Annotated in this window: 40 protein-coding genes, 1 tRNA gene and 1 pseudogene; 17 read left to right on the top strand and 25 right to left on the bottom strand. The window is 44.2% G+C overall.

The features are described 5' to 3' along the window. Positions 1–437 precede the first annotated feature (437 nt). A complete protein-coding gene (locus tag GCWU000325_RS12100; protein WP_154646672.1) occupies positions 438–653 on the top strand; it encodes a hypothetical protein in 216 nt (71 codons plus the stop codon). A gap of 342 nt (positions 654–995) precedes the next feature. Here the strand turns inward: GCWU000325_RS12100 and rd are convergent, their stop codons facing one another. The 7 genes from rd to GCWU000325_RS12285 all read right to left on the bottom strand — a co-directional run bounded on the left by rd (position 996) and on the right by GCWU000325_RS12285 (position 7,745). After that, positions 996–1,160, bottom strand: a complete 165-nt coding sequence (gene rd / locus GCWU000325_RS10805) for a rubredoxin (RefSeq protein ID WP_006256697.1) — start codon at positions 1,158–1,160, stop codon at positions 996–998. Positions 1,161–1,245: 85 nt separating this feature from the next. Continuing rightward, positions 1,246–2,235, bottom strand: a complete 990-nt coding sequence (locus tag GCWU000325_RS10800; RefSeq protein ID WP_006256696.1) for a GNAT family N-acetyltransferase — start codon at positions 2,233–2,235, stop codon at positions 1,246–1,248. Between the two features lie 51 nt (positions 2,236–2,286). After that, positions 2,287–3,114, bottom strand: a complete 828-nt coding sequence (locus GCWU000325_RS10795; RefSeq protein ID WP_006256695.1) for a hypothetical protein — start codon at positions 3,112–3,114, stop codon at positions 2,287–2,289. A gap of 344 nt (positions 3,115–3,458) precedes the next feature. Next, entirely contained in the window at positions 3,459–4,169 is a 711-nt protein-coding gene (locus GCWU000325_RS10790) for a Bax inhibitor-1/YccA family protein (RefSeq protein WP_006256693.1), read from the bottom strand. Positions 4,170–4,237: 68 nt separating this feature from the next. Further along, positions 4,238–5,458, bottom strand: coding sequence for a bifunctional 3,4-dihydroxy-2-butanone-4-phosphate synthase/GTP cyclohydrolase II (locus GCWU000325_RS10785; RefSeq protein ID WP_006256691.1), 1,221 nt, complete (start codon positions 5,456–5,458; stop codon positions 4,238–4,240). Then, complete coding sequence (locus tag GCWU000325_RS10780) at positions 5,448–7,430, bottom strand: LptF/LptG family permease (protein ID WP_083788017.1); 1,983 nt, start codon at positions 7,428–7,430, stop codon at positions 5,448–5,450. Before GCWU000325_RS10780 ends, GCWU000325_RS10785 begins: the two co-directional genes overlap by 11 nt. A 90-nt stretch (positions 7,431–7,520) precedes the next feature. After that, positions 7,521–7,745 (bottom strand): hypothetical protein, encoded by a 225-nt coding sequence (locus GCWU000325_RS12285; RefSeq protein ID WP_211205535.1) that lies wholly within the window; start codon positions 7,743–7,745, stop codon positions 7,521–7,523. Between the two features lie 469 nt (positions 7,746–8,214). Between GCWU000325_RS12285 and GCWU000325_RS10770 the strand changes: the two genes are divergently transcribed. Continuing rightward, positions 8,215–8,288, top strand: a tRNA-Met gene (locus GCWU000325_RS10770). A gap of 136 nt (positions 8,289–8,424) precedes the next feature. Here GCWU000325_RS10770 and efp read toward each other — a convergent pair. Then, positions 8,425–8,991 (bottom strand): elongation factor P, encoded by a 567-nt coding sequence (efp, locus tag GCWU000325_RS10765; RefSeq protein ID WP_006256685.1) that lies wholly within the window; start codon positions 8,989–8,991, stop codon positions 8,425–8,427. Between the two features lie 137 nt (positions 8,992–9,128). Then, positions 9,129–10,421: a UDP-N-acetylmuramoyl-tripeptide--D-alanyl-D-alanine ligase gene (locus GCWU000325_RS10760; protein WP_006256684.1), complete on the bottom strand. Its 1,293-nt coding sequence runs from the start codon at positions 10,419–10,421 to the stop codon at positions 9,129–9,131. 248 nt (positions 10,422–10,669) lie between these two features. Here GCWU000325_RS10760 and folP point away from each other — a divergent pair, with 248 nt between their 5' ends. The 8 genes from folP (at position 10,670) to GCWU000325_RS10720 (ending at position 18,566) form a co-directional block, all read left to right on the top strand. Then, positions 10,670–11,521 carry a dihydropteroate synthase gene (gene folP / locus GCWU000325_RS10755; RefSeq protein ID WP_006256681.1) on the top strand — a complete coding sequence of 284 codons (852 nt, stop codon included), beginning with the start codon at positions 10,670–10,672 and terminating at the stop codon, positions 11,519–11,521. A gap of 16 nt (positions 11,522–11,537) precedes the next feature. Beyond that, positions 11,538–12,302 carry a diadenylate cyclase CdaA gene (cdaA, locus tag GCWU000325_RS10750; protein ID WP_006256680.1) on the top strand — a complete coding sequence of 255 codons (765 nt, stop codon included), beginning with the start codon at positions 11,538–11,540 and terminating at the stop codon, positions 12,300–12,302. Positions 12,303–12,380: 78 nt separating this feature from the next. Then, positions 12,381–13,082: a phosphatidylserine decarboxylase family protein gene (locus tag GCWU000325_RS10745; protein ID WP_006256679.1), complete on the top strand. Its 702-nt coding sequence runs from the start codon at positions 12,381–12,383 to the stop codon at positions 13,080–13,082. 15 nt (positions 13,083–13,097) lie between these two features. Continuing rightward, positions 13,098–13,814: a CDP-diacylglycerol--serine O-phosphatidyltransferase gene (gene pssA, locus GCWU000325_RS10740; protein WP_006256678.1), complete on the top strand. Its 717-nt coding sequence runs from the start codon at positions 13,098–13,100 to the stop codon at positions 13,812–13,814. Between the two features lie 35 nt (positions 13,815–13,849). Continuing rightward, a complete protein-coding gene (locus GCWU000325_RS10735) occupies positions 13,850–14,107 on the top strand; it encodes a DUF4834 family protein (RefSeq protein WP_006256677.1) in 258 nt (85 codons plus the stop codon). A gap of 901 nt (positions 14,108–15,008) precedes the next feature. After that, positions 15,009–15,605, top strand: coding sequence for an HU family DNA-binding protein (locus GCWU000325_RS10730; RefSeq protein ID WP_040599889.1), 597 nt, complete (start codon positions 15,009–15,011; stop codon positions 15,603–15,605). A 52-nt stretch (positions 15,606–15,657) separates the two neighbouring features. Next, complete coding sequence (locus tag GCWU000325_RS10725) at positions 15,658–17,352, top strand: McrB family protein (RefSeq protein WP_006256673.1); 1,695 nt, start codon at positions 15,658–15,660, stop codon at positions 17,350–17,352. Beyond that, positions 17,349–18,566, top strand: a complete 1,218-nt coding sequence (locus GCWU000325_RS10720) for a 5-methylcytosine restriction system specificity protein McrC (RefSeq protein ID WP_006256672.1) — start codon at positions 17,349–17,351, stop codon at positions 18,564–18,566. Before GCWU000325_RS10725 ends, GCWU000325_RS10720 begins: the two co-directional genes overlap by 4 nt. Before the next feature lie 133 nt (positions 18,567–18,699). On the opposite strand, the gene GCWU000325_RS10715 is transcribed toward GCWU000325_RS10720, so the two are convergent. The 11 genes from GCWU000325_RS10715 to GCWU000325_RS10665 all read right to left on the bottom strand — a co-directional run bounded on the left by GCWU000325_RS10715 (position 18,700) and on the right by GCWU000325_RS10665 (position 29,410). Continuing rightward, entirely contained in the window at positions 18,700–19,953 is a 1,254-nt protein-coding gene (locus GCWU000325_RS10715) for an ABC transporter permease (RefSeq protein WP_040599888.1), read from the bottom strand. Between the two features lie 70 nt (positions 19,954–20,023). Further along, on the bottom strand, positions 20,024–21,184 hold the full coding sequence (locus GCWU000325_RS10710) for an ABC transporter permease (RefSeq protein WP_006256670.1): 1,161 nt from the start codon (positions 21,182–21,184) through the stop codon (positions 20,024–20,026). Between the two features lie 60 nt (positions 21,185–21,244). Beyond that, positions 21,245–22,237 carry an HlyD family secretion protein gene (locus GCWU000325_RS10705; protein WP_006256669.1) on the bottom strand — a complete coding sequence of 331 codons (993 nt, stop codon included), beginning with the start codon at positions 22,235–22,237 and terminating at the stop codon, positions 21,245–21,247. Between the two features lie 66 nt (positions 22,238–22,303). Further along, positions 22,304–23,791 (bottom strand): TolC family protein, encoded by a 1,488-nt coding sequence (locus GCWU000325_RS10700; RefSeq protein ID WP_040599887.1) that lies wholly within the window; start codon positions 23,789–23,791, stop codon positions 22,304–22,306. A 240-nt stretch (positions 23,792–24,031) separates the two neighbouring features. Next, positions 24,032–25,015 (bottom strand): acyltransferase family protein, encoded by a 984-nt coding sequence (locus GCWU000325_RS10695; protein WP_244832924.1) that lies wholly within the window; start codon positions 25,013–25,015, stop codon positions 24,032–24,034. A gap of 114 nt (positions 25,016–25,129) precedes the next feature. Next, positions 25,130–25,420: a hypothetical protein gene (locus tag GCWU000325_RS10690; RefSeq protein WP_006256666.1), complete on the bottom strand. Its 291-nt coding sequence runs from the start codon at positions 25,418–25,420 to the stop codon at positions 25,130–25,132. Positions 25,421–25,540: 120 nt separating this feature from the next. Continuing rightward, positions 25,541–26,251 (bottom strand): UMP kinase, encoded by a 711-nt coding sequence (pyrH, locus tag GCWU000325_RS10685; protein ID WP_006256664.1) that lies wholly within the window; start codon positions 26,249–26,251, stop codon positions 25,541–25,543. A 156-nt stretch (positions 26,252–26,407) separates the two neighbouring features. After that, complete coding sequence (locus GCWU000325_RS10680) at positions 26,408–27,724, bottom strand: MATE family efflux transporter (RefSeq protein WP_006256660.1); 1,317 nt, start codon at positions 27,722–27,724, stop codon at positions 26,408–26,410. Between the two features lie 148 nt (positions 27,725–27,872). Then, positions 27,873–28,601: a biotin--[acetyl-CoA-carboxylase] ligase gene (locus tag GCWU000325_RS10675; RefSeq protein WP_006256659.1), complete on the bottom strand. Its 729-nt coding sequence runs from the start codon at positions 28,599–28,601 to the stop codon at positions 27,873–27,875. Beyond that, positions 28,583–28,978 carry a YraN family protein gene (locus GCWU000325_RS10670; RefSeq protein WP_006256658.1) on the bottom strand — a complete coding sequence of 132 codons (396 nt, stop codon included), beginning with the start codon at positions 28,976–28,978 and terminating at the stop codon, positions 28,583–28,585. Before GCWU000325_RS10670 ends, GCWU000325_RS10675 begins: the two co-directional genes overlap by 19 nt. Next, the gene (locus GCWU000325_RS10665; RefSeq protein ID WP_006256657.1) at positions 28,979–29,410 is read right to left on the bottom strand and encodes a nucleoside deaminase; all 432 of its coding nucleotides are present in this window, start codon (positions 29,408–29,410) and stop codon (positions 28,979–28,981) included. Positions 29,411–29,533: 123 nt separating this feature from the next. Between GCWU000325_RS10665 and pta the strand changes: the two genes are divergently transcribed. The 3 genes from pta to GCWU000325_RS10650 all read left to right on the top strand — a co-directional run bounded on the left by pta (position 29,534) and on the right by GCWU000325_RS10650 (position 32,546). Continuing rightward, positions 29,534–30,550, top strand: a complete 1,017-nt coding sequence (pta, locus tag GCWU000325_RS10660; RefSeq protein ID WP_006256656.1) for a phosphate acetyltransferase — start codon at positions 29,534–29,536, stop codon at positions 30,548–30,550. Between the two features lie 5 nt (positions 30,551–30,555). Then, positions 30,556–31,755, top strand: a complete 1,200-nt coding sequence (locus GCWU000325_RS10655) for an acetate/propionate family kinase (RefSeq protein WP_006256655.1) — start codon at positions 30,556–30,558, stop codon at positions 31,753–31,755. Positions 31,756–31,979: 224 nt separating this feature from the next. After that, a complete protein-coding gene (locus tag GCWU000325_RS10650) occupies positions 31,980–32,546 on the top strand; it encodes a hypothetical protein (protein WP_006256654.1) in 567 nt (188 codons plus the stop codon). Between the two features lie 279 nt (positions 32,547–32,825). On the opposite strand, the gene GCWU000325_RS12225 is transcribed toward GCWU000325_RS10650, so the two are convergent. Together GCWU000325_RS12225 and GCWU000325_RS10640 are read right to left on the bottom strand one after the other, a co-directional pair. Then, positions 32,826–33,005, bottom strand: a complete 180-nt coding sequence (locus GCWU000325_RS12225) for a hypothetical protein (RefSeq protein WP_006256653.1) — start codon at positions 33,003–33,005, stop codon at positions 32,826–32,828. Between the two features lie 531 nt (positions 33,006–33,536). Next, positions 33,537–35,048, bottom strand: a complete 1,512-nt coding sequence (locus tag GCWU000325_RS10640; RefSeq protein ID WP_006256652.1) for a SulP family inorganic anion transporter — start codon at positions 35,046–35,048, stop codon at positions 33,537–33,539. 553 nt (positions 35,049–35,601) lie between these two features. Between GCWU000325_RS10640 and GCWU000325_RS10635 the strand changes: the two genes are divergently transcribed. Further along, positions 35,602–36,333, top strand: coding sequence for an SDR family NAD(P)-dependent oxidoreductase (locus GCWU000325_RS10635; protein ID WP_040599882.1), 732 nt, complete (start codon positions 35,602–35,604; stop codon positions 36,331–36,333). Positions 36,334–36,811: 478 nt separating this feature from the next. Here the strand turns inward: GCWU000325_RS10635 and GCWU000325_RS10625 are convergent, their stop codons facing one another. Both GCWU000325_RS10625 and GCWU000325_RS10620 read right to left on the bottom strand, forming a co-directional pair. Continuing rightward, a complete protein-coding gene (locus GCWU000325_RS10625) occupies positions 36,812–37,666 on the bottom strand; it encodes a GLPGLI family protein (RefSeq protein WP_006256648.1) in 855 nt (284 codons plus the stop codon). A 14-nt stretch (positions 37,667–37,680) separates the two neighbouring features. Next, positions 37,681–40,416, bottom strand: a complete 2,736-nt coding sequence (locus tag GCWU000325_RS10620) for a TonB-dependent receptor (protein WP_006256647.1) — start codon at positions 40,414–40,416, stop codon at positions 37,681–37,683. A gap of 501 nt (positions 40,417–40,917) precedes the next feature. Here GCWU000325_RS10620 and GCWU000325_RS10615 point away from each other — a divergent pair. Genes GCWU000325_RS10615 through GCWU000325_RS10610 form a run of 3 tightly spaced genes read left to right on the top strand, consistent with a single transcriptional unit; the run spans position 40,918 to position 44,768 of the window. After that, positions 40,918–42,453, top strand: coding sequence for a DUF262 domain-containing protein (locus GCWU000325_RS10615; protein WP_006256646.1), 1,536 nt, complete (start codon positions 40,918–40,920; stop codon positions 42,451–42,453). Then, complete coding sequence (locus tag GCWU000325_RS12680) at positions 42,449–42,739, top strand: DUF7834 domain-containing protein (RefSeq protein ID WP_458692649.1); 291 nt, start codon at positions 42,449–42,451, stop codon at positions 42,737–42,739. Before GCWU000325_RS10615 ends, GCWU000325_RS12680 begins: the two co-directional genes overlap by 5 nt. After that, positions 42,732–44,768, top strand: a complete 2,037-nt coding sequence (locus GCWU000325_RS10610; RefSeq protein WP_006256645.1) for a DUF262 domain-containing protein — start codon at positions 42,732–42,734, stop codon at positions 44,766–44,768. The genes GCWU000325_RS12680 and GCWU000325_RS10610 overlap by 8 nt, the downstream gene beginning before the upstream one ends. 130 nt (positions 44,769–44,898) lie before the next feature. Here the strand turns inward: GCWU000325_RS10610 and GCWU000325_RS12470 are convergent. Then, positions 44,899–45,024: pseudogene (locus GCWU000325_RS12470) on the bottom strand (DNA methylase); the annotation flags it as partial. Between the last annotated feature and the right edge of the window lie 121 nt (positions 45,025–45,145).

Here is a 45,145-nt window from a genome sequence, read left to right as displayed (position 1 = left end):
GAAGCATCCTCGGATTGAAACTCTTTCTGCTTCTTCTGCATAAAAGTCTATGGAATTCTTTCAAAGATCGCTTTCTTGATGCTAAACCTAACGCCTCGGCGCTGGAAAGCGAGTGCAAAAGTAGAACAAAATCCCATTACAACCAAACACACAACAAACTTTTTTACGCAAAAACGAAAATAAATCCGGAGATGGCAAAATTTGACATGCAGAAATAGCAGAATCCCCAAAAGACAACCTAAAACCGGGATTAAAAAAACGGTCTTTGCTGCTCCCCTTCCCTTCTTTTTATTATAAACATTAAACATTGAAGGGGGATCTAAGGGAAAAAATCCGTGAATTTACGATCAAGTTCGGCGTTTTCCCTTTATTTTTCGATGATGGTGCATCGGATTCTAATTATCTTAAAAAAATATTCCTGTCGCCTCAAGCCTTGAGTGATCAACTTTTATTTTTATATGGTTTGGTGGCGCCAAACTATGGTTTGCTGCCACCAAACGATAGTTTCTTCCGAGCAAACGATAGTTTGCCGGCAGCAAACAATAGATCTCGAAGGGCTACGCTTGCTATTGTTTGAAAAAGTTACGGATATTGCAGAGTTGGGTGAAGGATTGAATGGCGCCGGCTATACCATATTATATGGTAGTGAATAATGGGCGGGATTGTCTTATCAAAGTATGATTGCGGGTGTTTATGCAAATTGGCTTGGAGCGTTACTCTATGCGACACGGAATTTGCAATTGTTTACATCCGCAAGAAAAAGCGAATATTTAAGTAGGCGATAATCGTTGAGGATGAGTGATGCATTAGAGAAGCTTGTGCAAATTGAGATAGTGTTCGATATTTCATCAACGCGTGTCGCCGGCGTTGACTGAGGGAATCGTTGTATGAGACATCATCGTTTTTGCATTTGGGCTATGAGGGCAGAATGAAAAAGTCGGGCGATGCTTTTTGTGTATCGTCCGACTTTCTATTATGTATTGACTAAAAAGAATTTAGTCTTCAATCGGTTCGAAATCCTCTTTTCCTACGCCACAGAGGGGGCATACGAAATCATCTGGAAGATCTTCAAAGGCTGTGCCCGGAGCTATGCCAGCATCTGGGTCGCCTAATTCGGGGTCATAAACCCAGTCGCAAACTGTACAGCGATACTTTTTCATCGTAGTAATTGTTTAAATTGTTAATACTATAGTCTTGTTCAGTGATGTCACTTATTAGTTTATTTTTCTTGAACGAAGGCTGCGCTTAGCGGGTCGTGGATTTGCGCAAAACGAGATTGCTAAAGTTATTGATCCAATCGGGATGCTCCTTGATGAAGCTATCTATATGGCGCTTGCGCTTTTCTTCTAAGATTTCGTCTTCTGCTATAAGGATACCAGTCTCTTCGACATTGCCAAAGGTATCGTTGACAGCTGTACCAAAACAGCGCATCGTCGGACTAAGCCCCATGTAAGCATTGACTAAGGGCGGGATGTTGTAGCCCAAGCGGCGCACGGCCTTGTTCAATATTAAATAGTCTCTTTTTAAATCGTCTTCGCAAAAAAGTTGCTCCAGATCTCTTTGTTCTGACTCCAAGCGAATGGGTTGAAGGGGGGTGATTAAATTATCTCTATCACCAAAATGCTTGTGCAAGAAGAAGAGGATCATATCTCGGGCTTGACGATCGAAAGAGGGGTACATCGTCATTTTTCCGAAGAAATATTTCAAGCCGGGTATGACTACTGTGAGTGCGCCTAAGCCATCCCACAAATTATCCAAGGCAAACAGGCCTTTGGTCATTGCTCTGCTGCTCTGATACTCTAAGGTGACGAAAGAGCGCCCTAACTCTACGGTGCGCGGGAAATAGTCGCGCAAGAATTCATCAGAGAAATGAAAGAGATGGCTTGTAGCTAAGATGGGCTGCCCGGACTCATCAAACGCGGCTTCGGCACCCGGTAAGAAACGGTAGCCTCCTAAGATCTCTAAAGAGGAAGGATTCCAGACGATTAATTGGTAATAGGGATGTTCGCAAACATCCGACTCGTCTAAATCGCAGGCCTTTCCGGTGCCTCCGCCAGCCGTACGAAAGGCAATCTCGCGCAAGCGCCCTATTTCACGCAATACGTTAGGCGCTTGATGATAGGTAACGACATAGATTTCGTTACCTCCCTTATTGGTGGTGCGAAGTTTTCGCTCGGGCGTCAATTCGGCGGCCAATAGGTCTCGCTCTACGGGGGCGATGATCGTTTCTTCCATTCTTTATTTATTTTCAGCCTGTAGTCAAATTGTTTCTGCAAACAAAGAGTTTCAGAGTTGGTAGACCTTTTCTCTCACATATGCGGCCCATTCTTGGTCGGAGCGTGAACGATCAAAGGTCTGCCAGGGGATGGGTTCGCCTATCTTGATTGTAAAAGTTTTATTTCGGTTCTTATACATCTCATCTACGAGAAAAAGCATCGCAACATTAAACTTTATATGCAGCCACTTGCAGATATTTGCAAGTCTGTAGAAGAAATTTGAGTTGTGCCCGCTAAAATAAATGGGAACAACGTCGCGCTGCGAACTAATGCTTTTCGTAATAAACGTCTTTTTCCACGCAAGATCTCGAATTTGCCCATCTTTTTGCCGACGACTGCAGAGTCCGGCCGGGAACATGATAATATGATCATTGCCCGCAAAACCTGCTTCTACCATTTTTGGAAAGTCACGGCCTTTTTTTCCGGTTGTGTTGATGGGAATGCAGAGCGGCGCTAAGCCGTGCAGATTCATCAAAATGTCGTTCACCAAATATTTAATGCGACCATCGTAATGCTCACCAAGAACTGCGCCTAAAGCAACGCCATCTTGACCACCCAGCGGATGATTGCTCACAAATGTATACAGCTTTCCATCACTCGGCGAGGGGAGATTCTCGCGGCCTTCGACCTTCAACTCAACACCTAAATAGCGCAGACAATCCCAAAGCCAAGGAACTCCTTGACGGTCGCCCTCTTCTTCGAGAAAAGCATTGATTTCTTCTTGGTGAATTGTCTTCTTTAGCCAACTCACCATAAAGCGGGGGATATAGCCGGCCTTCTTTCCGGCTTTATCGTGCAACACTTTATCGATATCTATTTTGAAGATTGTGCCGTCCATTCTATCATTGCAAATCTACAACGCCTTCTTCTTTATCATCGACGCAAGGCATTATAGTAAATGACTTGCAAAAGTAGTAATTTTCTTTATCTGAAAGCCACAGGGAACGATATAAATGCATTCTTCTCGCAGAAAGCAAAGAGTAAAGAGCCTTTTTAGCCACGCATTGCACACGCCGCGTTTTTTTGTTCCTTTATTTAATGCATTTTTTGTAAGCCTCAGCCAAAACCAAGGCAAGAATACTATTGCGTATACTGTCATTTCAGCTCCTCGAAGCGCTTGCTAATGCGGCAACCAACGATCGAGCATCAAAAGAACAGCATACGCAATAAAAGAGATTGGACTTAGCGACGTCGACCAAAGATGCGCAACAAATATAAGAACAGATTGATGAAATCCAGATACAACTGTAAGCTGCCAATTAAAGCCATCTTCATCGATTCTTCATTGCGTTCTTCACCATATAGGTAAAGCAACTCCCGAATCTTTTTTGTATCGTAGACTGTAAGGCCAATAAAGATGAACACACCTGCGTACGTCGTAATCCAATATAAGGTAGAACTAGCAAAAAACAGATTTACAACACTTGCGATAATCAATCCGATGAGCGCCATGTATAAAAAGCGCCCAAAAGATGAGAGATCGCGCTTAATAAATGTGCCCAATAAAGCTAAAGCGCCAAACATGCCGGCCGTGACAAAAAAGGTTACGGCGATGCTTTCTGTTGTATAAACAAAGAACACGCAGGATAAGGTCGCGCCATTCAAGATGGAATAGAGCACAAAAAGAATGCCGGCTTTTGCGAAAGACATCTCCATTAAACAGGCCGACAAATACATCACCAAACCTACTTCTGCAAGGAGCAGACCATAAAAGACGAAGCGATTGGCAAAGATCAATTGTACCAATTGCGGTTGCTGCACAACGAACATTGCCATTAGTCCTGTCAAGCTTAAAGCCAAGGCCATCCAAGCATACACATCACGCATCAGAGCAGCGAAAGCCGCCGGGCGTGACGCGGTTGAAGTATAGTTTACTACATTTTTATCTTCCATATTCTTTTATTTTTGATAAAAAGCGCCGCGCCAGCGGCGCGCGCCTTTCGTTTTTAATTTACTATATACTACTTATTAAAATGCAGGGTGTGACCCATTCTTTCTTTCTTCGTACGAAGGTAGCGCTCATTATAAGGATTGGGTGTAATTTCTATGGGCACGTTTTCTGTGATCTCCAATCCGTAGGCTTCCAAGCCCACGCGCTTCACAGGATTATTGGTCATCAGCCGCATCTTTCTCACGCCGAGCATACGCAGTATTTGTGCGCCGACGCCATAGTCTCGCTCATCCGGGTCATAGCCCAAATGGATATTGGCATCTACCGTATCATAGCCTTCTTCTTGCAGTTTGTAGGCAGCAATCTTTGCCATCAGTCCAATACCACGCCCTTCTTGATTCAGATAGAGCACAACGCCTCGACCTTCTTTTTCTACCATCTCAAGCGCTTTGTGGAGCTGGTCGCCACAGTCGCAACGCTTGCTGCCAAAGATGTCTCCCGTCGCACAAGAAGAGTGAACGCGGACCAGAACGGGCTCATCATCTTTCCATTCGCCTTTAATCAGCGCGACGTGTTCCTTTCCATTACTCTTTTGGCGAAAAGGAATAAGATGGAAGTGTCCATATTTAGTAGGCATATCCACTTCTTCTCCCTTCTCCACCAAAGATTCCATTTTCAAGCGATAAGCTATCAGATCCTTGATCGTCATGATCTTCAAGCCGTGTTCTTTGGCGAATACTTGCAACTGCGGCATGCGCGCCATCGTCCCATCTTCGTTTAAGATTTCAATGAGTGTGGCGGTCGGATACAGACCTGCGAGTCGGCACATATCAACTGATGCCTCCGTGTGTCCGGCACGCACCAAGACGCCGCGATCCTGCGCATATAAGGGGTTGATATGACCCGGGCGGCCAAAGGTTTCCGGCGTACTGGTCGGATCTGCCAAGGCGCGGATAGTAGCTGCGCGATCGTGGCTGCTAACACCCGTCGTGCAGCCTTCGAGTTTGTCAACCGTAACCGTAAACGGTGTGCCCAACATACTTGTATTTGAATCCACCTGACGCGCCAGACCGAGTTCGTGACAACGTTGGTTCGTAATAGGTGTGCATAATACGCCCCTACCATATTTTAGCATAAAATTAACGCTCTCCGGAGTGGCAAACTGAGCCGCCATAACGAGATCGCCCTCATTTTCGCGATCTTCATCGTCTACGACTACGACAAATTTGCCGGCTTTCAGATCTTCCAAGGCCTCTTCTACAGAAGCCAACTCGTATTTTTCATTCATCATGATTATTGTATTGATTAATGGGGTTTTGTTTTGAAGTTAATAAATCGTATGATGCAGCTTCTTTGCCTGCAGCTTTCGCCACAAGGGGGCGCAAGGCAGAGCAAACAGCTGTGATTTGTTTCATATCTTTATGGAGGCGAAGCCTGAAGCGCCATATGCGAAACCATAAGATAAAACCTACCGGAAGCAATACGCCGCAAAGGATATTGAGGCGCTTATTTTCAAACGGTGAGGTATGTGCCCGTGCATAAATCAAGGGCAATTGGTTCAAGCGATAGAGGATTTCGCGTCGATCCGAATTGGATAAAGCCTCCACAAGTTGCTCTACGCGCTGTTGTATATCTTCTGCAGCGTGATCGGGGCGCGATTTGAAGAAAGCACGTATATAACTCGGTGCTGCATAGAGGCGTTTATGGTCCGCATAAGCCTTGCAAATCTGCTCCAACTCGTCTATTTCTTCAAGAAGCGCCGCATAATCAGGCATTTCGATAATCACTTCTTTACGCGTGATGTTACGTTTCGAGCGCAAGCCCAGCAAGCGTTTAAAGAGGGCTGTATAAACATCGGCATTGAACACAACGGAATCATTGTTAGCCTTATACGTCAGGAAGCAACCCAAGGGAGTGAGCACCACAGTCGAAATCCACATACCGAAGATCATATTCCAAGCGCCGTCGCGCGCCATCTTCATGCCCGAAGTGTTGATGATGTAATAGAAAATGAAGAGAATCACGGCGATGATGGTCGGCATACCCAGTCCTCCCTTGCGAATAATAGCCCCCAAGGGTGCACCAATGAAGAAGAAAAATATGCAGGCTATAGACATCGTAAACTTCTGGTGCCACTGGATGCGGTGTGTGCGCACGCTCTTATCGCCTTCTTCCGTAGTCAGGCTTTTCCACTCTAATTCAGAAGCGTATGTAGCTGCCGAAGCTGCGGCTGCGCGAATGGTTTGCACGCGTTTTTCAGCCGGCATACGGGCCATAATCGTATCAAAGTCAAACTTCGCGCCTTTGCCCAACCGTTTCAGAGCAGCTGCGTGTTGAGGTTGAAGCGGCGGGCAACAGTAAGTCGTCTGCTTTGCCTGTTTATAATTGTCTTGTCCTATGGAGTCCAGCGCCGTATTCATCGAATCGATCGAAGCAGACAGCTGCTTCAGATTCTTTGTTATGGCCGACCCGCTCCACTGCTCCGCATCCTGCTTCTCGAAGTTGCTGTTAAAGTCGATGATGAAGCGCTTGTATTCAAACGTCTCTCGATCGTAGGGCACGCCCTTTGTATTGAGCGCCGCTTGCGCCCCGCCGGCTTGCAGATTCTCAAACTGTTCGCCGTTCCAAATATCAAATATGAGATGCTCCTTATCGTTTGTCACCTCCAAACGACCGGAATCGGCCACTACGATCTGCGCCTTGTCGAATCCCTGGTCGGTTTTATAAATCATTACATTGTAGAGCTTGCCCGTGGCCACGTCTTTGCGCTCTACGTATAGGCTGAAACTGTTGATTTTCCCATAAAAGACGCCCTCCGGTATTTCCAGCGCCGGCGAAGTCTCTCTCAAACTCCACAAAAGTGAGGTCAGATTTTTTTGTGCATCAAGCGCTGCACGATTCTGAAAATAAAAGGAGACCGCTGCAAGGCCTATGACGAGCACGGCAAGCGGACGCATAATGCGCAGGAGCGAAACGCCGGCCGCTTTCATTGCCAAGAGTTCGAGCCGTTCTCCCATATTACCAAAGGAGATCAGCGAGGCCAGCAGCACTGCAAGCGGTAGCGCCATCGGGACCATCGTAATGGCCATATACCAGTAGAATTGACCCAGAATGTCCATCGTTATGCCCTTGCCAACAATCTCATCGACGTAGCGCCACGTGAATTGCATCATCAGGACAAACAAGGTGATAAAGAAGGAGCCGGAGAAAATCAACAAGAAGTTCCCCAGCACAAACCGATCCAACTTTTTTACTCCGATCAACAGCTACATTATTTTGCAAGCAAAAGTACTACAATTATACTGAAAGAAGAAATATTCAGCAGAAAAGGAGGGCACACGCGGCCAATGCACTTAACAAAAGGCCAATAAGGCGTTGAGCCAAGCAGCGCAACGCAGGTTATCGACAACTACGAAACGGCTATTTTCGAGTGGCGAATGGCAGTGGCGCACGCCCAAATCATCTTTCGTTTGGCCCGACCAAACAATGGTTTGCTGCCACCAAACGATAGTATGCTGCCGCCAAATGATGGTTTGCCGGCAGCAAACCACAGCGCCAAGCACTTGCCGGAACAGCAAATCAATCTTTTACGTACTGAATACAAGCGAATTATGATAAGAAAAGGCTTTGGAGGCGTGATTTGTACGTAACTGAGCGATGCCGGCACAATCCGCATCGCCACTCAGCCGTTGGGATTTGTCGAAAACTGCAACTCACTTCTTACGGCAAAAGACGAGCAGCCGGAAGTGGCTGATCTTGTTGCACTATAAGCGTATGCGCAGCCTCACTGCCCTACCCTCCGCAGCAGCAGGCGCAAGGTTATGGGTTGTAAACGACGCGCAAAGCGCAGGTACATCAATCGGCCGCATCAACCATTAGGTGCGAGGGCCTCAGTAGGCCTACCGAGATAGCACGCAGATGCGTGATAACAAAGACAAAATAGTATTTTTAAGGCTGAACGGAAGATTTTCCTAAAAAAGGCTTGGTCATATAGAATTTATCTTCTACTTTTGCACTCGCAAAAAGGGAACAAGCTCCTTTTATGCCGGCGCGATAGCTCAGCTGGTTAGAGCGCATGATTCATAATCATGAGGTCCCCAGTTCAATCCTGGGTCGCGCTACAAAAAGGCGATAACTTTTCAGAAGTTATCGCCTTTTTCTTTTTCAGCAATAAGCCGCCAATCGCCGCCGGCCAATAAAAAAGGTGGCGACAAGCAGCGCTCGTCGACACCCTATGCATATTCATTATTGTATAGCTTATACTTTGACGCGGTTTAGATAGCTGCCGTCGCGCGTATCTACCTCCACGGTTTCGCCTTCGTTGATGAAAAGCGGCACACGTATTTCTGCGCCCGACTCTAACTTAGCCGGTTTGGTTGCGTTTGTCGCAGTATCTCCTTTCAATCCCGGTTCTGTGTAAACGATCTTCAACTTCGTCTTCACCGGCATTTCGGCATAGAGAATCGTATCTGTAGACGCATCGCTCACAACATCGAGCACGTCGCCTTCTTTCATATAGTCAACGCCTGTGATCATATCGCGCTCAATCGTCACATCGTCCCAAGTCTCTTGGTTCAAGAAGTGGAACACGTCACCATCAGCATAAGAATACTGATAAGGGCGGCGCTCAACTCGCACATCTTCCAAGGCTTCGCCAATATTGAAGCGGCGCTCCAATACGTTGCCGTTGACTACGTCTTTCAGCGTCGTGCGCATAATCGTATTGCCCTTACCGGGCTTTACATGAAGGAAATCGATGCAGAAATAGAGCTTGCCGTCTAAGCGGATGCAAGTTCCTTTCTTGATGTCTTGTGATTTGATCATTACTATTATATTCTATTTTTGTTATTTCAATATTTGTGTGTGCAAATATAGGTAATTCGCCTGAATATGAAAAGCTAAGTGTGGAATTTCACGCATCTTATACGCACTTTACTGCCGTTTTGTCGACGAAAAAGGCCTTAAAGGTAGTCGGGTAAGCGGTATAGATGTTGCGAATTGCTACCTTTGATGAGGATTAGGCTGTCGTGGAGAGGATGCTCGCGGAGCTGTTGCTCCACGGCTTCGACGGAGGGAAAGTAGCGATAGCGCTCAGCGAAGGGCTGAAACTCCTCGCCCACGAGCCATATGTCGTCAAGAGCCATCGTAGCCACTTTGTCGATAATGGCTTGATGCTCTTGGGCTGAAGCGTTGCCGAGCTCGCGCATACCGCCGAGTATAGCCATCTTATGCGGGTGCTTGATGAGCTGAAAATTGTCTAAGGCAGCCGCCATACTGGTGGGGTTGGCATTGTAAGCGTCGACGATGAGCGTATTCGTAGCCGTGCGCAGGAGTTCGCTGCGATTATTCGTCGGACAATAAGCCGCTATTGCCCGACTAATTTGTTCCGGTGTCACGCCAAAGCGCACGCCGACAGCCACGGCCGCAAGTATATTATCTATATTATAAGCCCCAATGAGCTGCGTCTTGACCTCCTGCCACGCTCCCCCCTTGATGCGGAAGCGCAAATTGAGGCAAGGATCGCAAGTCAGCACTTCGCCTTCCACATCATAATCTTTACCGGGCCGCCCGTAAGTGATGCGCAACAAATCGTGCGCTATCGGCTGTAAATAAGGGTTGTCGGCATTGATAAAAACAAAAGCGTCTGACTTCGTGCGCAGATAGTCGTAAAGCTCTCCTTTCGTTCGTATTACGCCTTCAAAAGATCCGAAGCCGGCCAAATGAGCTTTGCCGACATTGGTGATAAGTCCGCAATCGGGATCCACAATTTCACTCAGCAACTTAATCTCTCCCGGATGATTGGCGCCGGTTTCGATCACGGCAATCTGATGGGATGCGTTCAAACGCAACAGCGTTTTAGGCACACCGATATGGTTGTTGAAATTTCCCTGCGTAAAGAGTACATTATAACGCTCGGAGAGCACGGCAGATACGAGTTCCTTTGTCGTCGTCTTGCCGTTGGTTCCTGTAATCTGAATAACCGGACCGGTAAATTGATGGCGGTGGAAGGCTGCCAAGGCTTGGAGCGTCGTCAAGACATCATCGACCAAAATCAGTCGGTCATCGTCGACTACTGAAGGATCGTCCACGACGGCTAAAGCGCAACCATTATCTAAAGCTTGGTGGGCAAAGCGATTGCCATTGAAAGTCTCGCCCCGCAAAGCGAAAAAGATCGACCCCGGCGGGCAGTCACGCGTATCCGTCGTGATTTGCGGATGCAAAAGGTATTGTTCGTATAGTTCTTTTATGTTCATATCGCTGCCAATTAACGTGCAAAAGTAATACTTGTCAATGATACTTTGCCTTGATCTACAAATAAATTGAACAATAAGCGCACCGACCGAAGCGATAAATGCGACAATGACGGCGCAAACTGTAAGTCGGAGACGGCTCAGCCCAAACAAGATATTTATAAATAAAAGACCGATGCGGCAGAATAAGTATCAAAAGGCGCTCGGCACGCTCAAGTTACGTGATTTTCTTACTATATTTGCCGTGAATTATGAAAGAGCTACATTCTTATACGATACGCTTAGCCGGCGGGCGCTTATTCAGCCTCGACAGTCCGCAGGTGATGGGCATACTTAACGTCACGCCGGACTCTTTCTACGCCGGAAGCAGATGGCAAAGTGAGGAAGAGATCGGCAAGCGGGTGCGGCAAATAGCAAATGAAGGGGCTTCAATGCTCGACATCGGCGCTTATAGCAGCAGACCGGGCGCAGATGATGTGCCGATCGAAGAAGAAATGGCGCGTCTGCGCCGTGGCCTGACGATTGTGAAGCGCGAGGCGCCGGATTTGGTAGTGAGCGTGGATACTTTTAGGGCTGACGTGGCGCGAATGTGTATTGAAGAGTTTGGCATTGACATCATCAATGATATTTCGGGCGGCCTGCTGGATCGGAATATGTTTCGAACGGTAGCAAAGACCGGAGTGCCTTATATATTGATGCACATGCAGGGCACGCCACAAACGATGCAGCAAGCGCCACACTACGAGGATTTTCTTAAAGAGGTATTTTTGTATTTGGCTGAAAAGGTAGCGCACTTGCACGACTTGGGCGTAAAGGACATTATCATAGATCCGGGCTTCGGATTTGGCAAAACGCTGGAGCAAAACTATGAATTGATGAACCATTTAGAGGAGTTGCACGTCTTCAAACAGCCGCTATTGGTAGGCATTTCACGGAAATCTATGATTTATAAACTGCTGGAGACGACGCCGGAAGAGAGTCTGAACGGCACGACTATGCTCCACGCGGTCAGTCTGCTGAAGGGGGCGCACATTTTGCGCGTGCACGACGTAAAGGCTGCGCGAGAAGTAGTGTGCATGTTTGAACAAATGACCGCTGTCTAAAACAAGAAAAGAACTTATGCTGACGTTCGGAATCAAAGATATTATCGACATCCTCCTGGTAGCTTTATTGCTCTATTACATTTGGAAACTAATGAAGCAATCGAGCGCTGCCAATATCTTTACGGGAGTTCTCTTCTTCGTTATTGGTTGGATCATTGTCTCCCGCTTCCTCGAAATGCACCTCTTGGGAAGCATTATGGACAATTTGGTCAACATCGGTATGGTGGCCTTAGTCGTTTTGTTTCAAGAAGAGATACGCCATTTCTTTTCAACCATAGGTTCTACGTCCGGTTCAAAATGGGTGACGCGATTATTTAAGAGTCAAAAGGAGGAAGTGCAGCACGAAAACGTAATGCCTATCGTCTTGGCCTGCCTGAATATGAGCAAGCAAAAGGAGGGTGCACTCATCGTAATCGAACGTCATACCGGCTTAAAGGAAATCATACGCACGGGCGAACTTATCGACGCCGACATTAACCAAAGATTGATCGAAAACATCTTTTTCAAAAATAGTCCGCTCCACGATGGGGCTATGATCATCAGCAAACAACGCATCACAGCCGCCGGCTGCATCCTTCCGGTCTCGCATAACAACGATATTCCTCGCTCTCTCGGACTACGCCACCGAGCAGCCTTGGGTATGACACAGCAAAGCGACTGCTTAGCCATCGTTGTTTCGGAGGAAACGGGAAGAATCTCAGTGGCAGAAGACGGACATTTTCACCTCAAATTAACGGCAGAAGAGCTAGAACGCATTCTCACAGAAGCTTGGATTGCGTGACTTTGGCGCGGCACGCTTTGTTCTTTTAACAGAAAAGCCTAACTTTGCACTCATTACTTACAAACATAGCCACTCCTTATGAGGAAACTATCGCATATAAAACGAATTCGTCTACACAACGAAGGAAAATATACATTGCTCTATACAGGCCTTTCTTTGGCACTACTCAACGCAGCCTTATTTTTCTTATTAAGAGATCTCACACTCTTTCCTTTTTATGTCGTCTTGGCTATCAGTCTTGTGGTCTACGGCATTATTATCAACTTTTTCCGATGCCCCATTCGGCGCTTTGCGGAAGCTACAGAGAACACCGTGGTCGCCTCAGCTGATGGAAGGGTCGTCGTAGTTGAAGAAACAGAGGAGAATGAGTATTTCCACGATCGGCGCATTATGGTCTCCATCTTTATGTCTTTATGGAACGTACACGCCAACTGGTTTCCGGTAGATGGCATCATAAAAAAGGTAGAACACCACAATGGCAATTTTTATAAAGCTTGGCTACCAAAGTCAAGCACGGAGAACGAACGCTCTACCATTGTCATTGAAACGCCCGACGGGCAAGACATCTTGGTAAGACAAATTGCGGGCGCCGTTGCGCGCAGGATTGTAACTTACGCACGTCCGGAGGAAGAATGCTATATCGATGAGCATTTAGGCTTCATCAAATTCGGTTCACGCGTCGACATCTACTTGCCGCTCAATGCCGAGATCCTAATCCAACCCGGACAAACGACGGTCGGCAATCAGACAATTATTGCACGCCTTCAGCCCAACGAATAATGAAGGCTTCTCCAAATGAAAAAACATATTCCCAACGCACTAACTTGCTGTAACCTGATTTCAGGTTGCATCGCCACAGCCTTCTCACTCAATGGCGATTTTGAAGATGCTTTTATCTTCATTATTATTGGAGCGATCTTCGATTTCTTTGATGGATTCGTAGCCCGACTACTCAAAGTTTCATCTCCCATCGGGAAAGAGCTTGATTCGCTGGCCGACGTCATTACGTTTGGCTTCGCACCGGCCGGTATCGTATTCTCGCTTTTGGTTGACACGGAAACAGTTACAGACCTCATACTACATCTTATAATCTCTTCCTCAGCCTTTCTCATCGCTGCATTCTCAGCCTTGCGCCTCGCCAAGTTTAATCTCGACGAAAGACAGACCCAGGGTTTCATAGGCCTGCCAACGCCTGCCAATGCCTTATTTTGGGCGGCCATTGGCAACTACTATGCCGACGACCTCCACTTACTTGGCTCAAACGAATGGATAGTTTTGCTCATTGGAATAGCCATTAGCTGTTGGTTACTCGTTAGCGAAATACCTATGTTCGCACTAAAGTTCAAGGACTTCAAATGGAAAGGCGACAACATCCTGCGCTATTCGTTCATCTTACTAAGCGTCATCTTGCTTATCCTGCTCGGTTGGGGCGGCTTTGCTGTTATCATCATTCTTTACATCCTGTGCTCTATTTGGAACAACTTTTGCTTTTCCGGAAAGAAACAGGCGTAAACACGCCGATTAGTCATTCAAATTAGCACACATAAATGGACGGTTTCTTCTTCATATTTTTATTGTCAATAGCAGTACTGCTATTCTTCATACTCTCTCCTATCATACGCCTAATTCGGCAGTTTCAAAAGATAAAAAAGACCTTTTATCAGCAAACAACGAAAGCACAAGAGAGAAGATCGCAAAGCGCGCAAGAATCCCGACAGCAAACTCCAACAAAAAAAATCTTCACACCCGATGAAGGGGAATACGTAGATTTTGAAGAAATCACTGATGAGAATAAGTCGCAATAAACAGCTTACGACAACTTACCATTCACGACTATTTATCATCAAATGCAGGGAAGGCATTTGAAATGCCAAAACAAAAAATCCACCTCGAATCCTTTTTACTTTTAGACATAAAGGCCCTAAACAGAAACCAATGTTAGGGCCTTCACTATATATTCAAATAAGAGACTGCTTCACAACGCTTGCACAAACGAGAACGCGGGAAATATTCATGAAATAATTTCCCCTTAATATAGGATTCAGTCGCGGTGCCGACCACTCTGCCACATTTAGCCGAGTGTACATACGGAGCAACGCATCGCCGAAAAATCAGAAAAAGATATTATTGAAGCAGGCTTTTTCATTTACTCCTCTCACGAAGAACTACTTACCTAAAAGCAAATACCCTCTTCTGCCCCATCTCTTTGATTCTCGCGTCTCTTATAACAACATATTTTCGCGTACTACTATTGCTTTTTAGATTCTTCCCTAAGTTGCCACATAGCTTTTACTAAACGTTTCCTAATTTAGTGCTAACTTTTTCAAAAATTATTCCGTAAAAATCGTACCTTTGTGGGCAAAAGAAAAAGTTTCACCACGGTGCAACTAAATTAGCACCACGGAGAAAAATATTTTTTACCGTGGTGACACCAATTTTTCACCACGGAGAAAATCTAAAACTATGCGTTGCGCGGCAAAAAGATGAGTAGAAAATTGCGATAAGGTGCGTAGGAGTTGCAACGAGATGCTGTGCAAATTGCGGCAAGGTGCGTAAGAAGCTACAACAAAGTGCACAGAGACTTGCGGAAAGATGCCTAAGGAGAGCTAAGAAGCGGAGCAGGCATCGCAAAATATGCACAGAGTGCTCAGTTGCCGGACGCAGAAGAGAACGGAAGAATACGAACAGAAAAACAAATACCAGCTTATGACTGTAGCTTACAAACTATTGAAAATAGGAGGGAAACTCCCGAAAAACAAAGATTTACGTATAGTAGTACACGAAAATATGACGGTCGGAATGGACCGAATGGGGAAAAACATCGAAAAGGCTACGACGCTAACCACAGCCGACCTCACGGGTTCGCTCGATGCACTGAAAACCGAAATTTCCTACCAGCTGATGGAAGGCAACCGCGTGCATCTGCCCGGACTCGGTTACTTCTCGCTCGCCGTCAAGGGTGAAATCTGCGAAGATGCCAAAACGCACCGTTTCCGTCTGCGCAACCCCGAGGTGCGGAGCGTAAACTTCCGCGCCGAAAAGGACTTTATGCGCACATTACGCCAGGCACAATTTGAGAACGCCACCTATCGCAGTCGCCTCCACACTACGCCGACGCCGGCGGAAGTCGATGCCGCCCTCACACGCCTCTTCGCCGCCGCGGATTACATCTTCCCAAACAACCTGCAAACGACGCTCCACCTATCCAAATCTATGACCTATCGCCTCCTCCGCAGTCTCGAATCGGAAGGCAAGCTCCGCAACGTAGGCTCGCGCTATCGCAAAATGTATGTCAAGGGATGAAATTGCGACTGACAACTAATCATTAACCATAAGAATTAAAGTGCATAGAATTATGAACAAAGATCGGGATAAGAAGTATTGGCATATACAGATGTATAAGCCTTATGGACAAGAGGATGAAGCGAGAGTTGATTCCAAGAAAATGTTAGAAAGAGAGGAACCTTTTATTGGAATCGGTGAACGGGGCAACAATCAATGCGAAAACTTTAAGTATAAGATTAAGAATGGTGATATAGTGCTTGTTCGAGAAGGGAATGAGGCTATTGCTTTATGCCAAATTATTAGTGAAAACTTTACGGATAGAGAGCTGACCGATGAGTTTCTTCATAAAAATTTCAGGCGGGTTAAAATATTGGCGTGGGCTAAGGATTATAAACAGCCTTCTAATTCTAGACTCTTCACGCAAGGAGCTTTTTCCTCATGCGGCCACGGGACAAAACAATATGAATACATCAATAATTGGTTAAAGCATATACATATAGAAAATATGGAATTTACAAACAAATGTGCGCAACTATTAGAACACAAGCGCAATATCATTATTCAAGGTGCGCCCGGAACCGGTAAAACTTATAATACGGCCAGTATAGCCCTGAAAGTTTTGGGCGTAACTGATATAGATTTAACAGACCACGAGGCCGTGATAAAGCGATATAAAGAACTGACGGGTAAGCGCATCTTCTTTACTACGTTTCATCAGTCTTTAGATTATGAAGACTTTGTCGAGGGGTTAAAGCCTCGTGTGCAAACAAATGAGCAAGGGGAAAGCGTCGGCGTAACCTACGAGCCGGAAGACGGAATCTTTAAGCGGGCCTGCCAAGCTGTAACGATGGACGAAAGTAAAGATATAACCGAATGTATTGACGATTTCTTAGAGCATAAGATTAACGGATTCGAGAATAAGAGAGAGATTCCTACAAGTACAGGAATATCTTCGTTTTATGCTTGGTGGAATAAGGGTAATACTACCATTAGCTGTAGAAGTAAATATTCAACAATCACACGTGACGAAACACATAGTCCATCGCCTCTTAATATAGAAAAAGTAAAGCATCAAGCTCTAGGAGATGGAGTGGAAAACAATTGGCCTGCATACGCCAAGGCTTTCATAGAAGCAGTAAAAGAGGAATACAATATACATGGCAACAACAAGGTAGTCCTCATCATTGACGAAATAAACCGAGGCAATGTAGCCAAGATCTTCGGCGAATTGATAACGCTGTTAGAAGTTGATAAGAGGGAAGGAAGCGAGCATCCTATTCAGGTTACTTTGCCTTATTCCAAGGAGCTGTTCAGTGTGCCCAAAAATTTATATATCATTGGCACGATGAACACCACCGACCGCAGTACGGGCACGATTGACTATGCATTGCGTCGGCGTTTTGCTTTTGTTACATTAAAATCTGACAAGTCGGTTATTGAGAAACATTATAATACCGAGCCTACACTAAAGAGTCAGGCGCTCGCATTGTTCGGTAACATTGAAAAATTCATCAAGGAAAAGCAGTGCGGCGACTTGGGTATAGATGATTTGATGGTTGGTCATAGTTACTTTATGTCTGCTTCAGAAGAGGAACTACGGGACAAGATGGAGTATGAAGTATTGCCACTTATTTCAGAATATATCAACGATGGTATCTTAAACGTGAGTAGCAAAGAGAAGGAAGCCGCGTTTGAGGACTGGCGCGATTTGCAGCCCGCTACGATTGAAGAAGTCAACGAAGAAGAGGAGCAAGAGGGAGAATGAGTGTGATACAGCTTCAAGAACACGAACAATTGCCTGTCAGTAAGAAGGAGGAGAAATATGATAGGTTGGAGCTTGTTGAATGGTGTAAGCGCACGGACTTTTTGCCTGAAGCTTATTATGCTTCATACAAAATTGGGGCAGAATGGATCGATGAGCAAGAAAGTTTGATAGTAACGACAAAGCACGAGATGGAGCAGATTGACTTCGTGAGGATGTTTATGACCTGCTTTACTTCTGACTTATCCTTAGCGTCATTCTCTACCATCTACGAGATATACATTGACAAGCCATGCATAAAGGCGCCTGCACTTCAAAGTGTCGTAAGTCCGCTACTTGTGCTGCACTTCCTTGGCGTCGTAAGCAGAATTAAGGAATTGAAGAAAGGATACGTCAGTCGAAGTGAGAACCTGAAGAAGGTAAAAGGGCGAATCAGCATCTTGAAGAATGAGCGACAGAACATTGCTATTAGGCGCTACGATAGGGTTTTCTGCGAGTATGACGAATATTCGGCCGACATTCCGGAAAACAGATTGATAAAGAAAGCACTCTTATTCTCTCAGCGCTTGCTTCAAGGCTTAAACGAACGGTCCGCAGCTGTAGCAAAGTTGCGATTGAATAAAAGTCTTGCACTGTTTAGTGAGGTCAGCGACAAGGTTGAAATTAAACAAGTAAAGCGACTACGCGCTCACAAATTGTTCACAAATTACAATGAAGCAATTCGACTGGCAAAACTAATCCTTCGACTCTTTGATTATAACATTAGCAAGGTAGGTAGCCATGAGGGAAAAGTCGTTCCGTTTTGGCTTGATATGTCGCTACTCTATGAGCATTATGTATATGGGCTGCTTCACGAAGCCTATCGTGAGAGAATTACTTATCAATTCAAAGGTAAGACGGGATTTCCTGATTTCTTGTATAAGTCGAAAGAATACAAGGCCATCTTAGATACAAAATATATTCCGAAGTACGATGAGAAGTCTTTAGATAAGGACGTCGTGCGCCAGTTGAGCGGCTATGGTCGCGATTTGCGCATTCTCACTCATTTAGAATATAAAGATGTGTCACCCATACCTTGTATTATCATATACCCGAAAGAAGGGAAAAGAAAAAATAATCCTTTCTTAGGCAATAATCTCAGGATGTTATGTGGAAAGTCATTAAAAGGTCTCTTAGAGTTTTACAAGATAGAAGTATCGCTTCCAACGATAAGGTAAACAGCATAGAATGCAAGTTTCGTTGCGCCTATTATCCAAGTTCTCATCAGATATGGTAAGCGTATAGTTTTTGGGGCGGCATTTCAAAAGAAATACCGCCCCAAAAGTTTCTTGTAGCTTAAGAAATAATGAACTATGCATGATGCTCGTTATTTTTCCGCTGCGCTAAGGCTGCTTTCTTCTGCTCATATAAAGCTATGCGCTTACGGCGCGAAGAAATGATTTCGTAACGATAGACAAACAGTGTTAGGATAAAGTAGCAAAAAGCTTGTATCCATAAAGCGTACCACTCTGTCTTCACGCTAATCATCTCGCCGCCCATACTATTGATCTTCACAAATGCATTGATGCCGAATGTAGAGGGAAAGACGTAAGAGAAGTATTTCCAAAATGTAGGAATAGCTGTTGCCGGCCAACTTATACCGCTCAAGAACAATAGCGGAACGGAGAAAAAGACGACAATGATAAAAGCCATCTCGCGCTGTCGAATCAATACGGAAATAGTCATAGAGAAAAAGATAACGGCTAAGATAAACGGAATAATGATCATCCATATATAGGCCGGGTTTCCTATTTGCGGCAAGTTAAAGATGTGCGGTATGACGCCTAAGACGTATACGATATTCCAAAGATAAACAAGCAAGTAAGCAAAGCCCTTACCTAAGACAATGCGCAAAAGTCCGTGGTGATGACGATGAATCAAGACCAGTTCGTGATAACTATTTTTCTCGCGCGCCGTTCCCGCAGCTACGCCAACGCCTAACACGAGCGTTTGCTGCAAGATTAAGATTAAAACAGCAGGGATCAGGAACGCAGCATAGCCACTCTCCGGATTGTAAATATCTACCTGTTCGTAGGCTATCGGATAAGTGGTTACCTTATCTTGCTCATCGGTCGTATTGCCGGCCCTTTGCACTTTAATATCGGCATTCATCGCCAGCGAGACGTTGGTATTAGCCAGCAACATCGCTTTGTAATATAAAATGCCACTCATATCCACAAAGATGCTCACCTTCGTCTGCTGCATACGCGCCAAATTCTTTTGAAAATCTTTGGGGATATAGATAATGCCATAGACCTCGCGCCTTTTGATCAATTCGCGTGCGGTCTGCATATCCGGACAACGATAAGCAATTGCCACATCGGGCGTCGCATCAACTTTACGAAGGTAAGTGCGACTTAGCGGCGTAGCGCAATCGTCTACTACGGCTACCGGCACATCACGGATGACTTCATTATTATAAATGTAAGTATAGACCAAAGGATAGGCCAAAGGGACAATGATGAGGAAAATCAAGATGCCCGGATCGCGGAATATCGTTTTCAATTCTTTGCGAAAGACATAATTCCAATCCTCCAAAGCTTCCTGAAAACCTTTCCGCCCCATTCTGAACGGATAGGTAATATAGCGCCACAAACTTTTCAATGCCTTGCGTAAATTCATAATCCGGTCCTCCTTACGGTTGATATTTGATCGTCAGCACTTCTTTCTTTAAGAACGGCGCTGCAACCAGCGGAATGCAAGCAAAGGCTATTAGTCCGCCAATAAAAGGTAACGCATTAGATAAGTCATAGCCATCCAGCGCTCCGTTGATATAAAGCAGATAATAGTAACGCAAAGGGAAGAGATAAGCCAAGCCTTGCAAGGGTGCATCCATCGCTATGCACGGAAAGGCCATACCGCAAATACTAAATGACAAGACGCCCCATAACGAAGCAAAACTTAAGCCTAAACGCAGCGTCGGCAGCAGCGTAAACATCCCGACGGCCAGTCCTTGGCAAGCAATGATAAACAGCAAGGCCACGATTGTCATTTGCATAAACCCGCTATGGCAGGGGAAATGCAGGAAGCCATACAAGATCACATTGAAGCAGCAAGCCGTGAAGAAGAGAACCAGCGTCTGCGGCAAGAGTTTGCCGCCCAAAGCTGTCAGCATATTCCATTTAGAGAGAGCCAACCATTGCCTTGCCGTCCCCTGTTTGATTTCCATACCTATACTATATACCGTCAGCATAAAGATAAAAATCCCAAGAATGCCATAAAGGATAAGATTGCTCAAGTAAATGTTATAATTCAACCAAGGATTACCTATCGGGTGCGTATCAATAACGATCGGTTGTATAAACGCCAGCGTCTGCTGCTCCGTAGCCCCCTTGGCGCGCAAGGTTTTTTGCGTGGCGGCTGCAGCTGCCAATTCCGACATCATACGCATATCTCGCGAAGCAAAGGCACCGCCCATAAAGTAACTCATATTCGAGTAAAACGATATAGTCGGCTGATCGCCACGCGTAGCCTGCTTCGTCACGCCCTTTGGAATATAAAAGAAGCCATAAATCTTTCCCTCCTGCATAGCACGGCGAGCTTCCGTCACGGTCGGGTAAGTAGCGACAATCTCTGATTGCTGAAAAGCGTCGAGGTTGCGCAGCAACTTCCGCGTTGTCGGCGTGTTGTCTTCATCTACAACGCCCATCGGCAGATCTGTTGGCAGGCCCTGCCACATCAAAGTCGTGAAAAACAGGCAGCAAAATAGCGGAGCCAAGATCAACCCAAACCAATAAATGGGCTGATGAAGCAGTCGTTTATATTCGCGTAGCGCTACGTTCCACAACGTTCTCATATATTATTGTCTATAAATGTTGGTCAGAGAGGCCAACTATCGCCTACTCTCTCCTATGTATTATTGATGTTGATAAAGTGCCGTCATACCCGGACGCAGACCTTCGATCTTTTGCGTGGGGCGCACGCGCACTTCAAATGTTTTCATATCAAATTGGCCCGTACTCTTCGTTGCTTTCCACGTAGCATAGCTGCCTAAGGCCTTGATATAGAAAACTGTTCCTTCAACCGATTTATCTTTGAGGCCGGGAATCGTCATCTTTACCTTTTTATGGAGGCCGAAGTCTGCCAAATGGTCTTCACGCACGTTAAACGTGACCCAAATATCATTGATGCGGGCCACATTCATAATCGGCGCGCCCGTCCCGACAAGTTCTCCTTGCTCCGGAAAGATTTCCGTTACTTCGCCGTCTTCTGATGCAATGAGATAAGTCTCTTTAATATACGAACGCACCTCGTTGACTGCGCCACGTGCCTGGCTCACTACGGCGCGGGCAGCTGCTTTATCTTCATTACGAGCGCCGTTGCGTGCCATGTCGTATTGAGATTCTGCGGCGCGTGCCGTAGCAATGGCCGCTTTTAAGTTGGCCGTGGCTTCGTCGAGCTTCTGTGCGGTCACGACGCCTTCATCTGCCAACTTCTTTACGCGGGCATACGACTTCTGTGCTATTTCTACGCCCGCTTGCGCCTTTTGCCACATATCGTAAGCGCCGCGAATCTGCTCTTGGCGGGCGCCATTATCGGCTTTCAAGTTTTGCGCTTGGGCAGCCGAAGCCAAGCCTTGCGCCTGTTGGAGTTTGGCTTGTACCTCGGGAGCTGATAAGATGGCCAGTGTATCTCCTTTGTGCACATAATCGCCTTCGTACACACGTATTTGAGCTATGCGCGCAGGCACTTTGCTCGACACGCGATATTCCGTGACGTCTGCTTGGCCCTGAATAGTCTCCGGTTCACTTCTGAAAGCGTAAAGCGAGCCGATGATCACCAAGATGATCACTCCGACAATAATTAAAATAGCCGGAATCAGATTGATTTCCCTCTTTTTAGCTGACATATCTGTTTGTTTTTTCTTGTTTACGAGTAAATAAGTGGCAGCCTTTCACGCTGCTGTCGCAAGTTTTTATTGTGCGCTCAAGATACCCAAAGCCTTTTGCAAGGCAGAACGCGTCATCATACTATCTATCTCCGCATCAATTCTATCACTCTGCGCCTGCAACCAAGCCGTTTCGGCCGCCAGAACGTCTGTCGTGTTAATCACGCCTTCTTTGTAGCCCAGCGTAGCCACGCGCAAGTTCTCATTGGCTTTTTCCAAGTTCTTTTCTGCCAAGCGCAATTGTTTGTTGATTTCATTTACGCGAAACATCTCTTGGTTTACTTGCAGCCCGATCTTTTCGCGTACCTCTTCAGCGCGCAAAGTAGCGATCTGCTCCTCAGCCTTTGCCGCTTTAATCTTATAGCGACCTTCTCCCCAGTTCCATACGGGCACACTCAACGTGACGCCGACGCTCCAATCGCCTCTAAATTTCTTTTCAAATCCATTATACATGGCCGGATTCATTACCGTGTAGCCGCCCATCAAAGCCAAGTGCGGCAAGTAATCGGAGCGGACGATGTTCACCTTTTCTTGTGCAATGTTGATCGCACTTTGTAATTGACAGAGTTCAGGGCGATTCTCGTAAGCCGTTTGCTCATCGGCCTGAACCACGGTTTCGTCAACCTCCAAATTATCTTTATTCTCGTCGGCCGCTTCTATATTCTCGTCCAGCGGGAGTCCGCAGAGCTGACACAAGAGCATACGCGACAATGTCAAGCCATCCTCCACTTTGGTCACCATCATATCCGCCTCGTTCAGTTTTACGCTTACCTGCAACTGATTGGCTTTTGTCGCCACACCGGCATCGATCATCTTGGTCACGTCTTGATCCAAGTGGGTCAACATATCTCGATAACTGCGCGCCAATTTCAGTTTGTTGGCCAAAGATACCATCTGCCAATAAGCGCGATCTGTTTCTAAAATCAAGTTTTGCTCATCCACGCGCAGTTGCTGATTCGCCACATCCTGAACATAATGCGTCAAACGATCGTAGGCACGAATCTTCCCACCCATATAAAGAGGCTGTGTAAGGAGAATATTGCCCACGACGAGGTTACGCGAGTCCGTGCGGAAAGCATCTGCGATGCCGCGCCCTGCCTGATTCAGTGCGCCGGCAAAGGCTTGGCCTACGCCGCCCAACTGCTGCACGAGCGGCGCCAACTCGGGATGTCGGGCAATAATGCCTTGGGCGATCTGTCCAAAAGTGCCAGAGAAAGCATCAGAGAGACTTGTCCCCATATTGGACAATGCATTTTTCTGATCCTTACTCAGCACCGAGATCTCCTTGCCGGTGCGTATGTAAGCCGCCTGCGCCGTCAGTTTGGGCAGGTAATTGGTGCGCGCAGCTTTATGCGTATTCAGCGCCACGTCGCGATTGGTTCGACTAATGGCTAAATTCTTATTATTTCGTAAGGCAAGTGCCCGACAACTATCGAGCGTGAGTACTCTTTGTGCCATCAGCGAAACGCCGGAGCAGGCTATGATCACCAGACACAAAACAATTCTTCTACACATCATTGGATATTATTGTTTATTCACCCGTCGTGATACCGCAAAAATAGTAATTTTGATTGAGAACGACCAGAGAAAGGAGAAATATTGACCAATAACGGCGCCTCTGTTGGGAAGAAAAAGAGGCCTCAGAGGTAACACGAAGCCGGCAGTGTGCAATATCCACTCCTAAGCATTGATATAATGTTGGCCTCGAACGCCTTTTGACCTCTTTAACTTTGTGCTCTATAGAGAGTATCTGCATTAAGCCAGCGCAGACGGGCGCCCGAGAAACCAAGGAGTGAGATGCAAGAGATCAAGGACTTTGCATACAGCAAGTGAACCTATTACGCAAAGTGGGAGGGCTATAAATAAAAAGAGGAGGTGGGTAGAATCGAAGGCAAGATATCGTGGGAGCAAGATCTTACACACCTTAACGAAAAGCGGAGAAAAAAGAAAGATCACGAGAGAGTTTCGCCCCAAGAAGAGAAAGAGGCGTTTCAGAACCCGAGGCAGGCGAGGATAAAGGGCTAAGGCTGTGGCAATCACAGCATAAACCGTAAGCATACCGCCCAAGGTTCCTTTATGAAAGGTGTCAGGTCGGCAAGCCAACAAACCAAGCACAGGGAGCGCCCACCACGAAGGGCGAAAAACTTGGAGGAACGTGAGTCCGCTCTGTCGCACAATAAGACCGATTGCGAAATAGAGGCTCATATCCCACGCCACCAAACCCACGTAAGCCAAACTGAAATAAGCGAGTCCCAAGGCGAAGATGCGCGATAAGGTAGGTCCCTTCAACCACCGAAAAACAACGAAATAAAGTGCACCACATAAGATAAGCGTGTGCAAATACCAATACGGCCCGACTGGATTGAAAAAGATTTTTTCGACAAAGACAAGAATGGTGAGATCTTTGATAGGATCATGTACCGGAACAACTGTCGATAGCACTATATAGGCCGACTCTAAAAACAAATAAGGCACAGTAAACCACCACAAAGTGCGTGCGATGTGTCGTCCCCCCTTATTTACGGGCATCAAATAGCCAGATATGAGAAGAAAGCCCGGCATGTGGAAAGTATAAACCCACTGTTTAAGCAGCGGATAGTGGTCGGCAAAATACAGTAGATGAAAGGCCACCATAAGCAGAATAAAGATGCTTTTCAAGAAATCCAATTCTTCAATACGCTTGTGCGTGGTAATAGAGAGCGAAGGGCTAATCATAATGCAAATATACAAATCTGTCATTACATATAGCTGCTTATCAAATATGATTTTTGGGGTTCCAGAGGGCATACAGTATTTTCTCCGCTGGTCACCTTAGGCATATGACGATCTCCAACTTATTCTCGAAGCGGACGATCATAAAATGCAGCAGGGAGAAAGCGGTAACGAACAGTCCGGCATTGCATATTTCATTGTTTTATAGCCACTTTTTCGATTGCCGACAGCAAACGGCTTTCGTTTGGTGGGAGCAAACAATGGTTTGGCGGCAGCAAACGATAGTTTGGCGGCAGCAAACAACACAACGAAGCACAGAAGAAACAGAAAAATGCGCCAACAGGCAAAAAGAACGAGGCGAGGTGCATGCACTAACGCCTCATCGTCAATAAAAGCGGGGGAGGAAGCAAGAAAAAACAAGTCAGCGGCCATCGGCAGTCTCACTTTAGCTGCCACTGCTAAACGCGAAAAGCGGGCCGACCGAAGAAACGGTCGCGCCCGCTTGTAGAAGGCGGAAACTTTCTAAGTGTTCCGAAAAACAGAATGCGTCGTTCAGGCGTGCACGTAAGTGCCGATCGGCTCCCCGTCGATCACTTTGCGCAAGTTGCCCGGTTGGTCCATATTGAAAACATAGATGGGGAAGTCGTTTTCCTTGCACATTGCGATGGCAGTTATGTCCATCACGCGCAAACCCCTGCTAAGCACTTCATCATACGTGATTTTCTCAAATTTTTCCGCACTTGGGTCTTTCTCCGGATCGGCCGTATAGACGCCATCTACGCGCGTCCCTTTCAACATAACGTCGGCCTCGATTTCTATGCCGCGCAAAGACGATCCCGTATCAGTCGTAAAATACGGATTTCCGGTTCCGGCCGACATAATCACGACCTCGCCGCGTTCCAAAGCCTCGCAAGCTTTCCATTTACTATAAAATTCGCCGATCGGTTCCATACGAATGGCGGTCAGAACGCGCGCTTTAACGCCGATAGCACCAAGTGCACTACTCAAAGCCAAACTATTGATCACCGTAGCGCACATTCCCATTTGATCACCTTTGACCCGGTCAAAACCTTTGCCCGTTCCGCTGAGTCCACGAAAGATGTTGCCGCCACCAATTACGATGCCGATCTGCACACCGAGGTCGCGAATCTCCTTGATCTGCGCCGCATATTCGTTTAATCTTTGTACGTCGATGCCGTAACCTTGTTCGCCCATCAAGCTTTCGCCGCTCAGTTTGAGTAAAATGCGTTTGAATTTTGTCATATCTTGGTTGTATTGTTGTTTTTATGATCATCATCGACTGAAATCCGTCGATCGTCCACGACTATTACGAAAGTCTTTTACCAACTTGCGTCCGAATCGTTTGCAGGCAAAGTTAAGCAAAATGTTTGGCCTGACTTCAAAAGTGAGGCGCAAGACTTAACCACTCCTACCGGCCTCCTGCTGCATCGGCGGCAAGATGCGCTTGAAATAGAAAGCTTGCACCAGACCGCGCACCAAGAAATAGCCGGCAAAAGCGACCCACAAGCCATCGTTACCCCACAAGTTGACAAGGAAGGATTGGAGAAAGAAAAAGAACACGACGCCCGAGAAAACCGAAAGCAGCATCCCGCGCGTAGCCGTCGTACCAATGAAGAGGCCATCCAAGAGAAAACCGGCCGTTCCCACGATGGGGATAAGGCAGACGTAGACCACATAGCGCCGAGCAGCCTCAATCGTAGCCGCATCGTTGGTCAAGAGGCGGATCAATGCGTCGCCACCAATGATATAAGCCACCGAGAAGCATAAGGCCAAGCCTGCGCACCAGCGGATCAAGGCCCGCGTGAGGCGAAGAAAAGCGGCGCGATCACCCATTCCGTAATAGCGGCCGCCAAGTGCCTCTCCGGCATAGGCGAAACCATCCATCACGTAGGAAAGCAGCGTATTAAACTGCAAGAGTAAAGCGTTGGCCGAAAGAATGACAACGCCGAGCCCCGAACCGATAGACGTAAAAGCCACCTGCACAGCCACGATGCACAGCGTGCGGAAGAAAATGTCCGTATTAACCGAAAAGAAGCGAGCGAGAACGCCCCCTTGCCAGAGTCGATGCAGGTCGACTTGCCGCCAATCTGCGCGATAGCGACGCCACCAAACGACGGCGAAAAGCAGCAAACCGACATACTGGGCCACAAGTGTACCCACGGCGACGCCGGCCACCTTCCAATGCAAAAAAAGTACGAGAGAGGCACTCAAAAGTATGTTGCAGACGTTTTGTACAATAGCTACAAGCATCGGCACTTTAGCGTCTTGCATGCCCAAAAACCACCCCGTAAAACTATAAAGGCCAAGCACAGCGGGCGCGCCCCATATCAGGATGTGGAAATATAAACGCGCTTGCACGGCAACTTCGCCGGAGGCTTTCATCATCAAGAGTCCGAAATCGACCAAGGGAAGTTGGGCGGCAATCAGTAAGGCCGATACGGCGCCGGCTACGAGCAACGAGCGCGCCAACACGCGGAGGGTCTCCGCTTTATCGCCTCGCCCATAGGCTTGCGAAGTGAAGCCGCCCGTACCCATACGCAAGAAGTTGAAAAGCCAATAGAGCATATTGAAAATCATACTCCCAATGGCGATGGCGCCGATATAGACGGTCGAACCCAAATGGCCGGAGATGCCCATATCAACCATTCCCAACAAAGGAACGGTAATATTGGAGATGATACTCGGTATGGCGATGCGAAGAATTTGACGATTCATCGTAAAAACGGCTTCAGAACGATGGCAAAGTTAGGCCTTTTCAAGTGCTAAGGAGGTGAAAACGGCAGCAAATCTGCCGAAAGCGCACAAACAAGCGCCGGGAATCACTTGCAACCGACTACACATTATATATATAGGTATGGAATCTTCATAAAACGAAACGCACTTCTTTGAAAGCATACTTTCGTAAGCGGCCGGCTTCATCTTCCAACTGCAATGTGCCATCGGGCAATACGCCAATCAGACGGGCACGGAATGTACCTTGTGCATCGGCGTAAGGAAATAGACCTTCGCGCCGATATAAACGTTGGTGATATTGCCAATCTATGCTTTGGCGCGCGCCGGAACGGAGGGCGGTATAAGCTAATGAGAAGCGTTGCAAAAATTGGTAGAGAAAGGTGGTCAAATCGGTATCGTGACCGAGGATTTGATAGAGAGAGACGGGATTAGGTGCGTCGCTAAAAAACTGTTGCTGATTGATGTTGATGCCGGGTCCAATACGGGTGCAGGCAATCTCAGACCCGCGCAAATCATGTTCTAACAACATGCCGCAGATTTTGCGATCATTCCAATAAATATCATTGGGCCACTTAATCGAAATCCCATCCGTATAAAGATCTAAAGCCTCCGCGATAGCCAAAGCCGTAACTTCAGACAAGCGAAATTGTTCACCGGCTTTCAAAAACGTAGGGTAAACACGCAAACCTAAAGTCAGATTCTTGCCCGATTCAGACTCCCAATGCGTCCCGCGCTGTCCGCGACCGGCCGTTTGCGTCTCCGCCACCACCACATAAAGATCGTCGGTGGTGACGTCGTCAGGAAGACGCTGCAAATAAGCCATCGTCGAATCGACAGACGTCAAAAACTCCAGTTGCATTGTTGTTTGCGTTTAATACTCTTGGGAGAATAAGCGTCGATATAGTGCGTAACCTGAAAAGGCGCCTCTCGCCCGACGACCGTTATAATGTCGAAGCGACAAGCGGCATCCAAATGGTGCAAATGCATATAATCGTGGGCTGCACGCACGAGGTGCTTTTTCTTCGTCCGATCAACGGCTTCCAAAGCCGTATATTCGGCTTCATAACTGCGTGTTTTGACTTCCACAAATACAATCTCACCGTAATAATCTGCAATGATGTCAACCTCTAAATGCCCCGTGCGCCAGTTGCGCTCCAAGAGACGATACTCGAGTTGGGACAAATAATGCGCCGCCACCTCTTCGCCGAGTGCGCCGAGTTGATTATGAAGTGCCATTTAGCGTCTGCGTTGAAAAAAGTCCTTCATTAAGTTCGCACATTCTTCGGCTAAAACGCCCTCAGTCACCTCTGTGCGCGGGTGCAAGGCGTTGGGGGCGAACACAGAAAAGCCTCGCTTGGGATCGGATGCACCATAGACAATCCTACTCAACTGCGCCCAAGCCAATGCTCCGGCACACATAACGCAGGGTTCGACTGTGACGTAAAGTGTGCAATCGGTCAGGTATTTTCCGCCTAATGCGTTGGCTGCAGCTGTGATCGCCTGCATTTCTGCGTGAGCCGTAACATCGGTAAGCCGCTCCGTAAGGTTGTGGGCACGGGCAATAATGCGGTCGCGACAAACGATAACTGCGCCAACAGGCACCTCACCCTCTTCGAAAGCTTGCTTGGCTTCGATCAGGGCCTTTTGCATATATTCTTGATCGGTCATTAGTTGCCTATTTCTTTTTGATGCGTAATTTTACAGGAATACGCTGTTTTTGAAGATGCGAAGGTAACATATTCTTAGATTTTCTTTGTATCTTCGCCGTCAGAAATTAAATCATATTTAAATATGAGTATCACACAAAATCTGATTGAACGGGCGCGTGCTAATAAGCAACGCATCGTACTTCCGGAAGCTTTAGAAGAGCGCACACTGACCGCTGCCGATAAAGTCTTGGCCGATGGCTTTGCCGAAATCATTCTGATTGGCAACCCTGACGCGATTCACACGCTGGCAGCCAAACTGAACCTACAGCATATCGACAAGGCGGAGATCGTAGATCCGGAAAACAATCCTAAAATGGAGGAATACGCTCAACTATTGTTTGAACTGAGAAAGAAAAAGGGAATGTCTATCGAAATGGCGCGCGACTTGGTGAAGGATCCGCTCTATTTAGGATGCTTGATTATCAAGAGCGATGACGCCGATGGGCAGATCTCAGGCGCACTCAGTACGACGGGCGAAACGCTGCGACCGGCTTTGCAGATTATTAAATGTGCGCCGGGCGTTTCTGTCGTGAGCGGTGCAATGCTCTTGTTGACTCAAGCTGAAGAATACGGACAGGACGGCATTATTGTAATGGGCGACGTAGCTGTTACGCCGATGCCGGATGCCGAGCAGTTAGCACAAATCGCTTATTGTACGGCTCAAACGGCTAAAAGCGTAGCCGGAATTGATGAACCACGTGTGGCGATGCTCAGTTTCTCTACGAAAGGCAGTGCAAAGCACGAAGTCGTGGATAAAGTTGTTGAGGCTACACGCATCGCAAAAGAAATGTATCCCAACCTTCAAGTGGATGGCGAACTGCAAGCTGATGCAGCACTCGTGCCCTCTGTAGGTGAGAAGAAAGCGCCGGGCAGCAATATTGCCGGCAAAGCGAATGTTTTGATCGCGCCCAACTTGGAAGTGGGAAATATTGGCTACAAACTCGTGCAACGTTTAGGTAAGGCTGAAGCACTTGGCCCCATCTTGCAGGGTATCGCGCGTCCGGTCAATGATCTTTCGCGTGGATGTAGTGTAGAAGATATTTATAAAATGGTAGCCATAACAGCGAATCAAGCTATTGCTGCCAAAGAAGAAAAATAAGTAATATGAAAATTCTTGTAGTCAATTGTGGTAGTTCATCCATCAAATACAAATTGTATGTGATGGAGAATCATAGCGTCATTGCAGCCGGTGGTATAGAAAAGGTCGGCATTGAAGGTTCTTTTCTTAAAGTAACACTCCCAGATGGCACGAAGCGCGTCATTGAACACGAATGCCCGACGCATTCTGAAGGTATTCGCTTGATGTTTAAAACGCTGCTCGATCCTGAAATCGGTGCCATCAAGAGTTTGGACGAGATTAGCGCAGCCGGCCACCGCATTGTCGCAGGCGGTATCTTCACGAAGAGCCAAATCGTCACAGACGAAATGATTGAGCAATGGAAGCCTTTTATGGAATTGGCGCCACTTCACAGCGAAGCACACTTGAAAGGCTATTTGGCCGTTAAGGAGCAGTTGCCAGATCTACCGCAAGTCTTTGTTTTTGATACAGCTTTCCACCAAACTATGCCGCCTAAGGCGTATATGTATGCGCTTCCTTACCGTTATTATTCAGAAATGCGTATTCGCCGCTACGGCGCTCACGGCACAAGCCACCGCTACGTAACACAGCGTGCGGGCGAATTCCTGAACATGAAGCCTGAGGAGCATCGCTTCATCACTTGTCATATCGGCAACGGCGCGTCTATCTCAGCCGTAGATCACGGAAAGTGCGTAGATACATCTATGGGCTTAACGCCGCTTGAAGGCCTTATGATGGGTACGCGCACCGGCGACATCGATGCGTCTGCCATTCTCTATATTATGGAGCGGGAACATCAGACGTTAGAAGAGGCTGTAAATCTTCTCAACAAGGAGAGCGGCGTCTTGGGTATCACTGAGATGTCCAGCGATATGCGTATCATTGATGACGCGGCAATGGCCGGAAACGAGCGTGCACAATTGGCGCTTGATATGTACGATTATCGTATCAAGAAATACATTGGCGCTTATGCTGCAGCAATGAATGGCGTAGACGCTATTATCTTCACGGCCGGTGTGGGCGAACACCAATGGGATGTGCGCGAGGAAGCTTGCAAAAACATGGAATATCTCGGCGTAAAACTCGATTTTGAAAAGAATCGGAAAAACTTTGGCGAGGAGGAAATCATCTCTACGCCTGACAGCAAAGTTATCGTAGCCGTTATCCCGACTGATGAAGAATTGTTAATCGCTAAGGATACCGAAGAATTGGTAGCTAAATGTTAATCTACAGTTAGTCCTATTGAAATTTACTCGCCCTCGGCCTTTTGGTACGAGGACGAGTTGCATGTATTTAAGATCAAAGATGCCATAATACGTGGATTCGGTATAAGAACGCGACTGAAAACGCTATAGGAGTAGAATTGTTTTCATAACTCTACACGAAATCTCTTTCAAATAGAGGGACCTATTTGAGTAAAAACGGATCTTTTTAATCGAAAATAGGAAGTATGAATCAGGGGATTGCTTTTCTGCTTGGCGGTCTACTGCTGTTCGTTTGGATGGGCATATTATGGGCTTTTAAGGAGCTTTGTTTAGAAAAGATAAAGAGTGGAGTTCTGAAATATTCACAGGGAATGATGTTTACCTATGTGATATTGTTCCTGATTTATGTGGCTTCGGAACATTATTTACCTCTAAAAACTCTTTTACTCAACTGGTATATTGGGGGCGTTCCTGGCGGAATCATCTTGATTCTTGTTCCTGCCTTTTATTCTATCTTCCTTATAGGGAAAGGCTACGTCAATGAAGGAGGCAAGAAAGCTCCCTTTAGGTGGAAATTAAAGATGATGGCGTCTGTTTTCTTAAATGGGTTCCTGGCACTATTCGGCCTGATGTTCTTTTCTTTCCTACAGCGGAGCGGCACTTTTTCGGAGTTAGTGGCACTTATCCAAGAGGCTGCACAGTCAATCAACTGGGGCTGGATGCTTGCTTTCGTGGCTTGGTGTGGGCTCATCGTGCTGATTGTGTGGCTCGATCATAAGAAGCACTCCTCAAAGTCTAAGCATAAAGAGTAAATATGAGACAGTTAAAATTAGCGCCTGTTCGGTATAAATCAATGTAAAATCCTTCACGGACAGGCTCTTCGGAAAGCTATTTGCAGACAGAATATATGCCGAACTCACATATTATGCGAGTTTTGGTTAAGAAAATCCTTTTAAAAGTTAGAACTATTTGTATACTAAACTCATCCTAAACTCACGCCTACAATGCACCATATAGTTTCAATAAATAAATAAATAGTTGTCGCGTGCCATTGAAGCTATTGCCGGTGCATCGCAATGTCAAAGCTAATCTTATTTTACCGTAGTCTTTACGATTTGTTGTGCACGTTCCAGTGCTAAATTGATATGGCTACAAATATTCTCACGACCTAAAAGTTCGTCGAATTTGGCTTTCAACAATACGTTTTCTACATTCGGGAGGACACCCGACAGCACAATTGGTATGCCTTGTTTACGCGATTGTTCGCACATTACAGCAACAAGAGGAATCCTTATAGAAGTCCTTATAGGAGTACAAGAGGAGTCCTTATAGGAAAGCAGAGGAGTCCTTATAGGAGTGCAGGAGGAGTCCTTATATAAGTACAAGAGGAGTCCTTATATAAGTACAAGAAGATTCCTTATAGGAGTACAAGAGGAGTCCTTATAGGAGTACAAGAGGAGTCCTTATATAAGTACAAGAGGAGTCCTTATAGGAGTACAAGAGGAGTCCTTATAGGAAAGCAGAGGAGTCCTTATAGGAGTGCAAGAGGAGTCCTTATAGGAAAGCAGAGGAGTCCTTATAGGGGTACAAGAGGAGTCCTTATAGGAAAGCAGAGGAGTCCTTATAGGAAAGCAGAGGAGTCCTTATAGGAAAGCAGAGGAGTCCTTATAGGAAAGCAGAGGAGTCCTTATAGGAGTACAAGAGGAGTCCTTATAGGAGTACAAGAGGAGTCCTTATAGGGGTACAAGAGGAGTCCTTATAGGAGTGCAAGAGGAGTCCTTATAGGAGTACAAGAGGAGTCCTTATAGGGGTACAAGATTATGAAGTCCCGTAGAGTCAATGAACGGCACTTTACGCATACGAATAATGCGAACTTTCGACTTATCACCCATAGTAGACATAAGTTCCTCGAAACGGTTGCCAAGTCCCAAGAAATAAGGACCATAGATTTCGTATACTTCTACACCATCGGGAATGGTAAGATACTTCTTATCCAACAGCACATCGGTATCATCGTTCAAATTAATCTTATCGGTGATAAGACGCACGTCTGTTATTTCCGCTACACGACGCATCAGCAGTAAACAAGCGATAAGCAAGCCTACTTGGATAGCAACCGTAAGGTCGAATACCACAGTAAGGAGGAAGGTTACAAGCAAAATAACAATATCCGACTTAGGTGTTTTAAGCAAAGCTGTAAAAGTTCTCCAACCGCTCATATTGTAAGCCACTACAACCAATACACCCGCCAAACACGACATAGGTATATATTGCGCCAAAGGCATCATAAACAAGAAGATGAGCAAGAGCACAATAGCGTGAACAACACCTGCAAGAGGCGATTTACCGCCGTTGTTTATATTGGTCATTGTACGTGCAATAGCACCCGTAGCAGGTATTCCTCCAAACAATGGTACAAGCATATTGGCAAGTCCCTGCCCTATCAGTTCAGAATTAGAATCGTGCCGTTCGCCTGTTACACCATCAGCAACAGTGGCAGAGAGCAACGACTCGATAGCTCCAAGCAAGGCAATTGTGAGCGCAGGAGCTACCAAACCTTTCATAATTTCAAAGTTGATAGTTGGCAAAAATAGTTCGGGCAATTTGTTGCTAATAGTAAAGCGGTCGCCAATGGTTTCTATAGAGTTCACCCCACAATATTGCTGCAATATCCAAGCTGCCAAAGTCATGACAACAATTGCAACTAACGAACCCGGAATTTTCTTTGAAAAACGCTTTGTGTTCGTAATAATAACTATGATTAAAAAACCAACCGCAGTGCTCCACCAATTGATGGAACTTAACGATTGACCGTATGTTACCCATTTGCTCAAGAAGTCTGAAGGCATATTGGTTACCGTCAAACCAAATAAATCTTTCACTTGAGTTGTGAAAATGGTAAGAGCAATGCCAGCTGTAAAACCGACTACAATAGGATAAGGAATGTATTTTATGATGGTTCCCAACTTCAGAAAACCAAGTAAAATAAGAAACAGACCAGCCATAATAGTGGCTATCATAAGTCCATTGAAACCATAGTCTTGAATAATGCCATAAACAATAACGATGAAAGCACCGGTAGGACCACCGATTTGCACTTTACTGCCACCAAAAACAGAAATAATGAATCCCGCAATTACGGCTGTTATAATACCTTTTTCAGGAGAAACGCCCGATGCTATTGCAAAAGCAATGGCTAAAGGTAATGCAACAATGCCAACAATGACACCTGCCATTGCGTCAGCACTTAAATTCTCTTTGTTATATCCGCGCAATGATGTCCAAAATACAGGAGCATATCCCAAGAGCTTCATTCCTCTTAAACTAATTTAGAATTAACTTGTTACTGCAAAGTTAGCAAAAAAATACGACCACATAGCAAAGTTAGCGTTGGACAGTCGTCAACACAAGCTAATTCTGCGTTCTATACCACACGATAAGGGTGTATGTGTCACGTCACCTCATCTAATTGCAAGCTGTTTTAAGCAAAAGAGAGGCAAATATAGACGTCTCGCAAACGCACGGTAAAGCGCGCCGTTGAGCTGTATTCTGTGCGTAATTTAAAAGACATTTATACGTACATCAAGCACACTTCCAATAGATGAAAAACTTTATCCTCAAGAAGCATTGAGGCTTTCTTCCGTTTTTTTCTTTATTTTTGTGACCTAATGACCCTCGTAAAGTAGGCATTTTAAGCGTTGTTTTTGATTATACTTGACATAGATGGTCTGTACACCACTTACGATAACCGACTGTCAGGTGTCAAAATCGTCAGGACAATAGTAGAAGCATAAATCCAGATTTATGGCAAAGGGACGACGCGCACAGACTTGCGATTTAAAACTTGGTTCGAACACTTATGACATTATGGAAAGAAAAAGAGTAATTATACTTGGTGCCAGCAGCGGCATCGGCCATGAAGTAGCACAGCTTTTTATTGAACAAGGATGGACAGTAGGCGTGGCAGCCCGCCGCTTAGACAAGTTGTCCGATTTAAAGGATAATGCTCCGGAACGCGTCTTCACGGCACGGATTGACGTGACGGATGAAGATGCCGAAGTAGCGCTTTTCCAACTCATAAAACGTATGGGCGGACTTGACCTGTATTTCCATTCAAGCGGAATAGGGTGGAAAAATCCTACGCTGGAGGCAGAGAAAGAAATCAAGACGATGGAAACCAATGCCACCGGCTTTACAAGAATGGTAGGCGCTGCCTATCGTTATTTTGCTGCTAAGGGTGGAGGGCATATCGTCTGCATCACATCCATTGCAGGCACGAAGGGACTTGGCTCTGCCCCAGCTTATAGTGCAACGAAAGCTATGCAGAACACCTATTTGCAAGCATTGGAACAGTTGGCAGCCAAGAAACGACACAACATTAACTTCACAGACATCCGTCCGGGCTTTGTTGACACCCCTCTACTCACGGATAGCGAACACTTTCCTATGCTGATGACCACCGAACAAGTGGCTCGGAGTATTATGAAAGCCATCAGGCATCGCCGCCACGTATGCATCATTAACACTCGCTGGCGCATCTTGACCTTCTTTTGGCGCCTCATCCCCAACCGGCTTTGGCGACGGATGAAACTGTCATAAGACCCACCCCAACTTTTCTAACGGAATGCAGGAAAGAAGGCCTTGCAGCTGTATAAAAGGCATAAGTAAGAAAAATAAATAGCATTGCCCGACAAATCACTTTAAATATAGAACTTGTATATGAAAAAGATCCTTGTTTTTTTGATCTCTCTACTTATTCCGACATTGACTTTGTTTGTTGTGAACTACATCATCATAACGCCTCTTATTATAGGCGACAAGTGTGATCTTGATCAAAATGAATTGACAAAATTCGATGAATTATTTTTTGAGATATCATCTAATACAGGATACCATCCGGAACCTACTACTTTTAATTTTATTCTTACAGCTATTATAGGGTGTATAATCGGGAGTATCATATATAAAATACGATCTCGTTAAAAGAATCTCTTGGCGACAGATGCGAGAAATGAACAATCGCACATAGTAAAAGTACAAAGTTTAAAACCTACTCTTCAACCTAAGTGCCTTATCTTTATTTCTCTTCATTTTCTAGGGGTTTGTATGAAATGGCATAAGCTTCAGGATTATCTGATGAGTTAGGTTTTCCATTTTTATCGAGTATGGTTATCTTCGCTCCCCCCATACTGGCAGCAATAAAGGAAATTGGCGATTTAAAAATACGAGAGATAGTTTTACTCGCCTCTTCTACCGAACACTTCTTTTCTCCTTCGTAACGATACGTGAATATGGGGACATTCATTTTCTCAAAACCCATAGCCTCCCAAATATATTGCGACTCATTGTCTTGTACCTTTAATATCAAGCCAGGTAAGCCTCCAAACTTATAAGGCCCGAAAGGTAGAGGTATTTCCATGGAAAACCATGCCGTATACTCTCTACCGGCAAAGGGAGCGATAGCCTTAGAACAAGCATAGCCAAGGATTGTATCTACTTCCTCTGTGAAAGTCCAGTCAAGTTGTGGTACATCTTGTTGATACAGTAGAACACCTGTTTGCATAGGCATACGATATTTAATTTCTGCCTTTCTGTTATTATTTCCAAGTGTTAACTCTATGGGCCATGGATTTCCTTGCACATTAGAGATTGCCGTAGCTCCACGCCTTGACTCTTCTGTACAAAGAGAATCAAAGTGAAAAATAATGTCACTGAAGTCTTTCACATAATTCCGACCAATATATACATTGCGAACGTCGTCTAAATAAGCCTTGTCGGATGGATGATTTTTATACTTTAGGCTATAGATCACTCTGTATCTAGCCGTATCAATAACTGTACCTTTCCGAAGATCTTGAGAGATGGGTACGATAATTTGTGCCTGTGCTGTAAGTGAAACAAACAGACAACCAAGAATAAGAAGTCTCTTCATAACTTATACTGATTTTATATTAATCTAAATCTGACTTTTAACAAAACACACAAAGGCCGAATATCATATACAGACTTTGTCGCTGTAAGTGCTGAAAGATTTGAATATGAGTAGGTCTTACGATTGAATATATTATCGCACGACAATATAAAGCTGAATCGCTTAATAGCATATTTTGCTTCCGCATTGAGTAAGAGAAAAGATTTATCACCACTATTCATTTTGTTATAATAATGATTGAGAGAAGTTGAGAAAGTAATATCACCGGGTAGCGTAAAATTCAAAGAGGCACTATTGTTTATTGAACACCACCAAGGTTGGTGTTTGAGCCCTTTTTGCTTTGTACGAGCCCAATAATAGTCGCCTATATACGAAAAGGAAAGCCATTTGAAGGGTGTAAGACTGATATCTACACCTGTCGATATTGCATCACCGGTATAACGAAGGACCGAATGTTGCACTAATAATGGATTATCATAATGAGAATAAGACAGCGAAGAGCCTATTTTGAGTCGCTTCCAATCAAAGCCTTGGCTACCATGAATTTTAGTTGTGAATGTATGAGCGTTCTCTTTAGTGTATTGACTGATGATACGCTCGGTAATACCATCATAATAAGCGCCATAGAGCACCTCCGGCCTTTGTCGATATAATGAAAAATCAATGCCGGCAAAACTCATCGAAAGGATATTTTTGAACGAATAGCCAAATGTGTAAGATTGATTTAAACCTTCGAATAAACCCGTTACACTATATGCCGAAAGTTGGCGATAGGAGGTTAGAATATTATTAGCGTATAGATTTTCAATAACAGGTGTTGAGTATGTAATAGCTGATTTTAACCTTAATTCGTGACTGCTATTAATACGATAAGTAACATTTAGATTTGGTTCTAGTCGCAATCGTGCTTTATTTGTTGTTTGGCCTGTAGTAAAATCAGTTAGTCGAAAACTCTTAAATCTGATAGGAAAATATACTGAAGCATATAGTTTACCAACATTATATGTAGCCTCTGCTCCAATTCCGGCATTGAAGAGATTAAAAGTTAGATCGTTATGAAAACTTGCAAGCGAACTATTCAGCGAATTGTGCTGAAAATCTACCATCGCAGAAGGATGAAAATTCACATTACCAATTCTCCAAGCAGAAAGCAAACTAAAGGTATTATCTGTTGAGAAGTTGTGAACATCAACTTGCTGATGTAATGTATTATCGGCAATACTATGAGGAAACAGATTTGGGTAAACAGAAAGATAATGAGGTCGCTTTTCAAGATTAACAAAGGAAAGCACTTCATAACCCCAATGTGCAGCGTTACGATTGGTAAAATGTAACTTATTTAAAAGACGATAAGCATCTATCCCTCCAAGTTGTTCTATAACTTTATTACCGGCTAAAATTTTACTATTGGCTTTAATTTTTCCCCAATCAAATTTCAGTTGCTCTTTCAAATAACGATGTTCACTATTGCTTAGATAGGAGATATCTCCATAAGCCTTTTGTTCTTTAGCGACTCCCATCATAGCTTCCTCTACCACATTCTGTGAACCATCAGGCAGAATGTTGCTTGTACTCGACAGGCTGCGCCGCTCGTCTTTGTCGTGGAGATATGCCACATTAACGCCTAATTCACCCGACTTACCAATCCGATAGACATTGTTGAAAGTTGTATTATGAGAGTGGTTGAAATAGTAAAAGCGCTTATCTATGCCGGGGGCTGATGGCATGGTAATGAGAGAAATTGCACTTGTGCGAGAAAAGTCATTATCAAGGGAATAAAGTTCTTGAGATAAATCTTCACCGGTGTTATTTCCTTTATAAGTGGCAAGAAACTGGCTGTTGCGCTTAAAATAAGTAGCAATAGCACCATTATTCCACAAAGTATTATTGCCGTAACCACCTCCAAGGATCGTAATTAAATTGAATACGCCCTTTACGCCTTCTTTTAGGCGAATATTGATAGAAGCTTGCTCTTCAGGACGCAGCCCTTTTAGGGCCTTTATGTCTTGATGACTTTCCAATACCTGCACTGTTCCTACATTCTTGGGATCAATATTATTCGCAGCTATATTATAATGTCCCTTCATCAAGTCGAGTCCTTCAATATAGAAGTTTTTGATGGGTTTACCTTGATAAGATATTTGTCCATTCTTTGCGACAGTAATGCCGGGCATCTTCTTCAGCACGTCAGCGATAGACTGATCTGATGACGAAAGAAAAGAGCCCACATTATAATTGATCGTATCCCCTCGTGAATACACTTTCTTAGCTCTTACAGTAACCTCTCGCAACTCTCGTCCCTTTACATCTGCCACAACATTATATTCTCCTGATTGATTAGGAATCTTCATGGTAATAGGCTTCATCTCTATTCTTGAAACACGCAGCAAGAGACTATCGCTATTACAGCGAACGACCATTTGATACTTTCCTTGCTCATCAGTATATGCTGAAGCAAGTATTTTGTTGGGTGATTGTGGATTCGCAACCACAACACTGGCAAAATCCATGATCTCACCGGATATATTCTTAACACTTCCCCAAAGTTTAGTTTGTATGGCTTGCCCATATAACACGCAAGGCATCAAAAAGAAAAACAATGCGCCCAAATATCTAAGACCTATTTTTATCAATACTATAGGTATATCAAGCAAGTTAGTTGAAGTGATCTTTCCAAAAACTTGCTTGAAATTCTCTTTTAATATGAGTTCATTTCTAAGATTTAATCCGTCAGCGGTCTTATGATCCATTTTCCTTTTCTGGTTACAATAAAATGAACAATCTATGCATTTCGTCACAAAGGTAATAGATCACATCTTATACACAAAAAAATCTACAACACATTCAACCAAATTAAGGCACATATAAGTACCATAAAGACATTTATTACACCGGTTTTATATCACATATTCAAGCACAAGACTGCAAACACATTCTTTTCACAATAATAATTATAGGAGGGGGTAAACTTTTGATATTTCAAAATTATTTTTCAAAGTGTACTTCAACGCAATGTACACGCTCTAATTTAGAAAATGAGACAAACAATATTTCGCTAACTTAAATTATCCTTGAAACTGATAATAGCATTCTCAAAATAAAAATCTACTTTTGCAATTGATTAAGCCTCACAACTACTTTTATTGTTTTGTAACAACTAAAGAAATAGTCAAACGAGACTTATACACTTTTGCAGGATAAAATCTGCTCCTTAAACCAAAATTGAGTTAATAGGCATAAATCAAGCTGTTATGGCAATTTGTATTGACAAAGAACTATGTAAACAGATCAATTCTTTTGCAAATAAGACTTGGCCCCAAAAACGTGTTAAATGGATGTGTAAACCTGGATCCTGGCAGAGAAGTCGTTATATCCAAATTTCGACCCCTTTAAAGGATATGGATTTACACTACGAGCTATATTGCGGAAAAGTTCAACTACACATTGAAGGTAAATTCAAGAAAGAAAAGTACAAACCCTTTATTAACTATTTGCGTAAAGAAGTAAAGAGTGATGATCATATTAAATGGCGAAGATGGATGGGAATGGCACAAGGATTATGTGAAATCAATTATGAGATTAATGACTTAAAAGATGCTATTCAATATCTCACAGATATCATAAACTTATTCGATCCTATCATACAAAAATATACGAAGGCCCACCAATCTGAACGAACTTTGAATATAGAAGAAGAACTTTCGCCACTACAAAAAAAAATTGAAGAAAATAATTACCACAATCCTCAGCCAGAAGTCAAGCCTATTGAGAAGATTGATTTTAGCACATTGTCAATCCCTCCATATCAGCGTCCATATAAATGGACATCAAGGAATGTTAACCAGCTAATAACAGACATTATTACTTTTAGACACAAGAAACAATATAGGCTTGGAACTTTAGTCCTACATAATGGTGAAATTGTAGATGGCCAACAACGCATCTTAACATTAGCACTTCTTCTTAAGAAAATGTACGAACGACTACAGGATAAGGAGACAAAAGCTTATTACAAAAAATATATTGACAACATTAAACTATTCGCGAAGTCTACAACATTTCCAAACAGATATTCTCTTCATAACATAGTTGAAAATATACATGTTATTGAGGGAAGAGAATCGGAGTTTGATGATCAGCTTTTCAATTTTATATTAGAAAAATGTGAATTTGTGGTCATTGAGCTTAGTAACATATCGGAAGCTTTTCAATTTTTTGACTCACAGAATGCAAGAGGAAAAGACCTTGAAGCCCATGACTTATTAAAAGCATACCATCTTCGCGAAATGGTTGATATGAGTGAGGCGGACTCACAAAACATAGACAAATGGCAACGACAAAAAACGGCTGTACTGAAAGAGATCTTTCTTGTTTTGTATAGAGCCAAAAGGTGGTCAAGGGGTAAAAGTGCCAGATATTTCACTAAGAATAATACTGATGAATTTAAAGGAATATCGTTAGACGACTGTAAGCGGTATCCTTTCTATCAAAAGGAGGTTATTGCCCACATCTTTTCAGAAATATATGCTAATAATCCCATTCGTAAAATTGACCAAAACAAAATTGAATACCCATACAATTTAGATGGTCAGATAATCAATGGTAGTAGATTCTTTGATATGGCACACCATTACTTATCCCTATATAACTCCATCAAGACTTCTGAAGTGTTTCCTGAGAACGGAAAAGCATCTGAAATAATGAATTGTATTAACAACTACGAAGGAATGAAGAGAACTGGCGATCAGTATGTTCGCAGCATGTTTAACGTATTAGTATTATATTAATTATATTGATCGGTTTGGCAAGGTTGAATTAGATAAAGTTATTCCGAAGTTCTTTGTATGGGCATATTCTCTTAGGCTATTGAACATTGCCGTTCAACGGGCATCTATTGACAATTATGCTAAACGAGAAGATTCAATGCTCCGATATGTACATAATGCAAAAACGCCATATGACATCATCAATTTAAATCTTAAATGTATTGATGAAAAAGATGTTTCGTCAACAAAGTGTGAAAGAATAAGTGAAATGTTCAAGAAACTAAAAAAGATATACAGCAATGACTGAAAACAATATAGACCCATTAAATATCAAGGAACTCCTTTCTCAAGATGAATATAGAATTCCTATATATCAACGCAACTACGATTGGGGGGAAACAGAATCGCTTCAATTATTGGAAGATATCGCTGATTATGCAGCCATGAAAAAAGATAAAATGTATTATATCGGCTCTATTGTAGTATTTGCACGAAGTAAAGGCCAAAATGAATACTATGAAATTATTGATGGGCAGCAAAGACTTACCACTCTGACCATCCTAATGAATGTATTAAGTTCACTAGAAGAAATTAATCAAAGCATGGTTTGGTTTAAAAGGGCAAATTTTTCATATGAACATCGAAAAGAAGGGGATGAAGCTATCAGATTGCTGTCACAAGGGCGTTTTTCCGACCATCCTTCTACAGCTAGCATATCGGAAGTGTACCAGATCTTAAAGAAAAACCTAACAAATATATTAAAATCCAAGAAAATCAACTTAAATGATTTTGTAGACTACCTACTATCTAATGTGATTATCATGCGAATCCCCTTACCACGTGATACAGAACTTAACCATTACTTCGAAATTATGAATTCTAGAGGAGAGCAGTTGGAAAAACATGAAGTTTTAAAAGCCATCTTAATGGAACATCTTGAAGAAGACAAGCACTATCTGTGTTTATTTAATGATATTTGGGAGGCTTGTGCAGACATGAGTACTTATGTGCAGATGAAAATAAAGCCTAAACTTCGCAGTTTATTATTCTCAGACAATTGGACAAATCTTTCATCTGATAATTTTGATGATGTGCTCAAAAAATATTGTCATATAAATGATGAGGATGATAGCAACAACAACGAGAGTAATGAGGGTGAATACATTAGTCGCTCTTTATCAGACCTCTTCACTGATGCTGATAATAATGTAAAATATGAACTGCCCAACTCCGACAAGAGCCTTGAAGGTGGAAATGATCGTTTCGGGTCAATTATAAACTTCTCAAACTTTCTTCTACAAGTCTTAAAAGTAATGTATCACCGCAAAGAAGATGATTATAAAACTGATATTGATGCAGAAATAAGACTTGACGATAAGCGACTCATTGATATATTTCAAATAGTGCTTCAGAATAGTTCTAATAGACGTGCTTTTGTTAAACGATATATTATTACCTTGTTGACGATTCGCAATCTATTTGACTCTTATATTATCAAACGCGAAAATTATAATGGAAAAGAAGGCTGGAGTCTCAAAGCGCCAAAGAAATATGGAAGTAAAATAAATTATATTGGAACCTTCAGCGGTGTAGACTCTGAAGATGAAATCAGTAGGGACATTAAAATGCTTGAAGCGATGTTTCACGTTTCTGCTCCGACCCAAATCTATAAGCACTGGCTAAATGCTATTCTATATTATCTCTACACCAAGAAAATTGATCAGAAGGAAATTGATCAGAAGGAAATTGATCAGAAGGAAATGCGTACAAAATTATATACACTTGCTTGTACATATATGCTTGACAGGTATCTTTGTGAAGAGAAGATAGATTTTGAAACTATCATTTATGAAAATAATTTCGAGGCTAGCAATAATACAATTCATTGGGATTTCATAGATAATGGGTGTAATGTAGAAAACTTTATCTTCAACTTCTACGATTACCTCACATGGAAACAAGATCCAAACAAATACACAAATTTCGAGTTTACATATAGAACTTCTGTTGAACATTTCTATCCTCAACATGCTCTAGAGGGACACCCCCAATTAGACGCAACTACAGGACTGAATGACTTTGGTAATCTTTGTTTGATAAGCCGTGGTATCAACTCTAAGTTTAGCAACAATATGCCAAAAGCTAAACTGGATAATTTTGGAAGAGGTAACGGAGTAGACGAATTGAGCTTAAAACTAAATGAAATGATGGATATCGTCAGACAAACTCAACAATGGAGTACTCCCGAAATATATGATTTTGAAAAGAAAGCAAGGACTAGAATCTTAGACGGAATAGTAAAAGGCAGTATTAACGCAAACATAAAAGAGGTATAATATTGATCTTTGAAATATAATTAACGTGAGTTCGACGAATTCAGAACAAAGCAAGCTGTGTATCAATAGTCCTTTGTACATTGATGCACGGCTTCTTTGGGAACAAGCAATAGGCAGCAATGGCCCCTAATAAGAGACCTTTGCAAAATAAGGAGGTGTAGTAAAGAGGAGTTCTTGGCATAAAAGGAGCGAGTGAAAGGGGTGGCAGTAAGGAGTGAAAGTAGTTGTAAATCCCCCTTTGAGGAGCTGCTTGCACGAGCTCCTCAAGGGTGGTTATGCCTTATCCTACAAATGAGGACATAATTATCCCCGGGGTTCTGTATAAATTAAAGGCGATGCTTTCAAGAATGTTTTGAGTATGGGTCTTGGCAAGTCCC

It is taken from the genome of Alloprevotella tannerae ATCC 51259 (assembly GCF_000159995.1).
GTDB classification, from domain to species: Bacteria; Bacteroidota; Bacteroidia; order Bacteroidales; family Bacteroidaceae; genus Alloprevotella; species Alloprevotella tannerae.
Note: the sequence above shows the minus strand (reverse complement) of the source record. Positions and strands in the feature narration are given on the sequence as shown.

Bases quoted from the DNA above. Each gene is read 5' to 3' on its own strand.
- pssA (WP_006256678.1), top strand. From the start codon at position 13,098: ATGAAAAAACATATTCCCAACGCACTAACTTGCTGTAACCTGATTTCA.
- GCWU000325_RS10760 (WP_006256684.1), bottom strand. From the start codon at position 10,421: ATGAACATAAAAGAACTATACGAACAATACCTTTTGCATCCGCAAATC.
- GCWU000325_RS10730 (WP_040599889.1), top strand. From the start codon at position 15,009: ATGACTGTAGCTTACAAACTATTGAAAATAGGAGGGAAACTCCCGAAA.
- cdaA (WP_006256680.1), top strand. From the start codon at position 11,538: ATGCTGACGTTCGGAATCAAAGATATTATCGACATCCTCCTGGTAGCT.
- GCWU000325_RS10700 (WP_040599887.1), bottom strand. From the start codon at position 23,791: ATGTGTAGAAGAATTGTTTTGTGTCTGGTGATCATAGCCTGCTCCGGC.
- GCWU000325_RS10665 (WP_006256657.1), bottom strand. From the start codon at position 29,410: ATGACCGATCAAGAATATATGCAAAAGGCCCTGATCGAAGCCAAGCAA.
- GCWU000325_RS10785 (WP_006256691.1), bottom strand. From the start codon at position 5,458: ATGATGAATGAAAAATACGAGTTGGCTTCTGTAGAAGAGGCCTTGGAA.
- GCWU000325_RS10620 (WP_006256647.1), bottom strand. From the start codon at position 40,416: ATGGATCATAAGACCGCTGACGGATTAAATCTTAGAAATGAACTCATA.
- folP (WP_006256681.1), top strand. From the start codon at position 10,670: ATGAAAGAGCTACATTCTTATACGATACGCTTAGCCGGCGGGCGCTTA.
- pyrH (WP_006256664.1), bottom strand. From the start codon at position 26,251: ATGACAAAATTCAAACGCATTTTACTCAAACTGAGCGGCGAAAGCTTG.
- GCWU000325_RS10625 (WP_006256648.1), bottom strand. From the start codon at position 37,666: ATGAAGAGACTTCTTATTCTTGGTTGTCTGTTTGTTTCACTTACAGCA.
- GCWU000325_RS10610 (WP_006256645.1), top strand. From the start codon at position 42,732: ATGACTGAAAACAATATAGACCCATTAAATATCAAGGAACTCCTTTCT.
- GCWU000325_RS12225 (WP_006256653.1), bottom strand. From the start codon at position 33,005: ATGTGCGAACAATCGCGTAAACAAGGCATACCAATTGTGCTGTCGGGT.
- GCWU000325_RS10690 (WP_006256666.1), bottom strand. From the start codon at position 25,420: ATGGCCGCTGACTTGTTTTTTCTTGCTTCCTCCCCCGCTTTTATTGAC.
- GCWU000325_RS10710 (WP_006256670.1), bottom strand. From the start codon at position 21,184: ATGAGAACGTTGTGGAACGTAGCGCTACGCGAATATAAACGACTGCTT.
- GCWU000325_RS10790 (WP_006256693.1), bottom strand. From the start codon at position 4,169: ATGGAAGATAAAAATGTAGTAAACTATACTTCAACCGCGTCACGCCCG.
- GCWU000325_RS10725 (WP_006256673.1), top strand. From the start codon at position 15,658: ATGAACAAAGATCGGGATAAGAAGTATTGGCATATACAGATGTATAAG.
- rd (WP_006256697.1), bottom strand. From the start codon at position 1,160: ATGAAAAAGTATCGCTGTACAGTTTGCGACTGGGTTTATGACCCCGAA.
- GCWU000325_RS10650 (WP_006256654.1), top strand. From the start codon at position 31,980: ATGAATCAGGGGATTGCTTTTCTGCTTGGCGGTCTACTGCTGTTCGTT.
- efp (WP_006256685.1), bottom strand. From the start codon at position 8,991: ATGATCAAATCACAAGACATCAAGAAAGGAACTTGCATCCGCTTAGAC.
- GCWU000325_RS10745 (WP_006256679.1), top strand. From the start codon at position 12,381: ATGAGGAAACTATCGCATATAAAACGAATTCGTCTACACAACGAAGGA.
- GCWU000325_RS10670 (WP_006256658.1), bottom strand. From the start codon at position 28,978: ATGGCACTTCATAATCAACTCGGCGCACTCGGCGAAGAGGTGGCGGCG.
- GCWU000325_RS10615 (WP_006256646.1), top strand. From the start codon at position 40,918: ATGGCAATTTGTATTGACAAAGAACTATGTAAACAGATCAATTCTTTT.
- GCWU000325_RS10735 (WP_006256677.1), top strand. From the start codon at position 13,850: ATGGACGGTTTCTTCTTCATATTTTTATTGTCAATAGCAGTACTGCTA.
- GCWU000325_RS10800 (WP_006256696.1), bottom strand. From the start codon at position 2,235: ATGGAAGAAACGATCATCGCCCCCGTAGAGCGAGACCTATTGGCCGCC.
- GCWU000325_RS10715 (WP_040599888.1), bottom strand. From the start codon at position 19,953: ATGGGGCGGAAAGGTTTTCAGGAAGCTTTGGAGGATTGGAATTATGTC.
- GCWU000325_RS10640 (WP_006256652.1), bottom strand. From the start codon at position 35,048: ATGAAGCTCTTGGGATATGCTCCTGTATTTTGGACATCATTGCGCGGA.
- GCWU000325_RS10680 (WP_006256660.1), bottom strand. From the start codon at position 27,724: ATGAATCGTCAAATTCTTCGCATCGCCATACCGAGTATCATCTCCAAT.
- pta (WP_006256656.1), top strand. From the start codon at position 29,534: ATGAGTATCACACAAAATCTGATTGAACGGGCGCGTGCTAATAAGCAA.
- GCWU000325_RS10635 (WP_040599882.1), top strand. From the start codon at position 35,602: ATGGAAAGAAAAAGAGTAATTATACTTGGTGCCAGCAGCGGCATCGGC.
- GCWU000325_RS10695 (WP_244832924.1), bottom strand. From the start codon at position 25,015: ATGACAGATTTGTATATTTGCATTATGATTAGCCCTTCGCTCTCTATT.
- GCWU000325_RS10705 (WP_006256669.1), bottom strand. From the start codon at position 22,237: ATGTCAGCTAAAAAGAGGGAAATCAATCTGATTCCGGCTATTTTAATT.
- GCWU000325_RS10675 (WP_006256659.1), bottom strand. From the start codon at position 28,601: ATGCAACTGGAGTTTTTGACGTCTGTCGATTCGACGATGGCTTATTTG.
- GCWU000325_RS10720 (WP_006256672.1), top strand. From the start codon at position 17,349: ATGAGTGTGATACAGCTTCAAGAACACGAACAATTGCCTGTCAGTAAG.
- GCWU000325_RS10655 (WP_006256655.1), top strand. From the start codon at position 30,556: ATGAAAATTCTTGTAGTCAATTGTGGTAGTTCATCCATCAAATACAAA.
- GCWU000325_RS10795 (WP_006256695.1), bottom strand. From the start codon at position 3,114: ATGGACGGCACAATCTTCAAAATAGATATCGATAAAGTGTTGCACGAT.